The organism is Acidovorax sp. BL-A-41-H1, from assembly GCF_051942715.1.
On the sequence record NZ_JBPVJQ010000007.1, the window covers coordinates 55080 to 106366 of the forward strand.

Consider the following 51287-nt stretch of genomic DNA (forward strand, 5'->3'; position numbering starts at 1 on the left):
AAGATCGAAGCCACGGGCCTGCCTGCGGTGAAGGTGGGAGATGTGAGCCGCCTGCGTGTGGGTGAGTGGGTGATGGCAATCGGCTCCCCTTTTGGGCTGGAGAACACCGTCACGGCGGGCATCGTGAGTGCCAAGCAGCGCGACACGGGGGACTATCTGCCGTTCATCCAGACCGATGTGGCGATCAACCCCGGCAATTCGGGCGGCCCGCTCATCAACATGCGCGGCGAGGTGGTGGGCATCAACAGCCAGATCTATTCCCGCTCAGGTGGCTTCATGGGCATCTCGTTTGCCATCCCCATGGATGAGGCCATGCGGGTGAGCGAGCAGTTGCGCGCATCGGGGCGTGTGACGCGTGGACGCATTGGCGTACAGATTGGCGCGGTCACCAAAGATGTGGCCGAGTCCATTGGCCTGGGCAAGGCGCAAGGTGCGCTGGTCACGGGTGTCGAGGGCGGGTCGCCCGCCGACAAGGCCGGCGTGGAAGCCGGTGACATCATCACGCGTTTTGACGGCAAGCCCATCGAGAAGGTGGCGGACCTGCCGCGCCTGGTGGGCAATACCAAGCCCGGAAGCAAGAGCACGGTGACGGTGTTCCGTCGGGGAGCATCGCGTGATCTTGGCATCACCATTGCAGAAATCGAACCAGACAAGCCTGCTACCAAGCTGGCCGAGCGCGAGGAAAAGCCCAAGGCTTCCGCAGCCGCGCAACAGTTGGGGCTGTCGGTGACGGAACTGACGGACGCGCAGAAGAAGGAATTCAAGCTCAAGGGCGGCGTGGTGGTGGCCGCTGCCGCCGACGCTGCTGCCCGTGCGGGACTGCGCGAAGGGGACATCATTCTGTCGGTGGCCAATACCGAAATTTCGGGCGTGAAGGAGTTCGAGTCGGTGCTCGCCAAGGCCGACAAGAGCAAGTCCATCAACGTGCTGTACCGGCGCGGTGAGTGGGCCCAGTACGCCCTGATCCGGGCTGGTCGCTGACGCGGTGATGTCGGGAGAGGGCTGCCCAACACCGGGCTGATTCCCCTCTTCCTTGATCGGGCCTTTGGGCGATAGATTTAATTTTCGGCTTTTTTGCGCCGTCTTCGGAAGGGGACTAGATGTTAGCTTTTGCTAACTTTTGGAGAGCCTATCAACCAGATTCGATAGAATAGAGGCTTTCGTTAAACGCTTATCTGCATATTGACTGGCGTCGGGTTCACGATGCGGGATAGTTCTGTGCAATGCACAGCTGATCCACAGCTCACCCACAAGTTGTCCAGCGTTGTTGTTGTGTCAACTGTGAATAAACTGTGTATAAAATCCCTGTTGCAGACCGGCAACTCCCCCTCAGTGCAGTCGGGCGGGCTTTTCCAAGCGGCCTTTTTGCCTACAATGAAGCTCCAACTATCGCAGTTGCCAATGATTGTTGGTTCAGGGCGCGTCGCCACTCGACGCGCCCTTTTTTCTTGTGGGCGCCGTTTTAATTCAATCACTTGACGCTTTCCGTTGATGAATCACATCAGAAATTTTTCCATCATTGCGCACATCGACCATGGCAAGTCGACGCTGGCCGACCGCTTGATCCAGCGGTGTGGAGGGCTTGCGGAACGCGAGATGGAGGCCCAGGTCCTGGACTCGATGGACATCGAAAAAGAGCGTGGGATAACCATCAAGGCGCAGACCGCCGCGCTGCAATACAAGGCGCGTGATGGACAGGTCTACAACCTCAATCTGATCGACACACCGGGCCATGTGGACTTCTCCTACGAGGTCTCTCGTTCGCTCTCTGCATGTGAGGGTGCACTGCTCGTCGTCGATGCATCGCAGGGCGTGGAAGCACAGACCGTGGCCAACTGCTATACCGCGTTGGACCTGGGCGTCGAAGTGTTGCCGGTGCTGAACAAGATGGACCTGCCGCAGGCCGATCCCGAGACTGCCAAGGCCGAGATCGAGGATGTGATCGGCATCGATGCGACGGATGCGATCCCGTGTTCCGCCAAGACCGGTATGGGCATCGACGAGATCCTTGAACTGATCGTTGCCAAGGTGCCCGCGCCCCGGGGGAATCCCGAGGCGCCGTTGCGTGCGATGATCATCGACAGCTGGTTCGATCCCTACGTGGGCGTGGTGATGTTGGTGCGTGTGGTTGATGGCCGTCTGCTCAAGGGCGAGCGCTTCAAGATGATGGCATCGGGCGCTGCCTATAACGCCGATAACCTCGGTGTCTTCACGCCTGCCAATGAATCTCGCGATGCATTGCACGCAGGGGAGGTGGGCTACATCATCGCGGGCATCAAGGAGCTCAAGGCCGCGAAGGTAGGTGACACCATCACGCTGGAAAAGAAGTTGCCCAACAACATGGGGCCAGCCGAGCAGGCGCTGCCGGGCTTCAAGGAAATCCAGCCGCAAGTGTTCGCGGGGCTCTACCCCACGGAAGCCAGCGAATACGACCAGTTGCGCGACGCGCTGGAGAAGCTCCAGCTCAACGATGCCTCGCTGCACTTCGAGCCCGAGGTGTCGCAGGCGCTGGGCTTCGGCTTCCGTTGCGGCTTCCTGGGCCTCTTGCACATGGAGATTGTGCAGGAGCGCCTGGAGCGCGAGTTCGACCAGGACCTGATCACCACTGCGCCCAGTGTGGTGTACGAAGTGGTCAAGGGCGACGGCGAAGTCATCATGGTCGAGAACCCCTCGAAGATGCCCGACCAGGGCAAGATCCAGGAGATCCGCGAGCCCATCGTCACGGTCCACCTGTACATGCCGCAGGACTATGTGGGCCCGGTGATGACGCTGGCCAACCAGAAGCGGGGTGTGCAGATCAACATGGCTTACCACGGTCGGCAGGTGATGCTCACCTATGAGCTTCCGCTGGGTGAGATCGTGCTCGACTTCTTCGACAAGCTCAAGTCGGTGTCGCGTGGCTACGCGTCGATGGACTATGAGTTCAAGGAGTACCGAGCATCCGATGTGGTGAAGGTGGACATCCTGCTCAACGGCGAGAAGGTCGATGCCCTGTCCATCATCGTGCACCGCAGCCAGTCGGCCTACCGGGGCCGTGCCGTGGCGGCCAAGATGCGCGAGATCATCAGCCGCCAGATGTTCGACGTGGCCATCCAGGCGGCCATTGGTGCCAATATCATCGCGCGCGAAACCATCAAGGCCCTGCGCAAGAACGTGCTGGCCAAGTGCTATGGCGGTGACATCACCCGCAAGCGCAAGCTGCTCGAAAAGCAGAAGGCGGGCAAGAAGCGGATGAAGCAGATCGGTTCGGTCGAGGTGCCGCAAGAAGCATTTCTGGCCATTTTGCAGGTGGAAGATTGATGCAGTTCATGCAAATTCTCACGTCTTTGGTGCTGGCCGGTTTTGCCGGCTATATCGGTGCCTGGTACTTTGGCGCCATCGAGGGCAACTTTGCATTGCTGCTGTTCCTGGCCACGGTGGTTACCGGGGCCTACTGGCTGGCGGAGCGGTTTTACTTTTTGCCAAGCCGCCGTCGCGCAGCGCAAGCGATAGAAGACGCCGCCGTGGCACGCCGCGCCGAACTGGACCGCATGGGCATCCAGAAGGTGGATGTGGATGTGCAGGAGGCCAAAGGCCAGATCCTCATGCAGCCTTGGTGGCTGGACTGGACCGCCGGGCTTTTCCCCGTGATCGTGGCGGTGTTCTTCCTGCGCTCCTTTCTGTTTGAGCCATTCAAGATTCCGTCCGGATCCATGATTCCGACCCTGCTGGTGGGCGATCTGATCCTGGTGAACAAATTCACCTATGGACTGCGCCTGCCGGTCATCAACACCAAGATCACGGAGGGCAACAAGCCGGAGCGTGGCGATGTGCTGGTGTTCCGTTATCCGCCACAACCCAGCATGGACTACATCAAGCGGGTGGTGGGCGTGCCCGGGGACGAAGTGGCCTATATCAACAAGCGCCTCACGATCAATGGCAAGGCTGTCGATACGAAAGCACTCCCCGATTTCTTTGAAGAAGATGCGATGCGCTACTTCAAGCAGTTCGAGGAAACACTGGGTGACAAGCCCCACCGCTTGCTGAACAACCCCGATGTGCCTGCTTTTGTGCAGGGCGCCAGCAATTTTGCTTACCGCGAAAACTGCCGCTACAGTGTCGAAGGCGTCGCCTGCAAGGTCCCCGAGGGCCACTATTTCATGATGGGCGACAACCGCGACAACTCGCTGGACTCCCGCTACTGGGGTTTCGTGCCAGAGGGCAACATCGTGGGCAAGGCCTTTTTTGTCTGGATGAATTTCGGTAACCTCAAGCGCATTGGTTCGTTCCACTGACGCGCAGTTGCCGCACACCACATATTGAGGGGGTTATTTATGAACAAGAGTCGCACCGCAAGCCGTTCGCGCCAGCGTGGCCTGTCTTTTTTCGGCCTGATCTTTATCGGCCTGATCGCAGTGGCTGTGTTTGCCATCGGGGGGCAGTCAGTGCCGATCTTCCTGGAGTACACGTCCGCGAAGAAGGCCATTGAAAAGGCCAAGGTCGAGAGCACGGTGCCCGGCGTGCGGGCTGCCTTTGACCGCGCTGCAGCCATCGACGACATCCGCTCCATCCAGGGCAAGGATCTGGAAGTCACCAAACGCGGCGACAAGGTCGTGGTGTCGTTCAAGTACGCCCGTGAGATCCCTCTGGCGGGGCCGGCCTATCTGGTCTACCGCTTTGAAGCGCAGACCAACTAGGTGCAGCCCGGTCTTGTAGCGCTGCAGGCTCGCCTGCAGCATGTCTTTTCTGATCCTTCGCTGCTCCAGCGTGCTACCACGCACCGCAGCTTTTCTGCGGACCACAACGAGCGGCTCGAATTTCTGGGCGACTCCGTCCTGAACCTGGCGGTTGCCAGCCTGCTGTACCAGCGGCTGTCGGCCTTGCCCGAGGGTGATCTGTCCCGGGTGCGCGCCAACCTCGTCAAGCAGGACACCTTGCACCAGCTGGCCCTGCGCCTGAAGGTCTCCGAAGTGCTGCGCCTGGGCGAGGGGGAGGCCAAGTCGGGCGGGCAGCAACGCCCGTCTATCCTGGCCGATGCCCTCGAAGCCCTGATTGGCGCGGTGTATCTCGATGCCGGATATGCCCATGCTGAAGCGCTGGTGCACCGACTGTTCGAAGGGGTGGAGATCAACCCCCAGATGCAGGCCGCGTCCAAGGATGCCAAAACCGCGTTGCAGGAGTGGCTCCAGGGCCGCAAAATGAAGCTGCCGCAGTACCGGGTGGTGGCGACCGTGGGCGCGGCCCACCGCCAGACCTTTGACGTCGAGTGCGATATTCCCGAACTGGGCCTGACCGAACGTGGCATCGGTGGCTCGCGCCGGGCCGGCGAGCAGGCGGCAGCTGCCGCCATGCTGGCCACATTGAAAGCAAAGAATTTATGAATGATGCTACTAAAAATGTAGCTGGTGACGAGGGCGCAGAAAGCGCCCCCGTGCAAAACGATCTGGAGGCCATGCTGGCCGCCGCTGCGGTGCCTGCGGCTGTGCCCGGCCAGCGCTGCGGCGTGATCGCCATTGTGGGCAAGCCCAACGTGGGCAAGTCCACGCTGCTCAACGCCCTGGTGGGGCAGAAGATCAGCATCACCTCGCGCAAGGCGCAGACCACGCGCCACCGCATCACGGGCATCCGCACGCGGGAGCAGACGCAGTTCATCTTTGTGGACACGCCGGGTTTCCAGACCCGCCACGCCACCGCGCTCAACAAGTCGCTCAACAAGACCGTGATGGGCGCGATCGGCGATGTGGACCTGATCCTCTTTGTGGTCGAGGCCGGCAACTTCACGCTGGCCGATGCCAAGGTGTTGTCCCTGTTCAAGCCTGGCATCCCCACGCTGCTCGTGGCCAACAAGCTCGACATGGTGCACCGCCGGGCCGAGATCGCGCCCTGGCTCAAGAGCATGCAGGAGCGCCACCCGTTTGCCGAGTTTGTGCCCATGTCGGCCAAGAACAAGGGCGACATCGAACGCCTCTTCGGCATCTGCGAAAAGTACCTGCCCGAGCAGGGCTGGTGGTATGCCGAGGACGAGCTGACCGACCGCAGCGAGAAGTTCCTGGCCTCCGAAACCGTGCGCGAAAAGCTCTTCCGCTTCACGGGCGATGAGCTGCCCTACACCTCGACCGTGGTCATCGACAAGTTCGACGAGGAAAAGAGCAAGCAGCACAAGCGCCTCGTAAAGATCGCTGCCACCATCGTGGTCGAGCGCGATAACCACAAGATGATGGTCATTGGCGACAAGGGCGAGCGCCTCAAGCGCATCGGCACCGAGGCCCGCCAGGAGCTGGAAAAGCTCATGGACGCCAAGGTGTTCCTCGAACTCTGGGTCAAGGTGCGCTCTGGCTGGGCCGACGACGAAGCGCGTGTGCGCTCCTTCGGCTACGAATGAGCCCCGCCCGGATGATCTGCTGGTCGCCCGAAGCGGTGGCCGGTTTTTTCTGACCCCTCTCGCACCACTTCCCAATCAGCACCGTGGCTGCCGCCAAGCGCATTGCCGATGAGCCCGCCTTCGTGCTGCACAGCTACGACTGGAGCGAGTCCAGCCTGATCCTGGAAGTCTTCTGCCGCCGCCAGGGGCGCGTGGCCCTGGTGGCCAAGGGCGCGAAGAAGCCCAGCTCCAACTTCCGCCCCGTGCTGCTGCCGCTTCAGCCGCTGCTGCTCACCTACACCCTGGCGGGCGACGGCACGGCCGACATCCACACCCTCAAGGGCGCCGAGTGGGTGGGCGGCCATGTGATGCCCACGGGTGATGCGCTGCTCTCGGGCCTGTACCTCAACGAACTGCTGCTGCGCCTGCTGGCGCGGGCCGATGCGCACACCGCACTGTTCGACGCCTACGCCGGTGTGGCGCGGGTGCTGGCCAGTGAGCATGGCGACGCGCTGGAGCCCGTGCTGCGCAGCTTTGAATTGCTGCTGTTGCGCGAGATCGGCCTCCTGCCCAGCCTGGATGCTCAGACCATGACGCTGGAGCCGCTCAAGGCCGACGCCCGCTACACGCTGGTGGCCGAAGGTGGTTTGCGGATGGCCTCTGCCGCCGACCGCGCGGCGCTGCCAGGGCGCCAGTGGATCGCCCTGCAGCGCGCGCTGGACGATGACGCTGCCAGCTACACCGCCACGCTGCGCGCCTGTGCCCCCGTCGCGGCGGAACTCAAGCCCCAGCTGCGCACCGTGCTGCAATACCATTGCGGCAGCCCGATGCTGCGCACCCGCCAGCTCATGATCGATCTGCAGGCCCTATGAACCAGCCATCCAACGCTTCGCACCCGACCACCGCCCTCTCGGTCAACGTCAACAAAGTCGCGCTGCTGCGCAACACGCGCCACCTGGGCATCCCCAGCGTCACCCGTGCGGCCGAGCTGTGCCTGCAGGCGGGTGCCCAGGGCATCACCGTGCACCCCCGGCCCGACGAGCGCCATATCCGCAGCCATGACGTGTTCGAGCTGGCCGCGCTGATGAAGGCCTGGCCGGACCGCGAGTACAACATCGAAGGCAATCCGTCGCAGAACCTGATGGACTTCATTCGCCAGGTGCGGCCCCACCAGGCCACCTTTGTGCCCGACAGCGAAGACCAGTTCACCAGCGACCATGGCTGGAGCTTTCCGCAAGACGCCGAGCGCCTCACGCCGCTGATCGCGGAATGCAAGGCCTTGGGTGTGCGCGTGAGCCTGTTCATGGACCCGGTGCCCGAGCAGATGGCTGCCGCCCGGGCCGTGGGCGCCGACCGGGTGGAGCTGTACACCGAACCCTACGCCGCCGCCTGGGGCACGCCGCAGCATGCGGTGGAACTGAAGCGCTACGCCGCCGCCGCGCAGGCCGCGCTGGATGCGGGCCTGGGCGTGAATGCAGGCCATGACCTCAACCGCGACAACCTGGCTGCCTTTGTGCGCGAGGTGCCCGGCGTGCTCGAAGTCTCCATTGGCCACGCCCTTATTGCCGATGCGCTGGAGCTGGGATACACCGCCACGGTCCAGTCCTATCTGGCGTGCATCCAGGCGGGGTTTGCAGGTTCGGCCAATAACTCCTGATTTGATAGCTGCTAAGGCATGATGGACGCGCGGTAGCAACCATTTTTATTCAAAAATTCTCATGATCTACGGCATTGGCACCGACATCTGCGACGTGCGCCGCATCGCCGCCAGTCTGGAGCGCCACGGCGAACGTTTTGCCCAGAAGGTGCTGGCCGATGGCGAGCTGGCCACCTGGCGCGAGCGGAGTGGCCGCTGGCCCGACCGGGGCCTGCGCTACCTGGCCACGCGCTTTTCGGCCAAGGAAGCGTTCAGCAAAGCCATCGGTCTGGGCATGCGCATGCCCATGACCTGGCGCCATTGCGAGGTGGCCAAGCTGCCCACCGGCCAGCCGGTGATCGTGCTGCACGGCGCGCTCAAGGAATGGTTCGAGGCCCGGGGGCTGAAGGCGCACCTGAGCGTGACCGACGAGACCGACTACGCCGCCAGCTTCTGCGTGGTCGAGAAAATTTGAAGAAAATAGGCCTTCACCGCGCGACCGGCATGCCTTGATAGCTATATTTTTGATAGTAAATTCTGACGAACCCTGATGACTGAACACGCACCCCTGATCCTCGACGTGGCGGGCACCACACTCACCGACGTGGACCGCCGCCGCCTGGCCCACCCGCTGACCGGCGGCGTGATCCTGTTTGCCCGCAACTGGGAAAACCGCGCACAGCTGCTGCAGCTCACCAGCAGCATCAAGGCCGTGCGCGACGACCTGCTCATCTGCGTGGACCACGAAGGCGGCCGCGTGCAGCGCTTCCGCACCGACGGTTTCACCCACCTGCCGTCCATGCGCGCTTTGGGCGAGATGTGGATGGATGACGGCCCCGGTGCCAAGGCGGTGCCTGGCAGCGGCGCACTGCGCGCCACCAATGCGGCAACGGCGGCGGGCTACGTGCTGGGGGCCGAACTGCGCGCCTGTGGTGTCGATTTCAGCTTCACGCCCGTGCTCGACCTGGACTGGGGCGAAAGCGGTGTGATTGGCGACCGCTCCTTTCACCGCGACCCGCGTGTGGTGGCGCTGCTGGCCAAGAGCCTCATGCACGGCCTGCTGCAGGCCGGCATGGCCAACTGCGGCAAGCACTTTCCCGGCCATGGTTTTGTCAAAGCCGACTCGCACACCGAAGTACCCGTGGACAAGCGCAGCTTGAAGGCCATCCTGGCCGACGACGCGGCGCCATACCCCTGGCTCAGCAGCACGCTCACCAGCGTGATGCCCGCCCACGTGATCTATCCCAAGGTCGATAGCCGCCCCGCCGGCTTCTCGCAACGCTGGCTGCAGGACATCCTGCGCCGCCAGATGCGTTTTGACGGCGCCATCTTCAGCGACGACCTGAGCATGGAAGGGGCGCGGCGCCTCGATGGCCAGGTGGTCAGCTACACCGACGCCGGGATTGCGGCGCTGCAGGCGGGCTGCGACCTGGTGCTGCTGTGCAACCAGAGCCTGGGCAACGGCCAGGCCGTGGACGAACTCATCGATGGCCTGGAAAAGGCCCGGCAGCAGGGCCGCTGGCAGCCCAGCGTGGACAGCGAATCGCGCCGCCTGGCGCTGCTGCCCGAAACCCTGCCCCAGCCCTGGGACGAGCTGATGTACCAGCCGGCCTACCTGCAGGCGCTGGATCTGCTGCCCTGAGGGGGCTGTTCACGGCTGCGGGCGTTGCGCGTGGATTGCGGCCCGCACCATGTGCGCGCCAGCCGCAAGCCTCGGTTGCTAGTTGTCAGCTTTTCACTGCGGTCAGTGCGCCCCGCTGCACTGCGGCTCCTTCCCCGCAGCGTCCAGCAGGCCCCGGATGCAGCGCAATTGCGCTGCCAGCCCGGGGGCCGGGGCTGGAAACACGCCGTCCAGCGCTGCGGTCCCCACCGTCAGTCCGGCGGCGCGGCCTGCGACGGCAGCCTCAATCCGTTCAGCCCGGTCAATAGAGCCCGCGATCACCACCGGCTTGTCCACCGCCGCAACCACGCGGTGGATCAGTGCTGGCACGTCACCTGTAAACCGATAGGCCAGCAGGTCCAGCCCATGTACGCCCTCCAGGGCTGCCATGCGTCTTGCGCTGGCCACGATGTCGTCGGTGGAGCCGCCCAGCACGCTGGGGTGGCCGGTCACGGCGCCGGGGAACGGGTAGTAGCGGATGGGCGTGCCCCGCAGCAGGGGCAAGACGGCCTCGGGCCGCGTGCCGCCCATGAGCACATCCACCCCCAAAGCCACCGCGGCCCGTGCTGAGGCGGTTTCGCTGGCCTCGTCCAGGCTCACCACCTCCAGATAGCTTACGGCCCCGGCGGCGCGGATGGCGTCGGCCAGCTGCTGCAGGTCGGGCAGCGGCAGGCCCACGTCCTTGAAGCCGATGTGCTGCACGCCAGCGTCCAGCACCTCGGGCAAGAGGTCCATGGCGTTGGCGACGGTGCGGTCCTGGCGGGTCAGCATGAAGATGAAGTCGGGGCGTGGGCGCCGGACGGTGGCTGGAGGGCGGCGATGCAGCGCCAGCATGGGCGCCGGTGCGCTGATCGTGGTGGCTGGGCGGGTCGGGGTGCCCATGGCGGCTGCGTACTGCAGCGCCTGCACCAGGCTGCTGGCACTGGCCCGGCCGGTTCCTGCAATGTCGAAGGCCGTGCCGTGGTCCACCGAGGTCCGTATGAAAGGCAGGCCCAGGGTGATGTTCACCCCTTGCTCCACGCCCAGGTACTTCACCGGGATCAGGCCCTGGTCGTGGTACTGCGCCACCACCACATCGAAGTCGCCCTGGCGGGCGCGCATGAACACCGTGTCCCCGGGCCAGGGGCCGGAGGCATCAATGCCTTCGGCGCGTGCCGCGGCAATGGCGGGCGCAATCACCTGCTGGTCCTGGTCGCCAAACAGCCCGTTCTCTCCCGCATGGGGGTTGAGCCCGGCCACCGCCACGCGCGGGTGGGTCAGCCCCAAGCCCCGGCAGGCGGCGTGGGCGAGTCGGATCGCGCGCAACTCGTTGTCGGGGGTCACGGCGGCAATGGCTTCGCTCAGCGCCACGTGGATGGATACCAGCACCACCCGCAGTTCCGGGTTGGCGAGCATCATCGCGAAGTCGCGGGTGCCGGTGCGGGCCGCCAGGATCTCGGTGTGCCCGGGGTGGGTGATACCTGCGGCGCGCAGCGCGAGCTTGTGGATGGGGGCGGTCACGATGCCACGCACACGCCCTGCCAGCGCCAGGTCGATGGCCCGCTGCACATAGGCGTGGGCGGCAGCTCCCGCGCGCGCATCCACCAGGCCGGGTGCTAGGTCGTGGGGCAGGGGCGCCCCGGTGGGCAGAACGGGGATGGCCCCCTGGGCCAGCGCTTGCGTGAGCCCGTCAAAGTTCTCCCCGATGGGCATGACCGGGCAGGATCCTCCGATGGCATCGACCGCCCGCTGCAATGCACCGGCGTCGCCAATCACCACATAGGGCAGGTCAGGGCGGCGGGTGTCTTGCGCCAGCTTGGCGATGATCTCAGGGCCGATGCCCGCCGGGTCGCCCATGGTGATGGCGAAGGGAAGGCTGTTGTGGTCGGGTAGCGGTGGGGGAAGGGAGGGGTGGGTCATGGGCTTGGATCTCCGTGGTTGGCAGGGTGTGCAATTGCTCAATGCAGCGGCGCAAGGTGTCTGGCTGGCCAAAGCCTCCGGCCTTGGTGGCAAAAGCCAGTGTTCGTGTGGGCAGCTGCAGCGCGCCGTAGGGCACGCCGGGCGCCACTTCGCCCAGCAGGTCGAGGTGGGTCGCCTGTAACACCTCGATCACGCGCCGGGCCGTGTCGCCACCGGTGGCCACCAGCCCGTCCCACTGCGCTGCGCATTGCCCGGCCAGCCACGCGAGCTGCTGTGCAGGCTGGGCCGAGAACCCGGGGGCGGGCGGCGGGGTGTGTCCGGGCGGCGTGGCGCTGGTCAGGCACACAACAGGGTGTGTGGCCAGGGCCTGGGCCAAGATGTTCTGCAGGGCCTGGAGCGCGGCCATGGCCAGGCCAGGCTCGCCAGGTGGGGGCGGGAGGCGCACCACAGGGATGCCTGCGCGCTGCAGTTCCTCCACCTGCCCGCCGTTGGCGGGGTGCAGGCTGCCCACCACCACCAGGGTGCACCGGGGCCGCCCCAGGTGCGGTGGGCTGGTGTGGCGTGCGGGGTGCGCTGGGCATGGGGGCGCCCCGTGGGCGCGGGCGAGTGCACTGGCCAGCCCTGGCGACCCCACCCAGAGCAGGTCTGGCCGGCGCAGGCCGGTGGTGGCGACGACGGCATCCAGGTCGGCATCGGTGGTGGCGTCGTGGATGCGCAGTCGCTGCGCGGGCACGCCGCGTGGTCCCCCCATGCGGGCGATCACCACGCTGGACGTGATGGGCGTGCGCGGGTCGCTGGCAAACACGGTCTGCTCCAGCGGCATGCCGTGCAGCCATTGGCATCCTTGTTGTGTGGTGCGCCCGGCCGCCGGGAAGGCCGGAGCCACCAGCGCCAGCTGCCGGGCCGCCCCATCCAGGGCTCCGCAGGTTTCGGCGCCCAGGTGGCCGCGCAGGGTGGAGTCAATGGTCTTGAGCAGCACGGGCGCGTGTCGCAGCGCCTGCGCGGCGTGACGGAACCGCGCCTGCGCGCGCAGCGGCGACACAAACCGGGTGTCGAGGTCGATGGCCAGCACGTCGGTGCTGTGCGGCCCTGCCAGCGCGTCGGGATGCAGTAGCACCCGTGCAGACCGCCCGCACGCGGCAAAAGGCGCCGCACCGTCGAGGGCGCTGGTCAGGTCGTCGGCCAGGATGGCGATCATGAAGGTTTCTTCTTTCTCAATGAATTCTGGGTACTATGCTTTTTTTTAGAAAATAAAAAAATCGATTTCGACTCAAGGTTTTATTGAGTGAAAGTCAATTGAATAGCGATGTGATGGATACGATTTCCAGGCTTCCCCACCTCTCGGCCCTGCGTGCGTTTGAAGCCACCGTGCGCCATGGCAGCGTCTCGCGCGCGGCGCGCGAGCTGCATCTGACGGATGGCGCCGTAAGCCGTGCCGTGCGTGACATGGAGGGGGCCCTGGGCTTTGCGCTGTTTCAGCGCGGCAACCGGGCGGTGGTGCCCACTCCTACCGCACGGGTGCTGGCCGACGATGTGGGGGCGGCACTGGGCCGTTTGCATGCCGCCATGGAGCGTGCGCGCCGGGCCGAGGGCGTGGGCAGGCCGCTGGTGCTGTCGTGCGAGCCCACCTTTCTCATCCGCTGGTTGATTCCCCGCCTGGCGCTGCTGCAGGCGGCGGTGGGGCCGGAGCGGGAGCTGCGGTTAGTATCGGCCGGTGGGCCGGTGTTTTTCAGCCGCGATGGCATCGACCTGGCGATTCGCCGCAGCGACTTTCCCTTAGCGCCCGATGTAGTGGCCGAGCCGTTTCTGGACGAGCGCATCGGCCCTGTGTGCCGCCCAGATCTGGCGGCGGCCTGCGCGCAGCGGGATGAGGTGTTGCAGGCCGTGCTGCTGCACACGGCCACCCGCCCCGGTGCCTGGGAGGGTTGGGCCGGGTTGACCCACACGCGGCTGCAGGCCCAGCGGGATGTGCGGTTTGAGCACTTCTACCAAAGCCTGCAGGCGGCGGTCGCCGGTGCGGGCATCGCCATCGGCCCGGTGGCCCTGGTGGCTGACGACCTGGCCACCGGTGTGTTGTGTGCGCCGCGCGGTTTTGTGGCTGATGGTTCCCGCTACCTGCTCATGGCGCCGACGGGGGAGGGGGATCGGGCAGCCTTTGCCGCGGTTCTGGCCTGGCTGCGTGGGGCCTGCCAGTCGCTTCCGGCTGGTCAGCCCTGAGAGCTGTTTGCGGAACCGGCGCCCGCCGTTGTGGGGGCTGCGGCGGCTGTTGTTGGTGCCGGTGGGGCGGGCGCCTCTGTCGCCTGTTCGGGCGTTGCGGGAGGCTGCGGCACTGCAGCCGGGACAGGTGGCACGCCCTGAAAGCGCCGCACCACCCGCTGGAACACCAGCGAATTCGGGATCTGCAGCCAGGCCACATGCTCGGCCGTGGCGCCATGGTCTTCCAGCGTCGTGTAGAGCAGGTTGATGTCCACCACGCGCCCCTTGGCGCCGGGTTTTTCTGCGGTGTCCAGCACCTCGATGTAGTCGCCGATGCGGAATGGCCGCACCGTGAAGATCAGCAGCGCGCAGAACAGGTTGGACAACACGCTCCAGGCGGCAAAAAACGCCACCGCACCCACCGTGGCAAAACCGGTGAACGCCGTCCAGAGCACGGTGGCGGAGACGCCCATGCGCTCCAGCACCAGCAGCAGCGCACTGGCCACGATGATCCAGCGGATCAGCCCGTTGAGGGGCACGACCAGCTCGTCCGGCACCTGGTAGTGGCTGCTGGCGCGGCGCACGATGCGGCGCAGCACGCGCTGCAGCAGCCAGGCCACAAAGAGGATGAGCAGGATCTGCGTGCCGGGGATGATGACCTCCAGCCAGTCCTGCACCCAGTCGGGCAGGCGGGTTTTCAGCAGCTGCATGCGGGAGGCCACGGTGCGCGCGCTGCGCTCGGTGGCGTCAAACGAGAAGGCGGAAAAGAAACTCAATTGCGCAGTTGCTCCACGGTGTCCATCTGCATTTCAAAACTGAAGAAACGGTTACGGCCCTGGGCCTTGGCTGCGTACAGGGCCTGGTCGGCGCGCATGATCATGCTCTCGGCATTGGTGCTGTCATCGGGCACGCAGGTGGTGATGCCGCCGGACAGCGTAAGGATGTCGCCCAAGGGCGAATTGGCATGCGCGATGGCACGCACCTTGAGCAGCTGCCCCAGGGCCCGCGCGAAGGTCATGGCCCCCGAGCGGGGCGTGTTGGGCAGGATGAGGGCGAATTCTTCACCGCCGTACCGCGAGGCCACATCCCGAGGGCGCACACACACTTCGCGCAGCAGGCGGCCTACCTCCTTCAGGCAGGCGTCGCCCTGCACATGGCCGCTGGTGTCGTTGAAGAGCTTGAAATGGTCCAGGTCGCACAGCATCAGCGTGAGCGGCGTGCCATCCCGCCGTGCGGCCAGGATCTCGTTGTGCAGGATGCGGTCGAAGCCCCGGCGGTTGACCAGGCCGGTGAGCGCATCGATCTCCACCATCTCGTTGAGCCGCTGGTTGGCGGCATGCAATTCGGCCGACATCAGCACCAGCCGGCGGCGCATGTCCAGCAGTCGCCGCATGGCGCGCAGTTTGGCCATGAGCACGATGGGCTTGACGGGTTTGACGAGGTAGTCGTCGCCCCCCACCTCAATGCCACGCCACACGTCCAGCTCGTTGTCCAGGCCCGACAGGAAGATGATGGGTGTCCAGTCGCCCGCCTCGCTCTCGCGCATCTGCTGGGCCACCCAGTAGCCGTCCTGGCCGGGCAGCTTGATGTCGAGCAGCACCAGGTCCGGGCGGTGGGTCTTGAAGAGGTGCAGCGCCGCCTGGCCCTCAGGCGCCTCGAAAATCTTGGACACGCCTGCGCGCCGCAGTTCGGCCACCAGCGCGGCGCGCACGGAGCCCTGGTCTTCGACCACCAGCACCGAGAACGCATTGCCGGTGGGCAGGGGCTCGGCGGCGGGGTAGGGAGCGTTGCTGGAGCTGAAAGGCACGGTGGGTCTCCTTGGCGCATTCAAGAAAGGCGCGGTCTCGGGCTCCCGGAGTGCATGGCCCCGGGGCCTCGCTCAGGCTCAGGACTCGCGGCGCAGCGCCGGGAACAGGATCACGTCGCGGATGCTGGGGCTGTCGGTCAGCAGCATCATGAGGCGGTCAATGCCAATGCCGCAACCCCCCGTGGGGGGCATGCCGTATTCCAATGCGCGCACAAAGTCGTGGTCGTAGAACATGGCTTCGTCGTCGCCGCTGTCCTTGGCGGCCACCTGGGCGTGGAAGCGTGCGGCCTGGTCTTCGGCGTCATTCAGCTCGCTGAAGCCGTTGCCGAACTCGCGGCCGGTGATGTACAGCTCAAAGCGCTCGGTCACCTCGGGGCGGGTGTCGTTGGCGCGGGCCAGGGGCGAGATCTCGGTCGGGTGCTCCATGATGAAGGTGGGCATCCAGAGCTTGTCTTCCACCGTCTCTTCGAAGTACAGCACCTGCAGGCTGGCCAGCGAGCGGGCCGAGAGCTTGTCCTTCTCTTCCGTCATGCCCAGTTTCTTCAGGGCGCTGATGAGCCAGGCGGCATCGTCCACATGGGCACCCGCCTCGGTGTACTGGAAGATCGCTTCGCGGATGGTCAGGCGCGCAAACGGCTGCGACAGGTCCACCGCGCGGCCTTGGTAGGTCAGCTGCAGCGATCCCGTGGCCTTGAGCGCAACCTCGCGGATCAGCGTCTCGGTGAAGTCCATCAGGTCCAGGTAGTTCCAGTACGCCGCGTAGAACTCCATCATGGTGAACTCGGGGTTGTGGCGCACCGAGATGCCTTCGTTGCGGTAGCTGCGGTTGATTTCGAACACGCGCTCGAAGCCGCCCACGATCAGGCGCTTGAGGTACAGCTCCGGTGCGATGCGCAGGTACATCTCCTGCTCCAGCGCGTTGTGGTGCGTCACGAACGGCTTGGCATTGGCACCGCCCGGGATGGGGTGCAGCATGGGCGTCTCGACTTCGAGAAAGCCGTGGCTCACCATGAATTCGCGCAGGCCGCTCACGGCCTTGCTGCGGGCCATGAAGCGCTTGCGGGCATGCTCGTCGGTGATCAGGTCCACATAACGCTGGCGGTACTTCTGCTCCTGGTCCGCCATGCCGTGGAATTTGTCGGGCAGGGGGCGCAGGCTCTTGGTCAGCAGGCGCAGGCCGGTCACCTTGATCGACAGCTCGCCCGTCTTGGTCTTCATGAGGGTGCCCTCGGCGCCCACGATGTCGCCCAGGTCCCAGTGCTTGAAGGCGGCGTACAGCTCTTCGCCCACCGCATCGCGTGTGACGTAGAGCTGGATGCGGCCACCCACCTCGCCCAGCGAGCCGTCCTGCACCGTGGCAAAACTGGCCTTGCCCATCACACGCTTGAGCATCATGCGGCCGGCCACGCTGACGGTGACGGGTGTGGCTTCCAGTGTTTCGTTGGCCGTCTCGCCGTGGTCCTGGTGCAGCTGGGCCGCCTTGTGGGCGGGCTTGAAGTTGTTGGGGAAGGCCACGCCACCGCCATTGGCTTGCACTTCGCGCAAGGCGCGGAGCTTTTCGCGGCGCTCGGCGATGAGCTGGTTGTCGTCCTGGGGGGCGGGGTGGTTTGGTGAAGTGTCAGGCATGGCGCGCTCAGTGGGCGAGTGGAGCAAACCTTCTATTTTAGTTTCTATCGCTACGGGCCTGAGAAAGCACTTTGGCTGCGACGGTCGCGGTCCTTTCAATTTCTGCCGCAGTAAGGGTAGGGTGGACCAGAAACATCAAGCTGGACTCTCCAAGATCTCTGGCCGTGGGCATCGGCTTAGAAGGGCGCCAGCCCGTCCCTTCAAACGCTTTCTCCAGGTAGACCTCAGAACAGCTGCCGTGGTAGCAAGGCACTCCGGCGTTGTTGATTGCATCTACTACGCGATCACGGTTCCAGCCAGGCGCTAGGTGCTGCTGCTGCACATACAAATAGAACCTGTACTGTGCGTGCAAACAGCCGCAAGTGGGTGGAGCGGGGGGGGCGTGGAGAGTTTGACAAGACTCACAGCTACTGAAAACAGGAAGCCGTATTGGTCCTCGTGTACCAGAAAACTCTGAAAGAGTCGTACGCAGTGCTTCAGCGTGAGCGTTGCGCTGGCGGGTCCATTCAGGCAACCGGTGCAATTGAATTCGGCCGATTGCTGCCTGCATCTCCAGCATGCGCCAGTTGGTGCCGAAGCTCTCGTGCAGCCAACGGAAACCCGGCGGGTGCTGGCGCTCATACACAGCGGCGTAGCTCTTGCCGTGGTCCTTGTAGGCCCACATGTCGCGCCACAGCTGTTCGTCGTTCAGCGTGACCATGCCGCCTTCGCCGCCGGTGGTCATGATCTTGTCCTGGCAGAAACTCCAGGCCCCGATGTGGCCGATACTCCCCACGCTGCGGCCCTTGTAGAGGGCACCATGCGCCTGCGCGCAGTCCTCGATGACCTTGAAACCGTGCTGCGCGGCCAACGCCATGATGGGGTCCATGTCGCAGGGCCAGCCCGCCAGGTGCACGCAGATCACGGCCTTGGTGCGCGGCGTGAGCACCTGTGCGATGGTGCTCGCGGACAGGTTGCCACTATCGGCATCGACGTCGGCGAACACCGGCGTCGCGCCCGCGTTGACCACGCAGGACACGCTGGCAATGAAGGTGCGCGGCGTGACCACCACCTCGTCGCCAGGGCCAATCCCCAGGCCCTTGAGCGCCAGATCCAGAGCCAGGGTGCCGTTGGACAGCGCGATGGCATGGCGCGTCCCGCACCAAGCGGCGAATTCACGCTCGAACTCGCGACATTCGTTGCCGGTCCAGTAATTGACCTTGTTGGACAGCAGCACCTGCTGCACGGCCCGAGCCTCTTCTTCGGTGTAGCTCGGCCAGGGGGAGAAAGACGTGCTCAGCATGATCTTGATGACTCTGCGCTCATGTATTGTTTGCGCCCATGGGCATGGCGGGATTGCCTGCAACCGTGAGCCCATCGTGCACGGCCTGCACCACCACGGCGCCTGCGCCCACCATGACGCGCTCACCAAGGATCATGCCCTGTTTGACGGCGGCTCCCACACCCACCCAACTGCCGTGTCCAACCTGGACATGGCCCGAAAGGTGCGCGCCCGGACAGATGTGCACGGCATCTCCCAGGTGGCAGTCATGGTCCACCGTAGCACCAGTGTTAATGATGCCGGCCTGGCCCACGACGGCGTCGATGTTCACAACCGCGCCCGCCATCAATACGGTGCCTGCGCCCAGCACGGCATGAGGACTCACCACGGCGGCCGGGTGCACCACGGTCACCAGCGGTGCGCCCGCGGCCTGCAGGATTTGGTGCTTGGCCCAGCGCACAGCGCAATCGCCGATGGAAACGATCACCCCCTGGAATTCCTGAAGCCGCGCCAGCAGCGCGGCGCTGTCGCCTGTCACAGGCCAGGGGCCATTGCTCTGACGCTGCGGCCAAGCGTCGTCAAAGAACTCCACGGCGCTCCAGCCGCCTGCCAGTGCTGCATCGGCGACCACCTTGCCATGGCCGCTGGCACCGAGCAGGGCCAGACGCTTCATGGCTTGTTCCCCGTGAAGCGGGGCATGGTGGCCTCGCCTTGCGCGCTGATGCCTTCGCGCACGATGACCTCGCGCACTGTGAGCCAGAGGATGCGCAGATCCAGCCAGAGCGAACGGTGGTCGACATACCAGACGTCAAGCTTGAAGCGCTCCTCCCAGCTGAGCGCGTTGCGGCCATTCACCTGGGCCCAGCCGGTGATGCCCGGCCGTACCTCATGGCGGCGCGCCTGCTCGGGCGAGTACAAAGGCAGATACTCCATCAGCAGGGGCCGCGGCCCCACCAGGCTCATCTCGCCACGCAACACGTTCCAGAGCTCGGGCAACTCGTCGAGGCTGGTGGCACGCAGGAAACGGCCAAAGGGCGTCAGGCGCTGGGCATCCGGCAGCATCTCGCCGTCCGTGCCGCGTTCGTCCGTCATGGTGCGAAACTTGACCATCATGAAAGGCCGCCCGTGCAGGCCGGGGCGTACTTGGCGGAACAGCACCGGGCTGCCGAGCTTGTAGCGCACCAGACCCCACAGCAATAGCAGGGGCAAGGCCAAAACCAACAGAAGCCCGAACGACAGTAGCAGGTCAAAAAGGCGCTTCATCGCACCACCCCCGCTTCCGTTGGACCGAACAGGATGGCCTGATAGTTCTTGGCCAGCGCCTCATAGCGGCGATGCGCCAGGATCCATTCGCGGCCACGCCGGCCGATGGCCTCGCGCTGTGCGGCGTCCATGGCTGCATAACGCTGGACTTCACGGCGCAGTGCCGCGACGTCGCCGGCCGGCACATAGGTGCCGCAATCGGCCTCGTTGATCATCGAGGGGTAGCCAGTGTACGAGGCCACAACCGGCTTGCCGGCCAGCATGTAGTCGATCACCTTGTTCAGGGACTGGCCGTACTTCCAGACCGTCGAGACGTGCACGGAGAAGTACAGCAGATCGCAGTGCGAGAGCACGGACTGCACCATCTGCTTGGGTACACGCGGCGCGAAGGTGAGGTTGCTCAGGTGCGCGTACTTGTGCTGATAGTGCACGCGCAGGTCACCCTCGCCGACGACGAGGAAGTGGACCCCGGGGTCCTCCTTCATGGCCTCGGCGCAGTCGAGCATGGTGTCCAGCGCGTTGGTGATGCCTATGGTGCCGGCATGCGCCACGATGAACTTGCCCTTGGGGATGTACTTCTCAACGTAGTCGGCCGGCAGCGCCTCCCCCGGGCCCAGGGCCGCTTCGTCGACGGCCATGGGGATGCAGTGGGTAGTCTTGGGCTGCCCCAGCACACCGGCCACGTGCTCACCGAGATTAGGCATGGTACCCACAATGGCATCCGCGTGACGGTAGCCCAGCTTCTCGATGAAGCCCAGGCCCAGCACCAGCGGATTCCAGCGGCCGAAGCCACCCTCCTCCGTAATAGTCAGCGGCCAGATGTCGCGGATTTCGAGCACCAGACGGCACTTGTAGCGCCGACGCAGCAGAAAGCCATTGAGGATGGTGAGCAACGACAGACTGGAGACGATCACCACGTCGGGCGCGGGCAATTTGTCCTTGGGCAGGCGCCAGAGCCGCCACTCGAAGTCCAGCCAGCTCAGGATGCGCCGCAAGGACTTGGCCACCGCGTACTTCATGGTCCGCACCCAGCACAGCCGCATGCCGTCGACCTCCTGGAGGAGATAAGGCTCTTCCAGAACGGGCACCTCGGTGAGCTGGTTGGAATCCGAGGTGATGATCACACTCTGATAGCCCATGCGCGCAAACTCACGCATGATGAGATAGCCGCGCCCGCCCGCGCCGACTTTGGCCGACGGCGCCACGTATTTGGAAACGTACCAGATGCAGGGATTCACGGGTGGCTCAATACAGTTTCGGGATGGCGTTCACGACCTTGATGGCTTGCTTGAAGTCCACGCCCACAGCGTCTAGGTACCACTTGATGTTGGGGTAGCGCGGCGAGTTCTCTTGTTCCACCATTTCCAGCGCCTCTGCACGCGTGAGGTCGCCCTCGCGGATCTGGTTGCTGCGGAAGGTGTCGTGCTCGGTGAAGCCAGCGACCGTGTAGTAGACGTAGTTATAGAAGGCCGCCGTGCCGTCGCCGATGCGCCAGGTGGTCGTGGTGTCGGGCGCCCGCTCCCAGTCGTAGGTGGCTAGCGTGTCGTCGATCTGCTTCTCATCCCAGCGCCAGTAGTCGAAGAGATGGTAGTAGTCCGTCTTCTTCGTGAAGCTGCGGTAGTACTCACCGGAGAGCGTATCCCACAGGGAGCTGTTGAAGTATCCCGGGCTCTGCAGCATGGCGCCAAAGCGCAGGCCCTGGTAGCGCAGCTGCTTCATCACGCCGTGCGAGTAGACGCGTTTTTCTTCGAAGTCGGGCGGCACGCCCAGGAAGCCGGCCTTGAAGTGCGTGACCTCCAGCGGGTTGATGCCCCACAGGTTAAGGCTGATCCCGGTCTGCTGCTTGACCGTCTCGATGTGGCGGAAGAAATGCTTGTCGCCCGCCGTCAGGATGCTGATCATGCCCAAGTGCGGGGACTTGAGCCAGGCCCGCAGGTTCTTGGCGATGTACTCGCGCTTCTTGGTAATGTCGTCCGCGACGATGATGTTTTCGACGCCGAGCTCGGCGCTCATGCGGCTGATGTTGCGCCGCCCCAGATCTGTCACCATACCCCAGTCGTAGGTGTAAGTTATGGGCTTCATCTGCAGCTCCTTGACAATCAGGTGCAGACCGAAGCAGCTGTCGCGCCCGCCGGAGAAGGGCACCAGGCAGTCGTCGCCGTGTACGCGGCGATAGGACTCGACAAGCTTGAACAGTTCCTCCCTCGGCTGCGGCTTGTTGCGCGGCTTGTAGTGTCTACAGTAGTTGCAGACACCGTCAGCATCGAAGTTGATGAAGGGCATGGTCTCGGTTAGCAGGCACTTGGTGCAGCGACGACCTTGATACCTTCGGTAGCTGAGCAGCTTCTCCTCTTCTGCCGCTCCCGACAGTGACAGAGCCGGGATCAGGTCGGTCTTGCGTTCCTTGCGGTCGGAGATGTCCAGCGCTGCCTGCGAAGAGGGGATATCAACAAACACCGCCTCACGAACCTGATCGATCTCGCCGCAGCCGATGACGGTCAGTGGATAACGCTCCGATGCAAAGAAGGTCGCATCACCCTTGCGACCAACGTAAAGACTGCCGTTGTTCGAGAACAGGCAGAGCTTGCCCAAGCGTGGGAGGATGAGCGCGCAGGCCACGATACCGCGGCACAGGCTCAGGATGCGCACTGGCAACTGCTCCAGAGCGCCGCCCGAATCCAAATGCGCGGTCGCAATGCCAGCGATGATTTCGGTGTCTATCTGCAGGGTCCGCTCCTTGCCGATCTCGGCCCAGAGGGCTTCATCGTTGACGACGATGCCGTTGTGCAGAACGGCCACGCCATCGCGCGCGATGGGCTGGTTGTCGCCCAGGCCGTTGGTGATCAGCCGGCTGTGTCCCAGCACGACATGACTGGCCTGCGGCCGGACTTCCTTGAGTAGGTGGGTAATCGGGTAATCGGCGCGGTAGATCTGGTAAACGCCGTGGAGGAAAGTCACCAGTCCGCTGGAGTCGCGCCCCCGCTGCTGGGCGTGCTTGACCAGCACAGTCAGCTCATCCTCATTCACCAGCGAAGATGAACTGACCCCGAAAATTCCGCACATTTGATTGATCCAACAGATGTAGTGGGCAGCCCGCTCTCAAGCGAACGGAAACCGATCATAAAACTCGATCAGCTTGATCTCTTCCCGAGCCCAGTTGTAACGAGACAGGACGGCCTGCCGTCCATTTCGCCCCATCTTCTCCGCCTCTTGTCGATGATTTATCAGGTAGTCAATGGCAGAGGCGATCGCGGCCGGGTTCAAAGGATCCACGCACAGACCGCATTGGCTTTCCTGAACAATTGTCCGCCACAAATCGAAGTTAGAGGCAATGACGGGTATGCCAGCAGACATGTACTCAAACATCTTGATTGGCAGCGCATCCAAGTAATTGGGGGCCGGATGCAGCGTCACCAACCCAGCCACAGAGCGCCCGAGCACATCACGCACGCCCAGGCGATCCTGGACACCCAGGGCATGGACCCTGCTCCAACCCGGGTACGTTCGGACTTCGGTTTCGACTCGCGCCTCAGCAAAGCCGCCCACCAGATTCAAGCGGGTCGGTGTCTGCGTGGATTCCAGCGCGCGCACCAACTCCTTGATCCCGCGAATCTGCGCGATGCTCCCGACATAGCAGACCTCGTTTGCCTTGTCCTGCCATGACACCGCATTTTCCAGCTCGCCGATCATCGGGAAATTGTTGATATCGACGGATCGCGGATTGATCGCCAGGAACTTATCTCGAATATACGGCGTTGCGGTGACGACCCCGTCGAAACGTCTGCATGCGTAACGCTCGAAATGTGCGAAACCCCAGGACAGAATGCGCCGAACCCACGGGTAGAGATAGTGCTTTCCAAGGATCTGCTTTGGCACATCCTCGTGCGCGTCGAACACTACTGTCTTGCCCCGGCGCTTGAGTTTCAGACCGACCGGGAGCAACTCCGGGTCGTGCAGATGATAGACGTCTGCATCCAGCTCCACTGCTTTCCGATAGACCCTGCGAGTCACCTTTAGTATCCTTTCGACCCGCCCCTCCGATCGACCGACATCCATCACGGCAACCCCGTCCCTGGCTTCATCTCCACGCCCATCCGCCACCACCAGCGATACAGCGTGGCCGTGCCGCGCCAAGCTGCGGCATTCCTTGACAAATATTCTTATGTCACTGCGCGGATGCGCTGACGTCAGGTGCGCAATTTTCATGGACCCTGAAACCTCTTGAGCATGCGCATTCGCGTATGGCGGCGCGGAGACAAGCCCGCCATTATTTGAGCGCCCGCGCGAGTACGGCTCGCTCAGGATAGTTGATCAATACGGCACGATGCGGCCCCACAAACACAAACATGCTCCCCGCAGCCACGGCGTCGGCCTGCCCCGTTTCCACGGCAGCCACGAAATCGTTGACTCCGGCCGCACCACCACAGGCAACGACCGGAACCTTAACGCAAGCCCGGACCTGTTTCAGCAGCGTGAGGTCGTACCCGGACATGGTGCCATCTCGATCCACAGAGTTCACCAGCACCTCGCCAACACCGGCACGCTCCAGCGCTGCGAGATGCTCGGCCAGCCCGACAGGCTCCTTCTTGCGTCCCCCTTGGGACCGAAGCTCATACCTCCCCCATAAACCTGACTTCACATCGATCGCTCCGACGATGCTCTGAGAGCCAAAGATCGCGGCAGCTTCAGAAATCAACTCCAGCCTCCGATAGGCCGCCGTATTGATGATGATTTTTTCGAAGCCCAGGCCAAAAATCTTCTTGATCTGATCGAGCGAAGACACGCCGCCGCCGTATGCCATCGGCATGAAGGCTTCGCCTGCAATGTCCTTGAGCAGGTCAAACTGGGGGGGGCGCCCCTCTGGGGAAGCCGTGATGTCAATGAACACCAACTCATCAACTTCCTTTTCATTGAAGATCCGGATGGCATTGATCGGGTCTCCGATGTATTTCGGATCCTTGAACTTGGCTGTCTTGACCAGTCCGGTACCGCGCAGGAGCAGCACAGGAATAACGCGCGTCTTATTCATCTGGCGTGAACTCTGCAAACGCTCGCATCACGGCCAAGCCGTGGCGCAATGACTTTTCCGGGTGAAACTGGACCCCGAACACATTGCTCCGCTGAACCGCACTCGTGAATGTCATGCCATGCTCCGACACGCCAACCACATCAGCTTCATCAATGCACTGCATGTGGTACGAGTGCACAAAATAGTACCTTGCATCCGCTTCAGCATACTTGAACAAGGGCGATGTCCTGCGCATCTCGACCTGCGACCACCCCATGTGAGGCACCCGCAGTTCAGGATGCACAGGGAAACGCCGACACTCCATATCGAGCCACCCCAGGCCAGGAACTGCTCCCTCCTCGCTCCCGCGCCCAAGAATCTGTGCGCCAAGACAGATGCCCAGCACCGGACGCTTCCTGCCAAGCGCGAACTCATCCAACTCCTCTCTCAGCCCCGACGCATTCAGCATCTTCATGCCATGGTCGAAGTGCCCCACACCTGGCAGGATCACACGATCGGCCATGCGTATATCAGCCGGACCTTCGGACACCCGGGCTTCTACACCGACCTTGCGCAGCATGTTGCACACCGAAGCAAGGTTCCCGACCCCGTAGTTTGCGATGATCACCATAGCCTATGCTCAATCCAGGACGACATCAAAAGTGCGCGCCCACGCCGACACGATATACAACCGCCACTGGGTTAGCGGGTCAAGGTTCTCATAACGACGCTCCAATGCCCCCGGGCGACCCAGCTCATCTATCACGCGTGACCCCAGGACAGATTCACGCATGATCTGGCGATGCTGCGCAAACCACTTGGAAGTTGGTGCCTCAAACCCCATCTTGTTGCGCCGCCAGACTATGGAATCGGGCATGCGGCCTGCCATGGCCTTGCGAAGCGCGTATTTGGTCCACCCATCGGTAATCTTGGCCTCACCCGAGAGTGATAGCGAGAATTCGACAAGGCGATAGTCCAGGAAGGGCAGACGGGTTTCGATGGCATGCCACATGGCATTCTTGTCTTCGTATCGCAGAAGAGCCGGTAAGTTGGTCTTCTCGATCTCCAGCTTCTGCAGGTCGAAGACATTTTTGCCCGCCACTTCATACTCCTTGAGCCCGGGTAGCATGTCCGGCAACTCACGCAGATAGCTGCTCCGATGACGGTACATCCCCCAACGCAAGCGCGCCGAATTGAAATAGGCAAAATAGGCCATGACACGCCACGGCGCCATCAAGGCATTGTTCCTGCTGTTGCGAATCACGCTATACAGGGTATGCGGCCAGCCACCGGTCTTGGCTTCGGCCAGATAGTGCGCAGCAAAATAGCGCTCATAGCCCAGCAGGGTCTCATCCCCTCCCTGCCCGTCCAGCAGTACCGTCAGGCCATGTTGCCGCGCAGTCTTCATGACGAAGTACTGCATGACGATGGAAGGGGACGGGAACGGCTCTTCCTGGGCCCGCAGGACATCATCCAGTGACCCCGCAAAATCCGGGTACTCCGGTCGCACCTGATGCCAGTGCAACTGATTGTGCTGGACGACCTGGCGCGCGTACTCCGTTTCGTCATTTCCTGCCAGTTCTGACGCAGCCGTGATCGCCGCGAAAGGGCCATTAGCACCTGCGTGGTACTGCCCTGCCGCCAGCGTAGCCACTGTGGAGCTGTCCAGGCCACCACTCAAGCAGGTCCCCACCGGCACATCTGCTCGCAAACGGACGCGGATCGCATCCGTGAGCAGATCCGAAAAACGCTCCACCGCGTCGCCCAGGCTCAGACTGGCAACGGAGGCATCGCGACGCAATTCATGGTATCGGGAAATGGTGGACTGCCGACTGCCCAGATCCAGGGTCAGGTTGTACCCCCCAGGCAGCTTGCGGACCCCTTCGTAAAAAGTCTGATCCACGGGCTCGGCCATTGCCCCGACCAGGAATTTCAACAGCGTTTCGCGATGTGCCTGTCGCTTCGGCAGAAACGGTAACAGCTGCCGGATCTCCGATCCAAAGGCGAAATATCCACTGGTCCGGACGTAGTAAAAAGGCTTTTTCCCGAAGCGATCCCGCGAACAGAACAGTCGATTGCGCCGACGGTCCAGGATGGCAAACGACCACATGCCATTGAAATGCGAAACACAATCCTCGCCCCATTGCGAATAGGCGGTGAGGAGGACCTCCGTATCTGATCGGCTCGTAAACACATGCCCCGCACGCTCCAGTTCAAGCCGCAACTCGACATGGTTGTAAATCTCGCCGTTGTAGACAACCGTATGGTCACCTCCCCTGTTCGTCATCGGCTGATGTCCATCGGGTGTCAGGTCTATGATGGCCAGCCGTCGGTGCCCCAAACCGACATTACCCTCCATCAGCAGCCCCTCGCCATCCGGCCCGCGATGGGCGATACGATCAACCATGCCGGCAAGCATGTCGCGCGCAATGGGTTGGCCCTCCAGGCCGATAACGCCCGCAATACCGCACATAGGCGTCAGGAGTTGGGGCGAACCGCGATGCCGCGGGACGCCAGCCAGTCACGCGCTGCCGTCTTCAGATTGAACAGCGCGTAGTTGGACGGATAGTCACGGAAGGTCCTGGGAGGCTGATCCATGATCTGCCGGAACTCCTCCTCGCTGATGGCGAGTTTTTTCAGGATGTACTCCGTGTCCTTCTCGGCCTGGCGCTCGTTTTCGACATCACCAGCCAGGGCCGCCAGAGCCTCTCCCCGCGTGGATTGCTCCGAAAGTATCAGACTGGAAAGGTAGGCCCTGCGCTCGTCGTAGCCGAACTTGCGTGGCCGGTAGAAAAGCTGCTGCCACTTCGTGAACCGCGACTCGAAATGCTTGCCTCCGTAGTACTGGAAGCCCAGTTCACGCTCCAGCGTTGCGATGGCCTCATCCTTCACATACGGCAGATAGTTCAGGGGGCGCACCACGCACATACGTTTGACGTAGCGATTCCAGAAGTAGTAGCGGAAGAAATTTACCCTTGGGAATGAGCGCAGGCGCCCATTCCCGAAGCGGCTGTGCACGGCCTCCAGATGACGCAGGTCCATAGCGTTGTAGGCCCACTCCGTCGGCATGACCGACTCGGTCGAGATATTGCCTCCGCTGAGAACGTAGCGCAGCCCGTAGGACTGAGCATTGCTGTACAACGCCGCGAAGAAGGCGTGGTCCTGCGGCACGTCCTGATTGGCCAGACCCGCGCGCAGGAAGGCACGCTGGAGATCCTGCATTTCCTCCCAGTCCACGACATAGGTATGGAGATCGATGTCGAGCTTGCGCACGATGTTCTCGATGTTGCGGGTCGCCAGCTCTGAATTCCAGCCGCCGTCCACGTGCACGGCCAGCAGACGCAGTCCCAGCTCCTTGCGCGCCACATAGGCAAGGTAGGAGCTGTCCACACCACCACTCAGGCCGATGGCACAGTCATAAGGCCTGCCCTGCCCTTCGCGCTTCATCTGCGCAACGATCCCGTCCAGCGTACGTCGCCCGGAAGCATCCGGATGCCAGTTCGGAAGCATGTTCTGATCGAAATTGCGGCAATGATTGCAGACACCAGCAGCATCGAACTCGATGTTCGGATCACTGGTATCCATGATGCAGCGGGTACAGATCTGGTAAGTCATAGACGTTGGGGCTGTAGGTTTTCTATTCTCTCATTGCCGAACTTCGCCCAGCATGCGCGCCAGCTCCTGGGCACAAGCCTCTCCAAAGTGGCCGAAATTCGCCCAGTGGCGCTCGCGCATCCGCTCAATTGCACCTAGCCATCGCGCCGAATCACCCTGCAAATGGACAAGACCGGCGATCACCGCATCCACCTCAGGCGCAACGACCACACCGATGTGCTCCCGTACCGTCAGTTCCAGCGGCACCGGGCCAAGGGACTGCCAGCCGGGATTCAGGACCTTGGGCGGCACGTTCACATAGAGCACCGGCTTGCCGCGCATGAAGGCGAATTCCATGGCAAAACCGGAGTAATCGGCAATCATGAGATCGGCTGTCCATAAAGCTGAACTCTCCTCGACCGATGTCTCCAGACGAAAAGCGGGATGTGCCAGGAAGGACTCCACCAAGGGCCGAATCTGCTGATCGCCGAAGATGAAAAAAGACGGGTGCGGGCGCAAGGTGACGCGATAGCCCTCGTCCAGCAGGCGCGCGATCAACGCTTCACCCATGGTCTCGAGAATATTGCCTACACCCCAGGACGGCCCGATCAGCACATGCTGGGCACCGCCTCCAGGCACAGCGACAACAGCAGGCCGGGTCGTTTCCAGCCGTTCTGCCTTGCCATAACCGATCAGCACAGGTCGACGCCCGGTGACGTTGTCATGGCGATTCATGGCCTCGACCTCGGCAACATGATGCTGCCCGCAGCAGAAGATGTCGGTGTAGCCGTCGAAGGTGCCAGCCGGATACACCATGTGCATGCTGACCAGGGAGTGCAGCACAGCCACGCGGCGGGCACTTCGCCTGGGCATGCGCGCGGGTGTCAGACCGGTGGTGGCCGTCGCGAACAAGGGCACGCGAAAAAAACGCAGCACATGCATGGTGATGTCGTAGTAGACAGCCCCCTGCGGAACGCTCAGCCCCGGGCCCGCAAAGACGCAGCGCAAACCTTGTTTGATGGCAGCCTCATACGCCGGAATGACCCACTGCAAATCCACTTGGCTGCCGGCTGCAAACAGAACGTCAGGCGCGGGCTGGAACAGGTGCTGCAAAAGCGAACGGATATCGCAGCGGGCTCGACGACCCAGTATGTATTTCAGCGCGCGTAACATGCTATCCCCCGATGTGCTTGTGTTCGACAAGCACCTTGTTGATGTCACGCAGTAGCAGCGCGTAGCGCAGGCAACCGAGAGCCGAGAAGAGAAAAAAACCAATCCAAACGTTGCCCAGCAGGATCGTCAGCCCGAAAGCCAGCACAGAAAACACGAAGTAATTGATCTGGCTGATGAATTCGTAACGCTGCCGGTTGAAGAGATTGAGCACCACCGACACACTGTTCGTGTACAGCATGATGGCAAAAAGCGGCGCGAAGACCATGGAGATCCATCCGGCCGTCATCCACTCCGGGCCGAGCACATAACGGAAAACCAGCGGATAGATCAGAGCCATACCGACCGCGACCGCCACAGCCACCGGGCGCATATGCTTTCTGGCCCGCGCATACTGATCGAACATGGCTTTGTTGTCGGTCCGCACGGCTTCCGACAGAAAACCGTAGAAGACCTGATACAGAGTGCTACCCACCAAGCCGACCGGGCCGAAACCAAAACGCAGCACATAGGCATATTGCGCCGCCAGCTGCGGCCCAAACCAGTGGCCAATCACCAGAACCGGCACGTTGTAGGCCGCCAGATTCAGCAGATTGGACGGCATCAGGTACAGAGGCGCATTGATCGACTTGCGCAGCGTCGCGCCCATCATGGTCATGGTATGCCGCGTGAACAGTACGGTGCGCGGCAGGGTGAGTCCCGCATAAGCCAGTCCCAGAACCAGTGTGAGGCTGGCCTGCCAGTCGATCAGGCGGTCGATGCCCTGCACGTCCAGCCAGACGAACACCACCAGCAGCAGGGCCATCATGAGGGGGGGCGCCAGCCTAGCAATGCTGATCCAGCGGAAGCGGTTTGCACGCACGTTGTACATCTCGGCTAGCCGATGGATCACCGTCCCTGCCACCCACAGACCGACCGCTTGGGCATGGCCGTAAGACAGCAACATGGCCAGCAAGCCCAGCAGCAGCACTATGGGCAGCATCAAGAGCAGCATGGCGTTGAGGTAGGGGCTGAGATCATCGTCCGACGTGCCCGGGATCAGCATCTCATAACCGAGCAAGGCTACGGGCGCCAGCGTGCCCACGATGGCGGCGAAGACGCTGTACATGCCCACCTCGGTCAACGCGTAGAGCTTGGCCAGGGCCACAAAGTTGAGCAGCTGGACGACTTGCGCCAGGACTGTCCCCGAAGTCAGTATGCCCAACCGGCGCAGGAGCGCCGAATGACGCCAGCGCTTCAGCCAAGCTGAGAGGAATCGCTGCACCACCGCCTAGCCTGCCGTCACAGGCACAACCGGGCCAACGCGCGCGCGCGAAGCTCCGGATGCATGGTGTAGTAGTGCCCGCCGGGCTCATGCGGCTGGGCGGTGGACTCCATTTCCGCCAGATCTTGCCCCGGTGCCAACCGCTCCAGCAGGGACACCAGCAAAGAGGCACGCAGATGAGGGTCATAGCAGTGCAACAGGGCCTTGTACAGGCTATCCGGCGTCGCCTGCAGACCGGGCCAACGCGGTGGATTGAACTCTGCGGTGGCAATCAGCCGACCGGTATCGATGCCCGCATCCATGTAGAAGCAGCTGGCTCCGGGGCGTCCCCGCGCAAGCAGAGACCAGAGCAGACCATCGGATCCTCGGACGAAGGGCACCACTCCGGGATGGATATGCAGGATGCGGAAGTCCTGCTGAAACAGGACGGCGGGCACACGACCACCCGAACAGTAGAGGAACGCCCGGACCCCGCAACCACGCATGGCGTCCAGCAGCCGAGGATCCGCGTAGCTGTCCACCGTCAGACGCAGCACCCGCTCTGCCGCCGCTTCGTAATCGGGCTCCCGACCGGGCGTTAGCGTCACCGGCCAACCCTGCTGCACTGTGGCCGCCAAGCCTGCCGGCACGCGCGCGGCGCGATCGCGGTGCAGACGGAGCAAGCGTGCTGCCAAGCGTTCGCCCAGCAGCCGGCGCAGCTGTTGCGCTCGCGGGCCCTCTCCCACGTAGTCCACCGCCAGGATCAGCTCTGGCCGCATGCTGCGCTGTCGCAGATAGGCGAGATAAGCTCCGGTCACAGGACAGCCGCCCCGAAATACCAGAAGGGCTAACGGTATCGTTCTCATGCGGCGTAGGGTACCGGCGGCACCAGAACCTCGAATGCCCCACGCGCCAAGGAGCGCAGTTCATCCGGAAAATCGCAATCTTCCCGCTCCAGCACGCCGTCGAGCAGCTTGAGCGCAGAATTCAGAAAGCGCGCGTTATGCCAAACCAGTGCCGCCTTGAGCATCAAGGCACACAGGTATCGCACCGCCGCTGCCGAAAGCACCTGCGTCCCCGCTGGACGCGACAGATCCGGCAGATAGAAGCGGTACAGCTTGCGCGCGACCTCGACCTTCTTGCGCAGGCGGTCGAGCTGTGCCAGCCGCTCCGCAGCTGGGCCATCCCAATCCGGCTGGAAGAGCTCGATCTCAAGGTCGTACACGCCCTCGGTCGCTGAGCCGGGCTCCCGCTCGCCAGCATTGCCGTCCAGGGCCATCCATGCGTCCAGGCGCACAATCAGGGTGCGGGCATCCGGCGACGTCATATCCATCAGGCCGAATCCTGCAACTGATAGAAAGGCGCCAGGGAGCCGTCGGCCGCCATCGCCTCATAGCGCTGGAGGTCGCTGACACTGTCGACTTCCAGCCAACCATTGTCAGTCTCGGCCACGCGGACGTCCCAGGCGTGATCGATCAGGTACTGGATGAAACTGGTCATGTACATATTGTCGAAGTCCTTGCCATCGTACGTCGCGGCGCGGTCCATCGATGCGTAGACCTGCTTGACCTTCGCTACATGATCTGCGCGGATCTTGATCAGCCCCATGTACTGGCCTTCGATCTCGCTGTAGTCCCGAGGTCTCTTCCCCAGTTCACGCAGGCGTCCGCCCGGGCCGAGCTTGAGCGTCTCGGCGTCGGTCAGCGGATCGTCCAGGCGCAGGCGCCAGTAGCGCAGCCACTGCCGGTCGATCATCGCCGTGACCGGTGCATCGACAGCGAGCAGGGACGACAGCACTCGCCCTTCGTAGACGATGTCGCCGTAGCTGATCAGCAAATCCTGCCCGTCGACCATAAGGTCCACAGCGCTGAACAAGGTCGCGACCATATTGGTCGAGGCATAGCGCGGATTCACGTGCGTGGTGAAACCACGAGCAGCGATCTGATCGGCGCGGTAACCAGAGACCACGGTCAGGTCCTGAACGCCCGCTCGACGCAACACCGTGGTCTGCCGCTCCAGCAGACTCTTGCCGACGAGCTCGACCAAGCACTTGGGACGATCATCTGTCAGGGGGCGCAGCCGGGTGCCCTGGCCGGCAGCGAGTATCAAGGCTTTCACTTCAGACTCCTTCGGTGGTCATGCGTCGATTGCGACGATCAGCGCTCACGCAGCAAGACGGCGCATCAGATAGAGCTCGCGCGTGCCCTTGGCCATCAGCCGCCGGCCTTCCCACGAGAAATGCGCACGCATCTCCTCGAGCGCGGCATAGAACTCGGCATTGCCGACATCCGCAGAATGCGACTCGAAGACCAGCAGACCGCCATTGGCCATCATGCCGTGGATACGCAGCAGATGGTCCTGCAGACGCACGCGGTAGTTTCGGTCGTCTGTCCAGTGCGTCGCGAACGAAAGCACGACCGTGTAGACCTGCGCAGGCCGGTAGTCCTGGAAAGGCTGGGCCACGAGCTTGACCCGGTCCTGCAACTGGAGGAATTCGGTGCAATGCTGACCGATGCGGATCATGTAGGGATTGATATCGATGCCGTCGGCGCGGCACCCCGTGCGAAACGCCGCGTAGAGCGCCATGAAGCCGCAGTTGCAACCGATATCCAGCAGGCGATCTTCGGGACGCACCAGGTCAGCCAGGCCGTAGGCATCGAAACGCTCTTCCGTTCCGCGCTCGCCGAAGACGTCGAGGATCGCTAGGGCCTGGTAAGGGTAGCCGTGGAAATAGGAATAACTGTCGTAATCGCGGCGCTGCATCGCCAGTTCCCGCCTGATCTTGCGATGCAGCTCGGGCAGCTCCATGACGAAGCGGTCAGAAGTCGTGTCAATGGTGTGGCGCTCGGTCAGTCGTACCAGCCGGCGCGCGGACACCAGGAAAAAGACCCCCAGCCTGTGCAACCACGAAGCGACGGCCACCATGACATGACGCGCAACCTGTTTCAGGGCGGAAAGCGGGCGTCTGATGTATGCGATCTGTGGGCTACTCATTGCTGCACATCCATTTCATGGGTTCATCGAGAAGAAGTCAGACCCAGCGCCGCGGACAGGAAGACCAGGGTGGCCGGTCCCAGTTCGGTCTCGCGCTCGGGATGCCAGACGATGGCATCGATCCGCGCCTGGGGAGCCCGGAACGCTTCCACCGTGCCGTCGCGCGCCCAGGCCAATGCCTCCATGCCGGACGCCAGGCCGTCTGCGGGGATAGCCCAGCCGTGATAGCTGTTGACCTCGGCCGGCCGCTCCCAGTAGGCCGGCGACGCATCGGCCCAGACCAGTTCATGACGTGTCCCGACATGCCCGGACACCCGCACCAGGCGGCCTCCGGCCAGGTGGTTGATCATCTGCGCACCGCGGCAGACCCCGAGCACCGGTTTGCCTCGCTGCAGAAAGTGGCGATAGGCCTCGGCCTCGAAACGATCGCGCTCCGGGGCGCCGTCGGCCGCATCGGGGAGCATCGACAGGTCGTTGCCGCCGGTGAGGATCAGCGCATCCAGATTCAGCGCGTCCAGATAGGCGTCGACATTCCCCACGCGGTTGGACAGCGGCAGCGGGCAGCCGCCCAGGCGCTCAATCAACGCGGCCCAGCGCTGGTCCAGCATGTCGCGCCGTTCGGCGTAACCCTGTACGGCGTGCGAGCGCTGGGTCAATCCGATGCGTTTCATGGTCAGGCCTGTATCTCGATTCTGCGCACCGCGCAGTCAAGCACGATGAGCCGGGCGGCGACCAGGCGCTCAAACAGTGCTTCGCCCACGCCGATGGCGGCCGGCAGGCCGAGTTCGGCAGCGCGGATCGCCATGTGCGAATTGGCGCCGCCGTACTGCGTGACCAGCCCGCCGATGCCGTGCGCGAACAACCAGTCATAGCCAGGATCGGCACGCGGGATGACCACCACCTTGCCCTTCAACTCGACCGAGATACTGGCTTCGCCATCGGCCAGCACGGCCACTTCGGCCGCGACCCTGCCTTGGCTGACGAAATTGGGTTCGCTCGCGGGACGCTCGAAGCAGGTGAAGTCGCCCGCCTCGGCGATCAGCGGCGGGAGCTCTATTGCCCGCGTCAGCTCGTGTTCGGCCGCCCCTTCCTCGGCGCGCGCCGCGAGCCAGCCCGCCACATCGGTAGGATGCGCGCCGACGCGCAACTTGTAGAGATCAGCGATATCCAGATGCGAGACGGCTTCGCGGTCCAGGCCGTAATGCGCCCCCGCGGACGCCAAGGCCGTCAAGCCGGCGCTGAGATTACGGCTGAACATGAACTTGGCGTACTCCCGGCCTTCGATGGCACGGCGCAGAAAACGCTCGAAGGCATCGACATCAGGTTCCAGCCCGTGCTGACGAAGCAGAGTCTCGGTGCGCACATGCGCCTCGGGCGACCATGCATAACGCTGCCCGGCTGACGCATGCGGCTTGATCATGGGCTCAAGATAGCGCTGTGGATCGTCTGCGTAGGCATCCGAGGTGATCTCGTAGGTGCCGGGACGCAAATGGCCATAACGCGCGGTAAACGCATCGCGCCCCAGTTCACCGGCGTGCACGCGTGAGCCGTCGATCTCGAAGGCGCGGGTCACGGACGCCAGCGAGGCCAGAAATGCGCTGGTGTCCTGACCCGTGGTCACGCCGACACGCTCGAGTGAACGCAGCAGGCTGACGGCCACAAAGGCGCTGCGCGCCAGATGGGCAAATGGCAGGGTGCCGAAGCGGCGGCAATCCTCGAAAAGTTCGAAAGCCAGATCCAGCGGCGCCAAGCGCCGCTGCAGCAGCTGCTCATGGCGGCGGTCGAGCTCGGCGATCACGGCATAATCGGACTCGATACGCGCCATCCCCTGACGCGTCACCTCGCGCAGGGCCGAGCCCAGCGCAGCCATGTCGGCTGCCGAAAAGCCGGCCGGGCCCAGCCTTTCGCGGGCTCGCTCCTCGAAATCGAAAGTCAGGCAGGTGAAGGCCACTTCGAACTCGACCTTGTCGTGCAGTTCCGGACGCTGGGCCAGACGCTGCAGATAGTGCTCGACCAGCCGGGTCGCCAGCCCCTCGTCCAGAGCGGCTGGCACGAAGGAGTTAAAACTGGCGCGGATGTCCACATAAGGATGACCAGCGAAGTTCACGATGAGCGGGCAAGGACGCACGTCGCGATAGCCGTAATCAGCGCGCTGGGCGGCCCAGACCTCGTCGGTGATAAGGTGCCGGTACAGCGACATGGCTAGGCGCCGCGGCTTGGTGCCGACGATCTCGGCTGGATTCCAGTCGCTCATGACGCCGAACAGCATGCGCTCACCTAGCAGGCGGCTGCCGCGTTCACGCGCACCGGCAAACCAGGCCGCGGCCTGCGCCAGCGCCGACTCGACGTGCTCGTCCGATACATTGGACAGGCCGTGCCGCACGGCGATGGGCCGCAGTTGCAGAACGTGCACAACACCATCGCGATCAAGAGCGAATTCGATGTCCAGTGAGGTGTGTCCCACCAGGTCTTCCAGCTCCGCGATGGCGTCGAGGACGGCCGCGATGCGCGCATCGAGCCGGTCCACGCCGGAGCGACAGCTGCGCTGGACGAACAGAGTGCGCAGCCTGCGGCCGTTGCCGGACGTGACGCTGTCGGTACGCGAGCTGCTGTCGTCGTAATTGATGACGTAGTACGGCGCACCATGGGTCAACGTGCGCGTAAAAGCAACGCCGCTGAGCAGCACGCTGCGAAGCATAGCCTGCACCAGCACCTGGTCCTTCGGATCGCCGCGGCCGTAACTGGCGATGACGCGGCCCACCGCCTCCGTGATGCGTGCCGTGTCCTGCGCCGGCACGTTGAGCACACTTTCGTAACCGCCAGCGTTGGAGGCTGCCCAACCATCCTCGGACTGCGCGCTGCTGCGCACCACGACGGAAGTCGCACCGAATTTCTGCTGGATCGCCGCGATGACGGCGCCACCGTCGCGGCGCCAGTCGTCAGCGGTAAAGCATATCTGCTCGCCGATGCGGCTGGCCTGCACGAGAGGGCGCAGCCGCTCCAGCGTCTCCGCCTTGGTGCCCAGCACGAAGCGCGCCAGATCCTGCGGTGCGTTCAGTTCGGCCCAGCGCCCCGGGTTCTCGACCATGCCGACGCTCAGGCCGCGCGACGCCAGCCGACTGATGAGGCTCGGCATGTCGCCGCGGCCGAAGTCGCTGCCGGCAAGCTCCCGTCCCAGCTCCTTGACCGCCATGACGGCGTGCGCCGAGAAACGGAACACACCGACCAGCTCACCGTCTGCGACGGCTGGATCGATCCGCCGCCCAAGCTCCATGCGGCCATCGGGATGCAGGGCGATCTTTTCCGCCCGTGCCAAATCCTCGGCCGAACGGCCTTCGTAGCGCACACGCCATTGCCGGTCGATGCAGAGCACGATGTCAGCGGTGTCGGCCTCGAGCGCTGACACCACCTCCGGAGAAAAAACGGTATCCGCGTAGCAGACGTAGGCCGCGCGAGCGGCATCCAACGGCGTGGACAGGAACGAAGCCACCGCGCCGCTGCGTTTCCATTCCGGATTGACCGAGAAATAGATGTTGGGATAGCGCGCCACCACTTCTTCGAGTCGGTAGCCGCCCACAAAATGGAACTCGGCCTCACCCAGCATGGCGAAGGCGTCGAGCAACCAGTCCAGCACACGACGGCTGGTCCAGGGCGCTTCAACCAATGCTGACGGGCGTTCGCCCGAAAAGGGCTTGCCGGCGCCCAGGATAATGACTTGCGGCTTGTTCAAAACAGATGCCCGGCCTTCATCATGCCGCTCCCTTGAGCGCGACGGCCACCCGGGATTGGTCCGCATAAGTCAGATATGGACCCATGGGCAGGCTGAGCACCCGTTGCGCAACGGCATCACCCACGGGCAACTGAGCGTGGGCATCTGCCACGGCTGGCTGCCGGTTCAGAGGGATCGGATAATGCACGGCCGTCGGCACCTCGGCCTCGCTCAAGCGCTTCTGCAAAACATCGCGCTCAGCGACTTGGACGGTGTACTGAGCCCAAGCGCTGGCATTGTGGGGTTCGATCAACGGCATGGTTTTGAGCCCCGCTTCCCCGAGCAGCCGGGCATAGCGTGCAGCGACTTCTTGGCGTTGAACAAGTTCTTCGTCCAGCACCGCCAGCTTGGACAGCAGGATGGCTGCCTGGATCGTGTCGAGCCGGCTGTTCACGCCGACACGCACGTGGTGATATCGGCGGTCCTGGCCGTGGCGTGCGATTTGGCGCATGACCTTGGCCAGCTCGTCGTCGCTTGTGAAGATGGCACCGCCGTCACCGTAGCAACCCAGAGGTTTGCTCGGGAAAAAGCTGGCGCAGGCTATGGTGCTGAGGTTGCAACTCTTGCGGCCTTTGTAGCTAGCGCCGAAGCTCTGCGCCGCGTCCTCAATCACCGGGATGCCATAACGTGTTGCGATGGCGTTGATGGCATCGAAATCCGCGCACTGGCCGTACAGGCTGACCGGGATGACGGCCTTGGTACGCGGCGTGATCGCCGCCTCCAGTAGGGCCGGATCAAGGTTGTAGGTACGTGCATCGATATCCACGTACACAGGCTTGGCGCGCAGCAGCGCCACGGTCTCGGCGGTGGCTATGTAGGTGAAGCCCGGGGTGATGACTTCGTCACCCGGTCCCACGCCCAGCGCCATCAGCGCAATCTGCAACGCATCCGTTCCGTTGGCCACACTGATGCAGTACTTGGCACCCGTGTAGGCGACCAGTTTCTCCTCCAACTCGGCCACTTCAGGGCCGAGGATGAACTGGCCATGGGCCATCACGCGCTGGATCGCTGCGTCGATCTGAGGCTTGAGCCGCTGGTACTGGCTCTTGAGGTCAATGAATTCCATGAGGGTCCCTGTTCTGTGTTCAGCCCACGAGACGGCAGCGGCCGTCGCGCAGCTCGTAGCGCTTACCCGTCTGCTCGCAGACGGACTCGGCATTTCCGTTCAGTGGCAGGTTCAGCCGTTCGCCGTGCTGGCTCATCCAGCCAATCTGGCGCGCAGGCACACCTACCATCAGGGCGTAGTCGGGCACATCGTGGTTGACCACGGCGCCCGCACCGACGAAGGCATACTCGCCGACGGTCACGCCGCAGACTATTGTTGAATTGGCCCCCAGCGTCGCGCCGCGCCGGATCAGGGTGCGGCGGTACTCGTCCTTGCGGATCACGGCGCTGCGCGGGTTGTAGACGTTGGTGAACACTGTGCTGGGGCCGCAGAACACGTAGTCTTCCAGCGTAACCGCGTCGTAGACACTGACATTGTTCTGGACTTTGACGTTGTCACCAATGATCACGTCGTTGCCGACGAAAACGTTCTGGCCGAAGGAGCAGGCGCGGCCGATGCGCGCACCGGCACAGATATGCACCCAGTGCCAGATACGGCAGCCTTCGCCGATCTGCGCGCCTTCGTCGACGATGGCCGAGGGATGGACGGTGTAGTTCGCGCCCATCACAACTCCAGCGGCAGGCCCACGCGCACGCCGTCGCGCGCCGAGCGGTATGCCGCAATCAGCACCTCCAGCGATTTCAGGCCTTCGCGGCCGTCGACGTCGGCCTCGGCCTCGCCGCGCAGGGTCTTGATCACGTTGTCGTAGTACAAGGGGTGGCCGAAGCCATAGACGCTGGTGGTCTGATAGCTGGCCGCCTTGATCTGCTCATCCTCGGGACGGCTGTCGGCGAACTGCCACTCCTGGATCTCATTAACGGCCACGCCGCCCACGCGCACCGTGCCCTTTTCGCCCAAGATAGTGATAGAGCCTTCGAGGTTCTTTGGGTAGGTCAGCATGGTGCAGTTGAGCGAGCCCAGGGCGCCGTTACGCCATCGCACGCTGAGCACGCCGCTGTCTTCGGCCTCAATGTCACGCGCCAGCGTAGCCGTATAAGCATGCAGGGAATCGATGGGGCCGATCAGCCACTCGAGTAGATCCACGTAGTGGCTGGCCTGATTCATGAAGGCGCCACCGTCAAGCTCCCAGGTGCCGCGCCACTTGGCCTGGTCGTAGTAGCCCGCCTGGGGGCGTTGCCAGAAGACGTTGAGGGTCACCATATAGATCTGACCGAAGCGCTTCTGGCTCACGGCCTGCTTGAGCAACTGCAGCGTGGCGTTTTTGCGGTTCTGCTTGACGACGAAGAGGCGCACGCCGGCCTCCTCGCAGGCGCGCACCATGCGCAGACCGTCCTCCCATTTGGTGGCCATGGGCTTCTCGCTGAGCACGTGGCGCCCGGCGCGGGCCACTTCCACTGCTTGCTGATGATGCGTGCCGCTGGGCGTGGTCAGGATGACGCAGTCGGCCGTAGTTTTCTGAAGCAGGGCTGTTAGGCTGGAGTGCCCGGCAGCGCCGGTGGCCTGGACAGCCTGCTGCAGGGCGGCAGGATTTGTGTCGCAGAGGTCCACCAATTCGGCTTGACCGGCGTGCTGGCGTATGGAGTCGAAATGGTTCTTGGAAATCCGGCCACACCCCACTAGGGCGAAGCGGATCTTGCGGTTGATGGCTGAGTCGAAATGCATACGGAGGCTCTTACAGCCTGAAGACCGTGAAGCCTGCAGCCGTGGCTGCATGCCGGTCATACAAGCTTTTTACATCGGCAAGCACGGGCTTTTCACTACGGCAGGCCGCTCGCAACTCTGCGAGTCTGGCCTGCCTGTACTCGGTATGACCCACCGCCACCACCAGGGCGTCCACCGGATTGTTGGCATCAATTGTTTCTAATTTCAGCTTGTGTTCATGGTGCATTGCCTCCGCATTTGCCCATGGGTCAGTTACACGTACTTCTACTCCCCAGGATTCGAATTCACGCACCATATCAATAACCTTGCTGTTGCGGATATCGGGACAGTTCTCTTTGAACGTCATGCCCATCACGCCTACACGACAGCGCGGTACGTCCATACCATTTTTTAGCATGAGCTTGATGGTGTTACGAGCGACATAGCGGGCCATGTTGTCATTGATCCGACGGCCTGCAAGAATGACTTGAGGGCGATACCCCACCTGTTCGGCTTTGTGCGTGAGGTAGTACGGGTCTACTCCGATACAGTGTCCTCCCACCAATCCTGGGCGAAAAGGCAGAAAATTCCATTTGCTGCCCGCTGCCTCGAGTACATCAAGTGTGTCAATATCTAGGCGTGAAAAAATCACCGACAACTCATTGATAAGTGCAATATTGAGATCTCTTTGTGTATTTTCGATGACCTTTGCAGCTTCGGCTATCTTGATGCTGGATGCCTTGTGGGTTCCTGCTTTAATGATGGTTTGATAAAGTGCATCTATTTCATCGCTCACTTCCGGCGTGCTGCCGCTCGTTATTTTTTTGATTTTGGTGAGGGTGTTTATTTTATCTCCGGGGTTGATGCGCTCTGGGCTATAGCCGCAGAAAAAATCATGATTGAATTTTAATCCGGAGGATTCTTCTAGCACTGGGACGCATACCTCTTCTGTGGCGCCAGGATACACGGTGGATTCATATATGACGACTGAGCCCATTTGCATCTGTTGGCCAATAATTTTGCTGGCCTTAATCAGAGACGTCATATCTGGTCGATTGGCGCGATCTATAGGCGTTGGAACGGTAACAATAAATATCTGGCAATCGCTCAAGTCTACTTCATTATTGGAGTACTGAAGATAACGCGCTTGCGCCAACTCCTCGGAAGATACTTCCAACGTATTGTCATGCCCGCTGAGCAATTCTCCTATGCGGGCTACGTTTGTATCGAAGCCTAATACAGATCTTTGCTTGCCGAACTCAACGGCAAGAGGCAGACCTACATAGCCTAGTCCTATTACGGCAATTTTCCGATCCCGCCATTTCATTCGAGTTTTCCTTTTAAAAATTCTTCGGCCTCTTACAAGTAGGTGATTGGTATAGGGTTGCCTGCTATGGTGTTTGTAATGTGTGGTGCACGTCAATCACCATTTTTAGAGAATGGTGCATAACCAGGCACCAACTCGCGCAGAACTTGTTTTAAGGCCGCAGTATCGTTTGCTTTCGCTGAACTCTGAAGCTGCTCCAGCAGCTTGGCCAGTGCGGGCCATGGTTTGTATTCTTCCCGTGCTCGCAGTATCCGTGGATGCTGCGTGGCAAGAGGGTTGTCACTGATGAGAAGCTCTTCGTAGAGTTTTTCCCCAGGACGTAGGCCAGTGAAGAGTATTTTTACGTCTCCGTTGGGGTGGCTGTCGTCTTTGACGGTCAAGCCAGACAGGGCGATCATGCGCCGAGCCAACTGCTCAATGCGTATGGGCGCACCCATGTCGAGTAAAAATAAATCACCCCCTTCAGCCATGGCTCCTGCTTGCAATACGAGTTGAGCAGCTTCATAGATGGTCATGAAGTAACGAGTCACTTCTGGGTGGGTGACTGTAACTGGGCCCCCTGATGCGATTTGCTGGCGAAACAATGGAATGACGCTGCCGCTGGAGCCCAGCACGTTGCCAAAGCGGACTATGGATAGGCGGGTGGGGCAAAGCCATGACGGGTTAGATTCCCTGTGGTCGCTGTCTGCAAAAGGCATTTGGTTGGCTGCAGAAACTGCTTGCAAGATCTGCTCGGCAATGCGCTTGCTGGCCCCCATAATGTTTGTGGGCCGAACCGCTTTGTCGGTCGATACCAGTACTAAGTGTTTAGCACCATGAGTTAGCGCTAGCCGCACTACGTTAAGTGTGCCAAATACATTGTTCAGGACACCTTCTCCAGGATTGGATTCCACCATTGGCACATGCTTGTAAGCGGCGGCGTGGTAAACGGACGAAGGTCTGTGTGCACGGAAGATTGCGTCCAGACGATCGACCGACCCCACACTGGTCAGCAAAGCCACCAGAGTGCAGTTGTGTAAGCCCTTATCCTTAAGTGCAAGCAATTCCTGATGGATGCTGTAAAGCGCGTACTCACTGTGATCTACTAGAAGCAAGGTGGCGGGGCGCTCTCTGACAATTTGGCGGCAGAGTTCGCTCCCAATGCTGCCGCCGGCACCGGTTACCATGACGATTTGATTGGCGAGGTTGCGTTCAATCAGCTCTGAGTTGGGCGTGACGGGCTCGCGCCCGATCAGGTCCTCGACATCCAGTTCCTGAAAGTCTGCCATGGTGACGCGCCCGCTGGCCAAGTCTGACAAGCCAGGCAGGGTGCGAATGCGTACGGGAAGCTGCCGCATGCTTTCGATGATTTGGTGTCGGCGTTGGCGTGTGGCGCTTGGCACTGCCAGCAATATGTCTGTAACTTGCTGCTTGTGCACCAACTTTGATAAAGAAGCTGGCCCATGTACCTGGACCCCGTCAATGCTCTGTCCGAGTTTGGCCGGATCGTCATCAATGAACCCTAGCAATTGATACTGGGGCGTGCTGACGAGACCCGCGGCCGTCTGTGCACCTGCGCGACCCGCGCCGTAGATTAGCAAGCGTTGCGGAGATTTCCCCGGGTTACCAGCAAGCCACAACCATCCCAGCGCGCGGCTGGAACCTACGAGCAGCAGGAAAATGAGCGGCTGTAGGAGACCGACACTACGGGGGACGTTTTCCCATTGCACGAATAGAAGGGTTGTAAACAGTAGGGCGCCATACAAAGCCACGGCTTTTCCCGTGGTTATCAGTGCTTTGATGCCGGTGTAGCGAAAAATAGCGCGGTACAACCCTCTCGTTACGAAGATGGGAAGAGCTAACACTGGTGCCAGTCCATAGACCAGCCATTGAGCTCCTTCGGGTGTGTGCAATGCTTCTAGCCTCAATGTGAATGCAAGCCACATGGCGAACACTCCCATGGCGGCATCGAGTCCGACGACGAAGATCTGCTTGATGCGCCGGGGCCATTCAAGAACTCTGCTTAAGAAGAGGCGGGAAGTGTGCATCGGTCTTTCGTCTACTGTAGCGGCGCAATCCCCGTCCTCTCCAACACATCCCCCACCAGCTCCAACCGCACCAGAGGGTTATCAAGCTCCATCAAGCGCTGCTTGAGTTCCAGCGGCACGGGCAACAGCTCGCACCACCGGTTGGACACCCAGCCGCAATCGTCCAGTTGCGCTTCGGTGGGCGTGATGGCGTTGGGGGTTTCGGGGTCGCGTTGTCGGAGTGTGTGCAGCACCTGCGCCAGTGCGGTGGCCGCCTTCTTGAGGTCGCCGGGGACGGGTACCGGGAGGTCGGGGTCTACGTGATCCACATCGGCGGTCCACAGGCCGTGGGGCAGGTGATGGCGCTGGGTGATGCGAAAACGTTGGCTGGCGCGGCACAGCAGGGTGATCAGGCCTGGCTGGGGGTAATCCAGCTGTTCGATGATCGCCAGGGTGCCTACATCGTTGAAGCGCTCTTCGGGTGCGCCCGCCTGGCGCACTTCGTGGCCGTGGGTGAGGGAGACCACGCCAAACGGCGCACCTGCCTGGTGGCATTTGCGCACCATGTCCAGGTAGCGCACCTCGAACACGCGCAGCGCCAGCACGCCACCGGGGAACAGCACGGAGTTCAGCGGGAAAAGGGGCAGGGATGACAGTGTGAGGGCTTGGGACATGAGCGGGGTGAGGCGCCTTGGCCCGCTATCATCCCACGGCGCAACCCGCTTTCAGTCCCGCCCTTGTTTTTTGTTCCCTCCGCCCCTTTTCCACCCATGCTCTTTCAGATTGCTTCTTTCCTGCTCGACGTTGTTGGTGGCTTGCTCACGGGGGCTTGCCTGTTGCGGCTGTACATGCAGTGGCAGCGTGTTCCGTTCGCCAACCCGGTCGGGGGGCTGGTGTTTGCCCTGACCGATTGGCTGATCATGCCGCTGCGCCGGGTGATTCCGCCTGTGGGGCGCTGGGATGTGTCGAGCCTGGTGGCTGCGGCATTGCTGCAGCTGGTGCAGTACTCCCTGCTGACTTTGTTGCTTGGGGCTGCTTCTGCATGGGCCTGGCTGCCGTGGCTGGCCCTGTTTGGCCTGGCGCGGGTGGCGGTTTCGGGGCTGATCGGCCTTTTGATTGTCTACGCCGTGATGTCCTGGGTGCAGGCGCGTTCACCGCTGTCCGATGTGATTGCCCGGTTGTGCGAACCGGTCCTGCGGCCGTTTCGCCGGATCATCCCGCTGGTGGGGGGTATCGACCTGTCGCCCCTGGCCGTGCTGGTGTTGCTGCAGGTGGTCATGATTGTGCTGGGCCATTTACAGGCCAGCGTCATGCGTTGAGCCGGAAGAGCTACTTAAAAACGGCCCCTGCGCGCAATGGGTAAGCCTGAGTAGCTATCAAAAAAAGAGCGGCCGCGCCAGATAGGCGGGGCCGCTCACTCTGCATCTGCGGGCTTTTAGTTACATCACTGCATCCGCCGGCAGCCGCTGCAGCATGGCCAAGCTGCTGGCCACGGTGTTGCGCAGTTCGCGGCGGTCGCAAATGAAGTCCACGGCGCCCTTGGTCTGCAGGAATTCGGCGCGCTGGAAGCCCTCGGGCAGCGTCACGCGCACAGTCGATTCGATCACGCGCGGACCGGCAAAGCCGATCAGGGCCTTGGGCTCGGCGATCACGATGTCGCCGACGAAGGCAAAACCAGCAGAGACGCCGCCCATGGTCGGGTCGGTCAGCACGCTGACATAGGGCAGGCCCTTCTTGGCCAGGCGGGTGAGAGCGGCATTGGTCTTGGCCATCTGCATGAGCGACAGCAGGCCTTCCTGCATGCGGGCACCGCCGGTGGCGGTGAAGCAGATGAAAGGCACCTTCTGCTCGATGGCGGTTTCCACGCCACGCACGAAGCGCTCGCCCACCACGGAGCCCATGGAGCCGCCCATGAAATCAAACTCGAAGCAGGCCGCCACCACGTTGATACTCTTGACCGCGCCACCCATGACGATGAGCGCATCGGTCTCGCCAGTGTTCTCCAGGGCTTCCTTCAGGCGCTCGGGGTACTTGCGGCTGTCCTTGAACTTGAGGGCGTCGACCGGCAGCACTTCCTGGCCGATCTCGTAGCGGCCTTCCGCATCGAGGAAGGCGTCCAGGCGCGCACGGGCACCAATGCGGTGGTGGTGGCTGCAGTGGGGGCAGACGTTCTGGTTGTGCTCCAGGTCGGCCTTGTAGAGCACCGTCTCGCAGCTTGGGCACTTGATCCACAGGCCCTCTGGCACCTGGCGGCGCTCGGTGGGGTCGGTTTGCTGGATCTTGGAGGGCAGAAGTTTTTCGAGCCAGGACATGGTGTTCTCCTCTTCGGTGGCTCGGCCTGTGGGGGCGCTTGAAGCGCCAGGGGCAGGCCGGGTGGAATCTGTGGCGCGCCGCACCGGGTGGGGTGCGGGCGCGCCGGGCTGCATTATGCGTCCAGGTGTCTAGGCGTCCAAAGCCTTGCGAATGCCGCGCAGGAAGTCGATGGTCAGGGGCACCACCTTGGCATGCTCCTGGTCTTCGATCAGCTGGATGATGCGGCTGCCGATGACCACGGCATCCGCCACCTTGCCGATCGCCTGGGCCGTGGCTGCGTCGCGGATACCAAAACCCACGCCCACGGGGATGGTCACATGCTTGCGAATACGGGGCAGCATCTGCTCCACGGCCGAGGTATCGAGTGCGCCCGAGCCGGTCACGCCCTTGAGCGACACGTAGTACACATAGCCGCTGGCCACGCGCGCCACCTGGGCCATGCGCTCATCCGTGCTGGTGGGCGCCAGCAGGAAGATCAGGTCCATGTTGTGCGCACGCAGGCTGGCGGCAAACTGCTCACACTCCTCTGGCGGGTAGTCCACGATGAGCACGCCATCAACCCCGGCTTCGGCGCTGTCGCGCACGAAGGCGCCCTCACCATGGACTTGGTCATAGCGCTCCACCGGGTTCGCGTAGCCCATCAGCACCACGGGGGTGGTGGTGTTGCGCTTGCGGAACTCGCGCACATGGTCGAGCACCTGCACCATGCCCACCCCCAGACTCAGGGCCTTTTCGCCGGCCTTCTGGATCACGGGGCCGTCGGCCATGGGGTCGGAAAACGGCACGCCCAACTCGATCACATCGGCGCCCGCCTCCACCATGCCGTGCATGAGGGCGGGCGTGATGTCAGCAAATGGGAAGCCTGCGGTGACGTACGGGATCAGTGCCTTGCGGCCCTGGGCTTTCAGCTGTTCAAAAGTGGTCTGGATGCGGCTCATGGCTTGGCGTCTCCTGGGGCGCCCTTGACGGTCAGGCCGCGCATGGAGGGACGGTCATAGAAATCTTCACCCGACAAATCGGCCACGGTGCCAATGTCCTTGTCGCCCCGGCCCGAGAGGTTGACCAGGATGGACTGGTCGGGTCGCATCTCCTTGGCCAGCTTCAGGGCGTAGGCGAACGCGTGGCTCGATTCGAGGGCCGGAATGATGCCTTCGGTGCGGCAGAGGTGGTGGAAGGCTGCAAGCGCTTCCTTGTCGGTGATGCCCACGTACTCGGCACGGCCGATCTCCTGCAGCCAGGCATGTTCGGGACCCACGCCGGGGTAGTCCAGTCCTGCGCTGATGCTGTGGGTCTCGGTGATCTGGCCGTTGGCGTCCTGCAGGATGAAGGTGCGGTTGCCGTGCAGCACACCCGAGCTGCCGCGCTGCAGCGATGCCGAGTGTTTGCCACTGTCCAGGCCCTCGCCGGCCGCCTCCACGCCGATCAGGCGCGTTTTCTCGAATGGGATGTAGGGGTGGAAGATGCCCATGGCGTTGCTGCCGCCGCCCACGCAGGCGATCACGGCATCGGGCTGCTCGGCGGCGATCTTCTGCTCGGCCAGCATGGCGGGCATTTGTTCGATGGACTCCTTGCCGATCACACTCTGGAAGTCGCGCACCATCATCGGGTAGGGGTGCGGGCCCGCCACGGTGCCGATGATGTAGAAGGTGTTGTCCACATTGGCCACCCAGTCGCGCATGGCCTCGTTGAGCGCGTCTTTCAGCGTCTTGCTGCCCGATTCGACCGGCACCACGGTGGCGCCCAGCAGCTTCATGCGGAAGACGTTGGGGCTCTGGCGCTTGACGTCCTCGGAGCCCATGTAGACCACACATTCGAGGCCATAGCGCGCGCAGATCGTGGCCGTGGCTACGCCGTGCTGCCCAGCGCCGGTCTCGGCGATCACGCGGGGCTTGCCCATGCGCTTGGCCAGCATGGCCTGGCCGATCACATTGTTGATCTTGTGGGCGCCGGTGTGGTTGAGGTCTTCGCGCTTGAGGTAGATCTGCGCGCCACCCAGCTCGCGGCTGGTGCGGGCAGCATGGTAGACCGGCGAGGGGCGGCCCACGAAGTGCTTGAGTTCGTAAGCGAATTCGGCCAGGAAATCCGGGTCGTTCTGGTAGCGGGCGTAGGCGTCGCGCAGTTCCTGGATCGCGTGGGTAAGTGTTTCGCTGACGAAGCTGCCGCCGTAAGGGCCGAAGTGGCCCGAAGCATCAGGTTGCTGATAGGAATTCATGAGGGTTCTTTGCAAGTTGGGCATCGGCCGCGCGCACGGCGGCGATGAAGCGCTCGATCTTTCCGGCGTCCTTGATGCCCTTCAGGGGCTGACCATCGGGACTGTTGGGGTCCGTGGCCTCGACGCCGGAGCTGACATCAACCGACAGCGTTTTGCAACGCGGGCGGACTTGCAAAATGCCATCGGTCACGTTTGCAGGCGTGAGTCCACCAGACAAAACGAGGTGAGAGCTGACGCTTGGTGGAAGGAGTGACCAATTGAATGCCTTGCCGCCGCCGCCATAACCGTCGACATGGGCGTCGAGCAGGATGGCCTGGGCGTGAGAATAATCGTTCGCGTATTTTACGAGGTCGAACCGGGCGGCACCATCACCCAGGGGAATGCGTGCTGCCCGCAGGTAGGGCCTGGCGCCCTGGCCGGTGGCTGCAAGGCAGTCCTCGGGCGATTCATCGCCATGAAATTGGATGGTTGCGCCTGCTACCAAAGCGCTTGCAGCTATCACATTGGTAGCGGTCTCGTTCACGCAGAGCAGCACCGGGGTCACAAACGGAGGCAGGCGTTTGGCCAACTGGGCTGCGCGTGCTGGAGTGACCGCACGGGGGCTGGGGGCGTAGAGCACAAAGCCGATCGCATCGGCACCTGCGGCCACGGCCGCATCCACGTCCTCCTCGCGGGTCAGGCCGCAGATCTTGATGCGGGTGCGGGCGGGGGGAAGGGGGGCGATGTCTTGGGCTTTCATGGCAGCCAATCATACGCAGCCGTGCGCTGGGGCAGGCCCCAGCGGGCTTCATAGACCGGGCCCTGAAAATACAGCCCGTCGGGCGAAAACGTTGGTGCGGCAGCGTCGCGTGACTGTGCAGCCAGCACCTGGGCCATCCATTCGGGCGGTTGGTCCCCCCGGCCCACGGCAATCAGGCAACCCATGATGTTGCGGATCATGTGGTGCAGAAAAGCGTTGGCTTCGAATTCAAAGCGCCAGTAGCAGGGGCTCCAGCCGAGTTCCGGGTGGGGGTCGCCGAGGCCCCGGCGGGTGATGTCGATGCGGTGCAGCGTCTTGACGGGCGACTTGGCCTGGCAGGCAGAGGCGCGAAAGGACGTGAAGTCATGCTCGCCCAGCAGGATGTCGGCCGCTTGCCGCATAGCGCCGTGGTCCAGCGGGTGGAACACCCAGCCCACGCGCCCGGCATCCACGCTCGGCCGCACAGGCGATTGCAGGAGCACGTAGGCATAACGACGCGCTACGGCGCTGGCGCGGGCGTGGAAATCCGATGGGACGGGTTGTGCCCACTGAACGGCAATGTCGGCCGGGAGAAAGGTGTTGGTGCCCCGCACCCAGGACGATGCAGGCCGCTGAAGCAGAGTGTCAAAGTGCACCACCTGCATCAGCCCGTGTACTCCCGCATCGGTGCGGCCAGCGCACAGGGTGCTCACGGGGTGCGTGGCAAAGCGGCCCAGGGCCGCTTCGAGTTTGTCCTGAACCGTGTTGCCCGACAGCTGGCTTTGCCAGCCGCTGTAGGCCTGGCCGTTGTAGCTGACACCCAGTGCCACCCGCGTCATGGGGTGGCCTGGGGACGGGGTGGGAGGGGTTGTGCGTGCCTGAGGGGGCAGCATCAGCCCAGTTCGGCCAGCATGCGCTGGGCGCGGGTCTTGAGGGCGCCGCTGGATTCCGCAACCACCTCTTCAATCAGCGTGCGGGCACCATCGGTGTCGCCAATGGCGTTGAACTCTTCTGCCAGCGCCAGCTTGGTGGCCAAGGGGTCGTCTTGCGCGGCAGCTGAGCCGTCATCCGAGGAGTCGGCCACCGGGGGGGGCGCCTTGGCTGCGGGTGCGGCCATGGGCTTGGTGGGCGCATTCAGGTCCAGCGACAGCTCGCCCAGGTCGAATTCCATGGGGCTGGAGTCCTTGGTGTCACCCGTCAGAGGCATGGGGCCAGAAGGGGCCATGCTCAGGTCGTCAGCGCTGGGGAAGTCCAGGTCGGCCACCGGAGGGGGCGCCATGGGGCTGGGCGACGTGTCAGGGCTGTTCCATGCGGCGGGAGGCTCTGCGGACGGTGGGGGCAGATCCAGTTCAGGGCGCAGGGTGGGGGGCTCGTCCGCGTCCGACGGCGTGTTGCCACGGGCACTGGTGGCAGCGGCAGCCGCCGCAGCAAATCCGCCGGGCGCAGCGGGAGGTGCGTCGGTCAACGCGTCATCGGGCAAGTCCAGGTCGAGATCCAGGTCCAGGTCGGGTGGCAGGGCTGCGGCAGGGCTGCCTGCGCCGGTGAAGGTGCTGGGGAAGCCGCCAGGGGGCAGCGATGGCGACTCGTCTTCACCCATGCCGGGGCGGCCGCCAGGCTGGTACAGCCGGTTGTCGGGCTCCAGGTCGCGGCCCAGTTCGGCGATGCGTGCCCAATCCGGGCCCTCGCCTTGGGTCAGCTTGAAGACCTCGCCGGCCACGGCCTCCAGGGCCTTGCGGTCCTGGCGCTTGGCGTAGATTTCACCCAGCTTGACGTGCACGGAAACACGGCCCGGGTTGTGGCGAACGGCTTCTTTCAGAATTTCTTCGGCCTGCAGGTCGCGGCCATAGGCCAGGTAGACATCGGCCTCGGCCACGGGGTCCACATCGCCGCCGGCGTCCAGCTGGCTCGGCGAGTAGGCCATGGACGAGCCAGTGGTCATATCGCTGTTGGCCGTGTCCACACGCTGGCCACCGCTGGCGCCAAAGAAGGAGTCGGGCTGGATGCGGCTTTCCAGGAAGGAGCTATCCACGCCGTTGTTCTGGCGGCGACGCTGGACAACGCGGTAGGCGCCATATCCCAGCAGACCTGCCAGCACGATCCCGCCACCGATCGGCAGCAGTGGATCATCCATCAGTCCGGCCAGGAAGCCGGGCTCCTCGACCGGTGCGGGGGCCGGGGCTGGCTTGGGCGCAGGTGCTGGAGCCGGTGCAGGGGCGGATGCTTCGGCTACAGGTGCCGAGGCGGCCGCTTCTGCAGGAACCGATACTTCTGCAGGTGCGCTGGCTGCGGCTGCAGGCGCCGATGCCGGAGCCTCGGGGGCGGTTGGGGCTGTGGGCGTGGCAGGTACGGCGGGTGCTTGCACAGCCACGCCAGCGGGAGCACTGGCAGCGCCTGCGGCTGCAGGGGCGGCACTGCCACCTGCGGCGGACGAGGCTGCGCCTAGCTTGTTCAGGTCGGTGATGTTCTTGGACAGCTCGGCCAGTAGCATAGCAGCCACACCCGCCTGCTTGTCCTTGGCGACCTGCTCTTCAGCGGCCT

The 51287-nt window shown here is 63.0% G+C and carries 47 protein-coding genes (1 of these 47 only partly in view); 12 read left to right on the forward strand and 35 right to left on the reverse strand.

Annotated features, from left to right (window positions below):
- From ACTPOI_RS21995 to nagZ, 10 genes are all read left to right on the forward strand, one after another.
- A protein-coding gene (locus ACTPOI_RS21995; RefSeq protein WP_440112816.1) for a Do family serine endopeptidase crosses the window boundary here: on the forward strand, positions 1-981 show its 3' portion. The gene continues 489 nt to the left of window position 1, outside the view; the window shows 981 of its 1470 coding nt (coding positions 490-1470); the start codon falls outside the window, past its left edge; the stop codon is at positions 979-981.
- Between the two features lie 510 nt (positions 982-1491).
- Entirely contained in the window at positions 1492-3300 is a 1809-nt protein-coding gene (gene lepA / locus ACTPOI_RS22000; RefSeq protein WP_094285491.1) for a translation elongation factor 4, read from the forward strand.
- A complete protein-coding gene (lepB, locus tag ACTPOI_RS22005) occupies positions 3300-4274 on the forward strand; it encodes a signal peptidase I (protein WP_094285492.1) in 975 nt (324 codons plus the stop codon). The genes lepA and lepB overlap by 1 nt, the downstream gene beginning before the upstream one ends.
- A gap of 39 nt (positions 4275-4313) precedes the next feature.
- Complete coding sequence (locus ACTPOI_RS22010) at positions 4314-4676, forward strand: DUF4845 domain-containing protein (RefSeq protein ID WP_094285493.1); 363 nt, start codon at positions 4314-4316, stop codon at positions 4674-4676.
- Positions 4677-5360: a ribonuclease III gene (gene rnc, locus ACTPOI_RS22015; RefSeq protein ID WP_252657781.1), complete on the forward strand. Its 684-nt coding sequence runs from the start codon at positions 4677-4679 to the stop codon at positions 5358-5360.
- On the forward strand, positions 5357-6361 hold the full coding sequence (era, locus tag ACTPOI_RS22020) for a GTPase Era (RefSeq protein WP_094285495.1): 1005 nt from the start codon (positions 5357-5359) through the stop codon (positions 6359-6361). The genes rnc and era overlap by 4 nt, the downstream gene beginning before the upstream one ends.
- Positions 6362-6444: 83 nt before the next feature.
- Entirely contained in the window at positions 6445-7212 is a 768-nt protein-coding gene (recO, locus tag ACTPOI_RS22025; RefSeq protein WP_440112820.1) for a DNA repair protein RecO, read from the forward strand.
- The gene (locus ACTPOI_RS22030) at positions 7209-7997 is read left to right on the forward strand and encodes a pyridoxine 5'-phosphate synthase (protein WP_440112822.1); all 789 of its coding nucleotides are present in this window, start codon (positions 7209-7211) and stop codon (positions 7995-7997) included. Before recO ends, ACTPOI_RS22030 begins: the two co-directional genes overlap by 4 nt.
- A 61-nt stretch (positions 7998-8058) precedes the next feature.
- Positions 8059-8451, forward strand: coding sequence for a holo-ACP synthase (gene acpS / locus ACTPOI_RS22035; protein WP_440112824.1), 393 nt, complete (start codon positions 8059-8061; stop codon positions 8449-8451).
- A gap of 75 nt (positions 8452-8526) precedes the next feature.
- On the forward strand, positions 8527-9618 hold the full coding sequence (gene nagZ, locus ACTPOI_RS22040; protein ID WP_440112826.1) for a beta-N-acetylhexosaminidase: 1092 nt from the start codon (positions 8527-8529) through the stop codon (positions 9616-9618).
- Between the two features lie 102 nt (positions 9619-9720).
- On the opposite strand, the gene pdxA is transcribed toward nagZ, so the two are convergent.
- Entirely contained in the window at positions 9721-11535 is a 1815-nt protein-coding gene (gene pdxA, locus ACTPOI_RS22045; protein WP_440112828.1) for a 4-hydroxythreonine-4-phosphate dehydrogenase PdxA, read from the reverse strand.
- Entirely contained in the window at positions 11444-12733 is a 1290-nt protein-coding gene (locus ACTPOI_RS22050) for a four-carbon acid sugar kinase family protein (RefSeq protein WP_440112830.1), read from the reverse strand. Before ACTPOI_RS22050 ends, pdxA begins: the two co-directional genes overlap by 92 nt.
- A 113-nt stretch (positions 12734-12846) precedes the next feature.
- On the opposite strand from ACTPOI_RS22050, the gene ACTPOI_RS22055 reads away from it, so the two are divergent.
- On the forward strand, positions 12847-13752 hold the full coding sequence (locus ACTPOI_RS22055; RefSeq protein ID WP_094285894.1) for a LysR family transcriptional regulator: 906 nt from the start codon (positions 12847-12849) through the stop codon (positions 13750-13752).
- Here the strand turns inward: ACTPOI_RS22055 and ACTPOI_RS22060 are convergent.
- From ACTPOI_RS22060 to ACTPOI_RS22190, 27 genes are all read right to left on the reverse strand, one after another.
- Positions 13743-14441, reverse strand: a complete 699-nt coding sequence (locus tag ACTPOI_RS22060; RefSeq protein WP_440112907.1) for a mechanosensitive ion channel family protein — start codon at positions 14439-14441, stop codon at positions 13743-13745. The genes ACTPOI_RS22055 and ACTPOI_RS22060 overlap by 10 nt on opposite strands.
- A gap of 62 nt (positions 14442-14503) precedes the next feature.
- The gene (locus tag ACTPOI_RS22065) at positions 14504-15538 is read right to left on the reverse strand and encodes a GGDEF domain-containing response regulator (protein ID WP_252657790.1); all 1035 of its coding nucleotides are present in this window, start codon (positions 15536-15538) and stop codon (positions 14504-14506) included.
- Between the two features lie 78 nt (positions 15539-15616).
- On the reverse strand, positions 15617-17164 hold the full coding sequence (gene lysS / locus ACTPOI_RS22070; RefSeq protein ID WP_440112833.1) for a lysine--tRNA ligase: 1548 nt from the start codon (positions 17162-17164) through the stop codon (positions 15617-15619).
- A gap of 37 nt (positions 17165-17201) precedes the next feature.
- Positions 17202-18446, reverse strand: a complete 1245-nt coding sequence (locus ACTPOI_RS22075) for a DegT/DnrJ/EryC1/StrS family aminotransferase (protein ID WP_440112835.1) — start codon at positions 18444-18446, stop codon at positions 17202-17204.
- Positions 18447-18465: 19 nt separating this feature from the next.
- Entirely contained in the window at positions 18466-19098 is a 633-nt protein-coding gene (locus ACTPOI_RS22080) for an acetyltransferase (RefSeq protein WP_440112837.1), read from the reverse strand.
- The gene (locus ACTPOI_RS22085; RefSeq protein ID WP_440112839.1) at positions 19095-19688 is read right to left on the reverse strand and encodes a sugar transferase; all 594 of its coding nucleotides are present in this window, start codon (positions 19686-19688) and stop codon (positions 19095-19097) included. The genes ACTPOI_RS22080 and ACTPOI_RS22085 overlap by 4 nt, the downstream gene beginning before the upstream one ends.
- The gene (locus ACTPOI_RS22090) at positions 19685-20926 is read right to left on the reverse strand and encodes a glycosyltransferase family 4 protein (RefSeq protein WP_440112841.1); all 1242 of its coding nucleotides are present in this window, start codon (positions 20924-20926) and stop codon (positions 19685-19687) included. Before ACTPOI_RS22090 ends, ACTPOI_RS22085 begins: the two co-directional genes overlap by 4 nt.
- 7 nt (positions 20927-20933) lie before the next feature.
- Entirely contained in the window at positions 20934-22751 is a 1818-nt protein-coding gene (locus ACTPOI_RS22095; RefSeq protein ID WP_440112843.1) for a glucosamine 6-phosphate synthetase, read from the reverse strand.
- A 36-nt stretch (positions 22752-22787) separates the two neighbouring features.
- Complete coding sequence (locus tag ACTPOI_RS22100) at positions 22788-23894, reverse strand: glycosyltransferase family 4 protein (protein WP_440112845.1); 1107 nt, start codon at positions 23892-23894, stop codon at positions 22788-22790.
- A gap of 61 nt (positions 23895-23955) precedes the next feature.
- On the reverse strand, positions 23956-24717 hold the full coding sequence (locus ACTPOI_RS22105; protein WP_440112847.1) for an AglZ/HisF2 family acetamidino modification protein: 762 nt from the start codon (positions 24715-24717) through the stop codon (positions 23956-23958).
- Complete coding sequence (gene hisH / locus ACTPOI_RS22110; protein ID WP_440112849.1) at positions 24710-25327, reverse strand: imidazole glycerol phosphate synthase subunit HisH; 618 nt, start codon at positions 25325-25327, stop codon at positions 24710-24712. The genes ACTPOI_RS22105 and hisH overlap by 8 nt, the downstream gene beginning before the upstream one ends.
- A gap of 9 nt (positions 25328-25336) precedes the next feature.
- Positions 25337-27169: an asparagine synthase (glutamine-hydrolyzing) gene (asnB, locus tag ACTPOI_RS22115; protein WP_440112851.1), complete on the reverse strand. Its 1833-nt coding sequence runs from the start codon at positions 27167-27169 to the stop codon at positions 25337-25339.
- A gap of 5 nt (positions 27170-27174) precedes the next feature.
- Positions 27175-28311, reverse strand: a complete 1137-nt coding sequence (locus ACTPOI_RS22120) for an N-acetyl sugar amidotransferase (protein WP_094285512.1) — start codon at positions 28309-28311, stop codon at positions 27175-27177.
- A gap of 30 nt (positions 28312-28341) precedes the next feature.
- Positions 28342-29463 carry a hypothetical protein gene (locus tag ACTPOI_RS22125; RefSeq protein WP_440112853.1) on the reverse strand — a complete coding sequence of 374 codons (1122 nt, stop codon included), beginning with the start codon at positions 29461-29463 and terminating at the stop codon, positions 28342-28344.
- Position 29464: 1 nt separating this feature from the next.
- On the reverse strand, positions 29465-30724 hold the full coding sequence (locus ACTPOI_RS22130) for a lipopolysaccharide biosynthesis protein (protein WP_440112855.1): 1260 nt from the start codon (positions 30722-30724) through the stop codon (positions 29465-29467).
- 17 nt (positions 30725-30741) lie between these two features.
- Positions 30742-31521, reverse strand: a complete 780-nt coding sequence (locus ACTPOI_RS22135; protein WP_440112857.1) for a hypothetical protein — start codon at positions 31519-31521, stop codon at positions 30742-30744.
- 44 nt (positions 31522-31565) lie between these two features.
- Positions 31566-32036: a hypothetical protein gene (locus tag ACTPOI_RS22140; protein ID WP_440112859.1), complete on the reverse strand. Its 471-nt coding sequence runs from the start codon at positions 32034-32036 to the stop codon at positions 31566-31568.
- Positions 32036-32821 (reverse strand): NTP transferase domain-containing protein, encoded by a 786-nt coding sequence (locus ACTPOI_RS22145; protein ID WP_440112862.1) that lies wholly within the window; start codon positions 32819-32821, stop codon positions 32036-32038. Before ACTPOI_RS22145 ends, ACTPOI_RS22140 begins: the two co-directional genes overlap by 1 nt.
- Before the next feature lie 45 nt (positions 32822-32866).
- Positions 32867-33697, reverse strand: coding sequence for an SAM-dependent methyltransferase (locus tag ACTPOI_RS22150; protein WP_440112865.1), 831 nt, complete (start codon positions 33695-33697; stop codon positions 32867-32869).
- 23 nt (positions 33698-33720) lie between these two features.
- Positions 33721-34368: a gamma-glutamyl-gamma-aminobutyrate hydrolase family protein gene (locus tag ACTPOI_RS22155; RefSeq protein ID WP_440112868.1), complete on the reverse strand. Its 648-nt coding sequence runs from the start codon at positions 34366-34368 to the stop codon at positions 33721-33723.
- Positions 34369-34370: 2 nt separating this feature from the next.
- A complete protein-coding gene (locus tag ACTPOI_RS22160; RefSeq protein ID WP_440112871.1) occupies positions 34371-37427 on the reverse strand; it encodes a PEP/pyruvate-binding domain-containing protein in 3057 nt (1018 codons plus the stop codon).
- Positions 37428-37446: 19 nt separating this feature from the next.
- Positions 37447-38532, reverse strand: a complete 1086-nt coding sequence (locus ACTPOI_RS22165) for a DegT/DnrJ/EryC1/StrS family aminotransferase (protein WP_440112874.1) — start codon at positions 38530-38532, stop codon at positions 37447-37449.
- 19 nt (positions 38533-38551) lie between these two features.
- Positions 38552-39136, reverse strand: coding sequence for a DapH/DapD/GlmU-related protein (locus ACTPOI_RS22170; RefSeq protein WP_440112877.1), 585 nt, complete (start codon positions 39134-39136; stop codon positions 38552-38554).
- Positions 39136-40194 (reverse strand): Gfo/Idh/MocA family protein, encoded by a 1059-nt coding sequence (locus ACTPOI_RS22175; protein ID WP_440112880.1) that lies wholly within the window; start codon positions 40192-40194, stop codon positions 39136-39138. The genes ACTPOI_RS22170 and ACTPOI_RS22175 overlap by 1 nt, the downstream gene beginning before the upstream one ends.
- A 10-nt stretch (positions 40195-40204) precedes the next feature.
- Positions 40205-41500, reverse strand: coding sequence for a nucleotide sugar dehydrogenase (locus ACTPOI_RS22180; protein ID WP_440112883.1), 1296 nt, complete (start codon positions 41498-41500; stop codon positions 40205-40207).
- Positions 41501-41592: 92 nt separating this feature from the next.
- Positions 41593-43527 carry a polysaccharide biosynthesis protein gene (locus ACTPOI_RS22185; protein WP_440112886.1) on the reverse strand — a complete coding sequence of 645 codons (1935 nt, stop codon included), beginning with the start codon at positions 43525-43527 and terminating at the stop codon, positions 41593-41595.
- A gap of 11 nt (positions 43528-43538) precedes the next feature.
- Complete coding sequence (locus ACTPOI_RS22190) at positions 43539-44180, reverse strand: LON peptidase substrate-binding domain-containing protein (RefSeq protein ID WP_440112889.1); 642 nt, start codon at positions 44178-44180, stop codon at positions 43539-43541.
- Between the two features lie 96 nt (positions 44181-44276).
- Between ACTPOI_RS22190 and ACTPOI_RS22195 the strand changes: the two genes are divergently transcribed.
- Entirely contained in the window at positions 44277-44825 is a 549-nt protein-coding gene (locus ACTPOI_RS22195; protein WP_252657810.1) for a YggT family protein, read from the forward strand.
- A gap of 120 nt (positions 44826-44945) precedes the next feature.
- On the opposite strand, the gene accD is transcribed toward ACTPOI_RS22195, so the two are convergent.
- From accD to ACTPOI_RS22225, 6 genes are all read right to left on the reverse strand, one after another.
- On the reverse strand, positions 44946-45818 hold the full coding sequence (gene accD / locus ACTPOI_RS22200; protein WP_252657811.1) for an acetyl-CoA carboxylase, carboxyltransferase subunit beta: 873 nt from the start codon (positions 45816-45818) through the stop codon (positions 44946-44948).
- Between the two features lie 129 nt (positions 45819-45947).
- Positions 45948-46757, reverse strand: a complete 810-nt coding sequence (gene trpA / locus ACTPOI_RS22205) for a tryptophan synthase subunit alpha (RefSeq protein WP_440112893.1) — start codon at positions 46755-46757, stop codon at positions 45948-45950.
- Positions 46754-48031 (reverse strand): tryptophan synthase subunit beta, encoded by a 1278-nt coding sequence (gene trpB, locus ACTPOI_RS22210; protein WP_440112896.1) that lies wholly within the window; start codon positions 48029-48031, stop codon positions 46754-46756. Before trpB ends, trpA begins: the two co-directional genes overlap by 4 nt.
- The gene (locus ACTPOI_RS22215) at positions 48009-48770 is read right to left on the reverse strand and encodes a phosphoribosylanthranilate isomerase (protein ID WP_440112899.1); all 762 of its coding nucleotides are present in this window, start codon (positions 48768-48770) and stop codon (positions 48009-48011) included. The genes trpB and ACTPOI_RS22215 overlap by 23 nt, the downstream gene beginning before the upstream one ends.
- A complete protein-coding gene (gene truA / locus ACTPOI_RS22220; protein ID WP_094285550.1) occupies positions 48767-49588 on the reverse strand; it encodes a tRNA pseudouridine(38-40) synthase TruA in 822 nt (273 codons plus the stop codon). The genes ACTPOI_RS22215 and truA overlap by 4 nt, the downstream gene beginning before the upstream one ends.
- A gap of 53 nt (positions 49589-49641) precedes the next feature.
- Positions 49642-51287 (reverse strand): FimV/HubP family polar landmark protein (locus ACTPOI_RS22225; RefSeq protein WP_440112902.1); only part of this gene is annotated, 1646 nt, incomplete at its 5' end.

Coding starts and splice junctions, on each gene's coding strand:
- lysS (WP_440112833.1), bottom strand. CDS start 17,164: ATGCCTGACACTTCACCAAACCACCCCGCCCCCCAGGACGACAACCAG.
- ACTPOI_RS22165 (WP_440112874.1), bottom strand. CDS start 38,532: ATGGAATTCATTGACCTCAAGAGCCAGTACCAGCGGCTCAAGCCTCAG.
- ACTPOI_RS22150 (WP_440112865.1), bottom strand. CDS start 33,697: ATGAGTAGCCCACAGATCGCATACATCAGACGCCCGCTTTCCGCCCTG.
- ACTPOI_RS22075 (WP_440112835.1), bottom strand. CDS start 18,446: ATGCTGAGCACGTCTTTCTCCCCCTGGCCGAGCTACACCGAAGAAGAG.
- ACTPOI_RS22060 (WP_440112907.1), bottom strand. CDS start 14,441: ATGCAGCTGCTGAAAACCCGCCTGCCCGACTGGGTGCAGGACTGGCTG.
- lepA (WP_094285491.1), top strand. CDS start 1,492: ATGAATCACATCAGAAATTTTTCCATCATTGCGCACATCGACCATGGC.
- ACTPOI_RS22185 (WP_440112886.1), bottom strand. CDS start 43,527: ATGCACACTTCCCGCCTCTTCTTAAGCAGAGTTCTTGAATGGCCCCGG.
- truA (WP_094285550.1), bottom strand. CDS start 49,588: ATGACGCGGGTGGCACTGGGTGTCAGCTACAACGGCCAGGCCTACAGC.
- ACTPOI_RS22170 (WP_440112877.1), bottom strand. CDS start 39,136: ATGGGCGCGAACTACACCGTCCATCCCTCGGCCATCGTCGACGAAGGC.
- trpB (WP_440112896.1), bottom strand. CDS start 48,031: ATGAATTCCTATCAGCAACCTGATGCTTCGGGCCACTTCGGCCCTTAC.
- ACTPOI_RS22175 (WP_440112880.1), bottom strand. CDS start 40,194: ATGCATTTCGACTCAGCCATCAACCGCAAGATCCGCTTCGCCCTAGTG.
- lepB (WP_094285492.1), top strand. CDS start 3,300: ATGCAGTTCATGCAAATTCTCACGTCTTTGGTGCTGGCCGGTTTTGCC.
- ACTPOI_RS22055 (WP_094285894.1), top strand. CDS start 12,847: ATGGATACGATTTCCAGGCTTCCCCACCTCTCGGCCCTGCGTGCGTTT.
- hisH (WP_440112849.1), bottom strand. CDS start 25,327: ATGGTGATCATCGCAAACTACGGGGTCGGGAACCTTGCTTCGGTGTGC.
- ACTPOI_RS22155 (WP_440112868.1), bottom strand. CDS start 34,368: ATGAAACGCATCGGATTGACCCAGCGCTCGCACGCCGTACAGGGTTAC.
- ACTPOI_RS22105 (WP_440112847.1), bottom strand. CDS start 24,717: ATGAATAAGACGCGCGTTATTCCTGTGCTGCTCCTGCGCGGTACCGGA.
- accD (WP_252657811.1), bottom strand. CDS start 45,818: ATGTCCTGGCTCGAAAAACTTCTGCCCTCCAAGATCCAGCAAACCGAC.
- ACTPOI_RS22030 (WP_440112822.1), top strand. CDS start 7,209: ATGAACCAGCCATCCAACGCTTCGCACCCGACCACCGCCCTCTCGGTC.
- ACTPOI_RS22215 (WP_440112899.1), bottom strand. CDS start 48,770: ATGAAAGCCCAAGACATCGCCCCCCTTCCCCCCGCCCGCACCCGCATC.
- nagZ (WP_440112826.1), top strand. CDS start 8,527: ATGACTGAACACGCACCCCTGATCCTCGACGTGGCGGGCACCACACTC.
- ACTPOI_RS22180 (WP_440112883.1), bottom strand. CDS start 41,500: ATGAAATGGCGGGATCGGAAAATTGCCGTAATAGGACTAGGCTATGTA.
- asnB (WP_440112851.1), bottom strand. CDS start 27,169: ATGTGCGGTATTGCGGGCGTTATCGGCCTGGAGGGCCAACCCATTGCG.
- ACTPOI_RS22100 (WP_440112845.1), bottom strand. CDS start 23,894: ATGAAAATTGCGCACCTGACGTCAGCGCATCCGCGCAGTGACATAAGA.
- ACTPOI_RS22195 (WP_252657810.1), top strand. CDS start 44,277: ATGCTCTTTCAGATTGCTTCTTTCCTGCTCGACGTTGTTGGTGGCTTG.
- ACTPOI_RS22140 (WP_440112859.1), bottom strand. CDS start 32,036: ATGGATATGACGTCGCCGGATGCCCGCACCCTGATTGTGCGCCTGGAC.
- ACTPOI_RS22095 (WP_440112843.1), bottom strand. CDS start 22,751: ATGTGCGGAATTTTCGGGGTCAGTTCATCTTCGCTGGTGAATGAGGAT.
- ACTPOI_RS22120 (WP_094285512.1), bottom strand. CDS start 28,311: ATGACTTACCAGATCTGTACCCGCTGCATCATGGATACCAGTGATCCG.
- ACTPOI_RS22050 (WP_440112830.1), bottom strand. CDS start 12,733: ATGATCGCCATCCTGGCCGACGACCTGACCAGCGCCCTCGACGGTGCG.
- era (WP_094285495.1), top strand. CDS start 5,357: ATGAATGATGCTACTAAAAATGTAGCTGGTGACGAGGGCGCAGAAAGC.
- trpA (WP_440112893.1), bottom strand. CDS start 46,757: ATGAGCCGCATCCAGACCACTTTTGAACAGCTGAAAGCCCAGGGCCGC.
- pdxA (WP_440112828.1), bottom strand. CDS start 11,535: ATGACCCACCCCTCCCTTCCCCCACCGCTACCCGACCACAACAGCCTT.
- ACTPOI_RS22010 (WP_094285493.1), top strand. CDS start 4,314: ATGAACAAGAGTCGCACCGCAAGCCGTTCGCGCCAGCGTGGCCTGTCT.
- ACTPOI_RS22085 (WP_440112839.1), bottom strand. CDS start 19,688: ATGAAGCGCCTTTTTGACCTGCTACTGTCGTTCGGGCTTCTGTTGGTT.
- ACTPOI_RS22080 (WP_440112837.1), bottom strand. CDS start 19,098: ATGAAGCGTCTGGCCCTGCTCGGTGCCAGCGGCCATGGCAAGGTGGTC.
- acpS (WP_440112824.1), top strand. CDS start 8,059: ATGATCTACGGCATTGGCACCGACATCTGCGACGTGCGCCGCATCGCC.
- ACTPOI_RS22125 (WP_440112853.1), bottom strand. CDS start 29,463: ATGTTACGCGCGCTGAAATACATACTGGGTCGTCGAGCCCGCTGCGAT.
- ACTPOI_RS22190 (WP_440112889.1), bottom strand. CDS start 44,180: ATGTCCCAAGCCCTCACACTGTCATCCCTGCCCCTTTTCCCGCTGAAC.